Origin of the sequence: Neisseria sp. HMSC070H10, assembly GCF_001837635.1 — a bacterium.
Lineage (GTDB): Bacteria > Pseudomonadota > Gammaproteobacteria > Burkholderiales > Neisseriaceae > Neisseria > Neisseria subflava_A.
Window position 1 is genome coordinate 1 of sequence record NZ_KV833352.1, and the last position, 55190, is coordinate 55190.

At 48.5% G+C, this 55190-nt stretch carries 46 protein-coding genes and 3 tRNA genes; 32 read left to right on the forward strand and 17 right to left on the reverse strand.

Annotation, left to right across the window (positions count from 1 at the left end; all coding sequences use genetic code 11):
* Window positions 1-120 precede the first annotated feature (120 nt).
* Both HMPREF2606_RS10505 and HMPREF2606_RS00870 read right to left on the reverse strand, forming a co-directional pair.
* Window positions 121-968 (reverse strand): IS630 family transposase gene (locus HMPREF2606_RS10505; protein ID WP_141756534.1). Its coding sequence is split into 2 segments (ribosomal slippage): window positions 121-653 and window positions 653-968, totalling 849 coding nucleotides; the frame shifts between segments, so codons are not numbered across the junction.
* Between the two features lie 197 nt (window positions 969-1165).
* On the reverse strand, window positions 1166-2809 hold the full coding sequence (locus HMPREF2606_RS00870; protein WP_070461656.1) for a lactate permease LctP family transporter: 1644 nt from the start codon (window positions 2807-2809) through the stop codon (window positions 1166-1168).
* Window positions 2810-3202: 393 nt separating this feature from the next.
* Between HMPREF2606_RS00870 and HMPREF2606_RS00875 the strand changes: the two genes are divergently transcribed.
* Together HMPREF2606_RS00875 and HMPREF2606_RS00880 are read left to right on the forward strand one after the other, a co-directional pair.
* Window positions 3203-3976, forward strand: coding sequence for a FadR/GntR family transcriptional regulator (locus tag HMPREF2606_RS00875; RefSeq protein WP_070461657.1), 774 nt, complete (start codon window positions 3203-3205; stop codon window positions 3974-3976).
* Window positions 3977-4086: 110 nt separating this feature from the next.
* Window positions 4087-5280 carry an amino acid aminotransferase gene (locus tag HMPREF2606_RS00880; RefSeq protein ID WP_070583815.1) on the forward strand — a complete coding sequence of 398 codons (1194 nt, stop codon included), beginning with the start codon at window positions 4087-4089 and terminating at the stop codon, window positions 5278-5280.
* A 91-nt stretch (window positions 5281-5371) separates the two neighbouring features.
* On the opposite strand, the gene HMPREF2606_RS00885 is transcribed toward HMPREF2606_RS00880, so the two are convergent.
* Window positions 5372-5447, reverse strand: a tRNA-Arg gene (locus HMPREF2606_RS00885).
* Between the two features lie 285 nt (window positions 5448-5732).
* Here HMPREF2606_RS00885 and HMPREF2606_RS00895 point away from each other — a divergent pair.
* Both HMPREF2606_RS00895 and glmM read left to right on the forward strand, forming a co-directional pair.
* Window positions 5733-6590 (forward strand): c-type cytochrome, encoded by an 858-nt coding sequence (locus HMPREF2606_RS00895; protein ID WP_070711841.1) that lies wholly within the window; start codon window positions 5733-5735, stop codon window positions 6588-6590.
* Between the two features lie 216 nt (window positions 6591-6806).
* Window positions 6807-8144, forward strand: coding sequence for a phosphoglucosamine mutase (gene glmM, locus HMPREF2606_RS00900; RefSeq protein WP_070711838.1), 1338 nt, complete (start codon window positions 6807-6809; stop codon window positions 8142-8144).
* A 76-nt stretch (window positions 8145-8220) separates the two neighbouring features.
* On the opposite strand, the gene lolA is transcribed toward glmM, so the two are convergent.
* Window positions 8221-8841: an outer membrane lipoprotein periplasmic chaperone LolA gene (gene lolA / locus HMPREF2606_RS00905; RefSeq protein ID WP_036493771.1), complete on the reverse strand. Its 621-nt coding sequence runs from the start codon at window positions 8839-8841 to the stop codon at window positions 8221-8223.
* 289 nt (window positions 8842-9130) lie between these two features.
* Here lolA and HMPREF2606_RS00910 point away from each other — a divergent pair, with 289 nt between their 5' ends.
* From HMPREF2606_RS00910 to HMPREF2606_RS00925, 4 genes are all read left to right on the forward strand, one after another.
* Window positions 9131-9961, forward strand: a complete 831-nt coding sequence (locus HMPREF2606_RS00910; protein WP_070711835.1) for a ferritin-like domain-containing protein — start codon at window positions 9131-9133, stop codon at window positions 9959-9961.
* Window positions 9962-9976: 15 nt separating this feature from the next.
* Window positions 9977-10921 carry a cation diffusion facilitator family transporter gene (locus HMPREF2606_RS00915; protein ID WP_070711832.1) on the forward strand — a complete coding sequence of 315 codons (945 nt, stop codon included), beginning with the start codon at window positions 9977-9979 and terminating at the stop codon, window positions 10919-10921.
* A 69-nt stretch (window positions 10922-10990) separates the two neighbouring features.
* The gene (locus tag HMPREF2606_RS00920; RefSeq protein WP_070711828.1) at window positions 10991-11641 is read left to right on the forward strand and encodes an HAD family hydrolase; all 651 of its coding nucleotides are present in this window, start codon (window positions 10991-10993) and stop codon (window positions 11639-11641) included.
* Between the two features lie 98 nt (window positions 11642-11739).
* Window positions 11740-12933, forward strand: coding sequence for an amino acid aminotransferase (locus HMPREF2606_RS00925; protein ID WP_070711824.1), 1194 nt, complete (start codon window positions 11740-11742; stop codon window positions 12931-12933).
* Window positions 12934-12998: 65 nt separating this feature from the next.
* On the opposite strand, the gene HMPREF2606_RS00930 is transcribed toward HMPREF2606_RS00925, so the two are convergent.
* Window positions 12999-13412, reverse strand: a complete 414-nt coding sequence (locus HMPREF2606_RS00930) for a YqaA family protein (RefSeq protein ID WP_049331084.1) — start codon at window positions 13410-13412, stop codon at window positions 12999-13001.
* Window positions 13413-13687: 275 nt separating this feature from the next.
* Here HMPREF2606_RS00930 and HMPREF2606_RS00935 point away from each other — a divergent pair, with 275 nt between their 5' ends.
* From HMPREF2606_RS00935 to nth, 4 genes are all read left to right on the forward strand, one after another.
* A complete protein-coding gene (locus HMPREF2606_RS00935) occupies window positions 13688-14911 on the forward strand; it encodes a sugar MFS transporter (protein WP_070583818.1) in 1224 nt (407 codons plus the stop codon).
* Between the two features lie 92 nt (window positions 14912-15003).
* Window positions 15004-15627: an alpha/beta fold hydrolase gene (locus HMPREF2606_RS00940; protein ID WP_070711820.1), complete on the forward strand. Its 624-nt coding sequence runs from the start codon at window positions 15004-15006 to the stop codon at window positions 15625-15627.
* 181 nt (window positions 15628-15808) lie between these two features.
* On the forward strand, window positions 15809-17188 hold the full coding sequence (nhaC, locus tag HMPREF2606_RS00945) for a Na+/H+ antiporter NhaC (RefSeq protein ID WP_003747540.1): 1380 nt from the start codon (window positions 15809-15811) through the stop codon (window positions 17186-17188).
* 137 nt (window positions 17189-17325) lie between these two features.
* Complete coding sequence (gene nth / locus HMPREF2606_RS00950) at window positions 17326-17955, forward strand: endonuclease III (protein ID WP_003747538.1); 630 nt, start codon at window positions 17326-17328, stop codon at window positions 17953-17955.
* A gap of 58 nt (window positions 17956-18013) precedes the next feature.
* Here the strand turns inward: nth and putA are convergent, their stop codons facing one another.
* The 4 genes from putA to HMPREF2606_RS00970 form a co-directional block, all read right to left on the reverse strand.
* A complete protein-coding gene (gene putA, locus HMPREF2606_RS00955) occupies window positions 18014-21619 on the reverse strand; it encodes a bifunctional proline dehydrogenase/L-glutamate gamma-semialdehyde dehydrogenase PutA (protein ID WP_070711817.1) in 3606 nt (1201 codons plus the stop codon).
* Between the two features lie 225 nt (window positions 21620-21844).
* Complete coding sequence (gene putP, locus HMPREF2606_RS00960; protein WP_070583822.1) at window positions 21845-23371, reverse strand: sodium/proline symporter PutP; 1527 nt, start codon at window positions 23369-23371, stop codon at window positions 21845-21847.
* A gap of 455 nt (window positions 23372-23826) precedes the next feature.
* Window positions 23827-24621: a formate/nitrite transporter family protein gene (locus HMPREF2606_RS00965; RefSeq protein WP_070583823.1), complete on the reverse strand. Its 795-nt coding sequence runs from the start codon at window positions 24619-24621 to the stop codon at window positions 23827-23829.
* Between the two features lie 251 nt (window positions 24622-24872).
* On the reverse strand, window positions 24873-27086 hold the full coding sequence (locus tag HMPREF2606_RS00970; RefSeq protein ID WP_070711811.1) for a RelA/SpoT family protein: 2214 nt from the start codon (window positions 27084-27086) through the stop codon (window positions 24873-24875).
* Window positions 27087-27174: 88 nt separating this feature from the next.
* Here HMPREF2606_RS00970 and HMPREF2606_RS00975 point away from each other — a divergent pair, with 88 nt between their 5' ends.
* Window positions 27175-27885: a GrxB family glutaredoxin gene (locus tag HMPREF2606_RS00975; RefSeq protein ID WP_070711808.1), complete on the forward strand. Its 711-nt coding sequence runs from the start codon at window positions 27175-27177 to the stop codon at window positions 27883-27885.
* Window positions 27886-27939: 54 nt separating this feature from the next.
* Here the strand turns inward: HMPREF2606_RS00975 and HMPREF2606_RS00980 are convergent, their stop codons facing one another.
* From HMPREF2606_RS00980 to HMPREF2606_RS00990, 3 genes are read right to left on the reverse strand one after another with little or no spacing between them, the layout of a single operon-like run.
* Entirely contained in the window at window positions 27940-28458 is a 519-nt protein-coding gene (locus HMPREF2606_RS00980) for a PqiC family protein (RefSeq protein WP_070711805.1), read from the reverse strand.
* On the reverse strand, window positions 28458-30119 hold the full coding sequence (gene pqiB / locus HMPREF2606_RS00985) for an intermembrane transport protein PqiB (RefSeq protein ID WP_070711801.1): 1662 nt from the start codon (window positions 30117-30119) through the stop codon (window positions 28458-28460). The genes HMPREF2606_RS00980 and pqiB overlap by 1 nt, the downstream gene beginning before the upstream one ends.
* A complete protein-coding gene (locus HMPREF2606_RS00990; protein ID WP_083315922.1) occupies window positions 30116-31426 on the reverse strand; it encodes a paraquat-inducible protein A in 1311 nt (436 codons plus the stop codon). Before HMPREF2606_RS00990 ends, pqiB begins: the two co-directional genes overlap by 4 nt.
* 413 nt (window positions 31427-31839) lie before the next feature.
* Here HMPREF2606_RS00990 and HMPREF2606_RS00995 point away from each other — a divergent pair, with 413 nt between their 5' ends.
* Complete coding sequence (locus HMPREF2606_RS00995; RefSeq protein WP_070711798.1) at window positions 31840-32463, forward strand: biliverdin-producing heme oxygenase; 624 nt, start codon at window positions 31840-31842, stop codon at window positions 32461-32463.
* 120 nt (window positions 32464-32583) lie between these two features.
* On the opposite strand, the gene HMPREF2606_RS01000 is transcribed toward HMPREF2606_RS00995, so the two are convergent.
* Window positions 32584-34125, reverse strand: coding sequence for a surface lipoprotein assembly modifier (locus HMPREF2606_RS01000; RefSeq protein WP_070843156.1), 1542 nt, complete (start codon window positions 34123-34125; stop codon window positions 32584-32586).
* Window positions 34126-34492: 367 nt separating this feature from the next.
* Here HMPREF2606_RS01000 and HMPREF2606_RS01005 point away from each other — a divergent pair, with 367 nt between their 5' ends.
* The 11 genes from HMPREF2606_RS01005 to HMPREF2606_RS01055 all read left to right on the forward strand — a co-directional run bounded on the left by HMPREF2606_RS01005 (window position 34493) and on the right by HMPREF2606_RS01055 (window position 45146).
* A complete protein-coding gene (locus HMPREF2606_RS01005) occupies window positions 34493-35488 on the forward strand; it encodes a Slam-dependent surface lipoprotein (protein WP_070711791.1) in 996 nt (331 codons plus the stop codon).
* A gap of 53 nt (window positions 35489-35541) precedes the next feature.
* Window positions 35542-37959 carry a TonB-dependent hemoglobin/transferrin/lactoferrin family receptor gene (locus HMPREF2606_RS01010; RefSeq protein WP_070711788.1) on the forward strand — a complete coding sequence of 806 codons (2418 nt, stop codon included), beginning with the start codon at window positions 35542-35544 and terminating at the stop codon, window positions 37957-37959.
* Window positions 37960-38247: 288 nt separating this feature from the next.
* Window positions 38248-38466 carry a hypothetical protein gene (locus tag HMPREF2606_RS01015; protein WP_070583831.1) on the forward strand — a complete coding sequence of 73 codons (219 nt, stop codon included), beginning with the start codon at window positions 38248-38250 and terminating at the stop codon, window positions 38464-38466.
* Window positions 38463-39356: a rolling circle replication-associated protein gene (locus HMPREF2606_RS01020; RefSeq protein ID WP_070711785.1), complete on the forward strand. Its 894-nt coding sequence runs from the start codon at window positions 38463-38465 to the stop codon at window positions 39354-39356. The genes HMPREF2606_RS01015 and HMPREF2606_RS01020 overlap by 4 nt, the downstream gene beginning before the upstream one ends.
* Before the next feature lie 159 nt (window positions 39357-39515).
* The gene (locus HMPREF2606_RS01025) at window positions 39516-39785 is read left to right on the forward strand and encodes a hypothetical protein (RefSeq protein ID WP_070583833.1); all 270 of its coding nucleotides are present in this window, start codon (window positions 39516-39518) and stop codon (window positions 39783-39785) included.
* 87 nt (window positions 39786-39872) lie between these two features.
* Window positions 39873-40094, forward strand: a complete 222-nt coding sequence (locus tag HMPREF2606_RS01030) for a hypothetical protein (RefSeq protein ID WP_070583834.1) — start codon at window positions 39873-39875, stop codon at window positions 40092-40094.
* A gap of 8 nt (window positions 40095-40102) precedes the next feature.
* Window positions 40103-40405: a hypothetical protein gene (locus HMPREF2606_RS01035; protein WP_070583835.1), complete on the forward strand. Its 303-nt coding sequence runs from the start codon at window positions 40103-40105 to the stop codon at window positions 40403-40405.
* Complete coding sequence (locus HMPREF2606_RS01040) at window positions 40395-42185, forward strand: virulence factor TspB C-terminal domain-related protein (RefSeq protein ID WP_070583836.1); 1791 nt, start codon at window positions 40395-40397, stop codon at window positions 42183-42185. Before HMPREF2606_RS01035 ends, HMPREF2606_RS01040 begins: the two co-directional genes overlap by 11 nt.
* 1 nt (window position 42186) lies before the next feature.
* Window positions 42187-42468 carry a DUF2523 family protein gene (locus HMPREF2606_RS01045; protein ID WP_070583837.1) on the forward strand — a complete coding sequence of 94 codons (282 nt, stop codon included), beginning with the start codon at window positions 42187-42189 and terminating at the stop codon, window positions 42466-42468.
* A gap of 9 nt (window positions 42469-42477) precedes the next feature.
* On the forward strand, window positions 42478-43653 hold the full coding sequence (locus tag HMPREF2606_RS01050; protein WP_070583838.1) for a zonular occludens toxin domain-containing protein: 1176 nt from the start codon (window positions 42478-42480) through the stop codon (window positions 43651-43653).
* 545 nt (window positions 43654-44198) lie between these two features.
* Window positions 44199-45146, forward strand: coding sequence for an IS110 family RNA-guided transposase (locus HMPREF2606_RS01055; RefSeq protein ID WP_070583839.1), 948 nt, complete (start codon window positions 44199-44201; stop codon window positions 45144-45146).
* Window positions 45147-45261: 115 nt separating this feature from the next.
* On the opposite strand, the gene mnmC is transcribed toward HMPREF2606_RS01055, so the two are convergent.
* Entirely contained in the window at window positions 45262-46872 is a 1611-nt protein-coding gene (gene mnmC / locus HMPREF2606_RS01060) for an FAD-dependent 5-carboxymethylaminomethyl-2-thiouridine(34) oxidoreductase MnmC1 (protein ID WP_070843157.1), read from the reverse strand.
* A 125-nt stretch (window positions 46873-46997) separates the two neighbouring features.
* Between mnmC and HMPREF2606_RS01065 the strand changes: the two genes are divergently transcribed.
* Window positions 46998-47588 carry a tyrosine-protein phosphatase gene (locus HMPREF2606_RS01065; protein WP_070583841.1) on the forward strand — a complete coding sequence of 197 codons (591 nt, stop codon included), beginning with the start codon at window positions 46998-47000 and terminating at the stop codon, window positions 47586-47588.
* A gap of 74 nt (window positions 47589-47662) precedes the next feature.
* Here HMPREF2606_RS01065 and cysE read toward each other — a convergent pair whose 3' ends face one another.
* Window positions 47663-48481, reverse strand: coding sequence for a serine O-acetyltransferase (gene cysE, locus HMPREF2606_RS01070; protein ID WP_070592110.1), 819 nt, complete (start codon window positions 48479-48481; stop codon window positions 47663-47665).
* A 150-nt stretch (window positions 48482-48631) separates the two neighbouring features.
* Here cysE and grpE point away from each other — a divergent pair, with 150 nt between their 5' ends.
* The 3 genes from grpE to HMPREF2606_RS01085 all read left to right on the forward strand — a co-directional run bounded on the left by grpE (window position 48632) and on the right by HMPREF2606_RS01085 (window position 51914).
* Window positions 48632-49192, forward strand: a complete 561-nt coding sequence (grpE, locus tag HMPREF2606_RS01075) for a nucleotide exchange factor GrpE (RefSeq protein WP_070711972.1) — start codon at window positions 48632-48634, stop codon at window positions 49190-49192.
* Window positions 49193-49496: 304 nt separating this feature from the next.
* Window positions 49497-51425 carry a molecular chaperone DnaK gene (dnaK, locus tag HMPREF2606_RS01080; protein WP_070843158.1) on the forward strand — a complete coding sequence of 643 codons (1929 nt, stop codon included), beginning with the start codon at window positions 49497-49499 and terminating at the stop codon, window positions 51423-51425.
* A gap of 270 nt (window positions 51426-51695) precedes the next feature.
* Entirely contained in the window at window positions 51696-51914 is a 219-nt protein-coding gene (locus HMPREF2606_RS01085; RefSeq protein ID WP_070843159.1) for a hypothetical protein, read from the forward strand.
* 73 nt (window positions 51915-51987) lie between these two features.
* On the opposite strand, the gene HMPREF2606_RS01090 is transcribed toward HMPREF2606_RS01085, so the two are convergent.
* Entirely contained in the window at window positions 51988-53328 is a 1341-nt protein-coding gene (locus HMPREF2606_RS01090; protein WP_070843160.1) for a DUF2868 domain-containing protein, read from the reverse strand.
* Between the two features lie 163 nt (window positions 53329-53491).
* Window positions 53492-53576, reverse strand: a tRNA-Leu gene (locus HMPREF2606_RS01095).
* Window positions 53577-53737: 161 nt separating this feature from the next.
* Here HMPREF2606_RS01095 and HMPREF2606_RS01100 point away from each other — a divergent pair.
* From HMPREF2606_RS01100 to HMPREF2606_RS01110, 3 genes are all read left to right on the forward strand, one after another.
* Window positions 53738-54403, forward strand: coding sequence for a hypothetical protein (locus HMPREF2606_RS01100; RefSeq protein WP_070843161.1), 666 nt, complete (start codon window positions 53738-53740; stop codon window positions 54401-54403).
* Complete coding sequence (gene ribA / locus HMPREF2606_RS01105) at window positions 54396-54989, forward strand: GTP cyclohydrolase II (protein ID WP_070843162.1); 594 nt, start codon at window positions 54396-54398, stop codon at window positions 54987-54989. The genes HMPREF2606_RS01100 and ribA overlap by 8 nt, the downstream gene beginning before the upstream one ends.
* A gap of 125 nt (window positions 54990-55114) precedes the next feature.
* A tRNA-Val gene (locus HMPREF2606_RS01110) sits at window positions 55115-55190 on the forward strand.

Sequence of the window (55190 nt, forward strand, 5' to 3'; positions counted from 1 at the left end):
GGGGATTTTGGGGAATTTTGCAAAGGTCTCAGGTTGTTTATTAAGATTGGTCATACCAAAATATTGATTTGAAGACATTGGTGAGGTTAATCAATAAAAATGAATGTGTTTGAATTATAGTCAATTAAAATCAAAATAGGACAGTAACGTATCGTCAAATCGGGCGTAATCAGACAATACGGTTCGCAGATACCGCTTAATATTCGCCCACACCTTCTCAATCGGGTTGAGCTCAGGTGAATAAGGTGCAAGAGGCAATACCTTATGTCCCCATTTTTCCGCCATTTCCCGTAAGACACCCATACGGTGAAATCGCGCATTATCTAAAATAATCACCGATTTTTGAATCAATGCGGGCAGTAGGCATTGCTGAAACCACGCTTCAAAAAAGACTCCGGTCATCGTATTTTGATAAACCATCGGAGCAATCAGCCGGTTGCCGACTTGTGCGGACACCAGAGATAAGCGTCGGTATCTTTTCCCACTTATCTGCGCTTTCACTATTTGCCCTTTCAGGCTGCGGGCATAGGGGCGGAACAGGTAGCGGTCAAATCCTGTTTCATCCAAATAAACACGTTGGTAGTCGGAAAATTTGGCCAGCTGTGTCAAATAATGCGTTACTTTGGCCGGGTCTTGTTCTTTGTAAGTGGTGGTCTTTTTTTGCGCGTCATCCCCATCTGTTTGAGTGCATAGCAAACGGCGGCTGCCGTACAATCAAAATGTTTGGCGATTTCATGCAGATAGGCATCCGGGTGTTGCCCAACATATTGAGCCAGTTTTTGCCTATCCAATTTGACGGCATTTAGACCGGTAACTTGATGTTTTAGGCTGCCTGTTTGTTTTTTAAGGCGAATCCACAGGTAAAGCGTGTTTCTTGACAAGTTAAACGTCGCTGCGGTTTGGCTGATGTTTTTGCATTGTTCGTAATAGTTTAAAGCTTTGTTTCTTAAGTCCGCAGAGTATGCCATGGTTAAACCTTCAAAGTTGAGTATTGTACCATTTTGTTTTTAATTGACTATAACTTAAGCCATCTTCGATTCACGCATTCCCCTACTGTTTAAACGAAACGGAAATGACGGTAAACCCGATCACGCCCACAACGACAAAAAGGTCGTCTGAAACCCAAATTGGATTTCAGACGACCTTTTATTTCAAGCCGGTTGGCTTATTTGTTGAAGAAAACCAGCGTCCACGGCAAAACATAAGCTTGCAGCAGGGTCAGCAGGCCGACGAAGGTACAGAAAATCAAGCTGTGTTTCACGGTGAAGCGGAACAGGTTGGATTCTTTGCCTTCCAGACCGACTGCCGCGCAGGCGATGGCGATGGATTGCGGCGAAATCATTTTGCCGGTCACGCCGCCGGTGGTGTTGGCAGCGACGGTCAGCTCGGGTACGACGTTGATTTGATGCGCGGTGCTGGCTTGCAGCGAACCGAAGAGCGCGTTGGCGGAGGTGTCCGAACCGGTCAGGAATACGCCCAGCCAGCCGAGGAACGGCGAGAAGAACGGGAACACGGTGCCGGTGGCGGCGAGGACGAGTGCCAATGTGGACGACAGGCCTGAATAGTTTGCCACGAATGCAAAGCCAAGTACCAAGCCGATAGACAGGATGGACAGGCGCAGTTCTTTGAGCGTTTCAAAGAAAGTGCTGACGGCTTCGGAGGGTTTCATTTTCAGCAAAGCGGCGGAAACGATGGAAGCAAACAGGATTGCCGTACCGACTGCGCCGAGGAGGTCAATTTTGAACACGGCGGCGTATGGTGTCGGTTCGCTGACGATGGGCGCGGCTTTTTGTACCAAGTTGTGCAGCATCGGCCAGTCGAATTTGATGGTGGCAACGCCCAAAGCCTCTTTAACACCCTTAATCGTCCACACGCTGACGAAAACGGTCAGGATGGCGAAAGGCGACCAGGCTTTGATGATTTGCCCGGCAGTGTATTCGCCCGCTTTGCGTTCGGACGGTTTTTTCATGCCGTTGAAGGTGAAGATTTCTTTAGGCTGCCATTTTTTCAGGAAGGCAGACAGGCAGACCAGGCTGACCAATGCGGAGGTCACGTCGGGTAACTCGGGGCCGATGAAGTTGGCGGTAATGAACTGGGTAGTGGCGAAAGACACGCCTGCCACCAATACGGCAGGCCAAGTTTGGCGTATGCCGCGCATACCGTCCATCATGGCGACCAACCAGAAAGGAACGATAATCGACAGGATCGGCAGTTGGCGGCCGGCGACCTGACCGATGTGGTAAGGGTCGAGGTTGGACACTTGACCGGCAACCAAGATTGGAATACCCATCGCACCGAAAGCCACGGGTGCGGTATTGGCAATCAAACACAAACCGGCGGCGTAGAGCGGGTTAAAGCCTAAGCCCACCAACAACGAGGCGGTAATCGCCACCGGCGCGCCGAAGCCTGCCGCACCTTCGAGGAATGCGCCGAAGGAGAAGCCAACCAGCAACATTTGCAGGCGTTGGTCTTCGGTAATCGAAATCACGGAAGCGCGGATGATGTCGAACTGCCCTGTTTTCACAGTAATTTTATACAGGAACACAGCAGTAACGATAATCCATGCAATCGGCCACAAACCGTAGGCAAAGCCGTACAGCGCGGAAGAAACCGCCATGCCCGCAGGCATTCCGAAACCTAATACGGCAACGCCAAGTGCAATCAGCAGCGTATAAAGCCCCGCCTGATAACCCTTGAGCTTCAAGACGGTCAGTGCAACAAAGAAAAAGATAATGGGCAGGAGGGCGACGGCTGCCGTCAAATACAGGCTGCCGCCCACTGCGGTATAGTTTTGAATCCAAGTTTCCATTGGGAAAATCTCCGAATATTTTTCTAATATACTTTCCTAAATTGGTAAAACCAATTTTTTGAACGGAGGACACTTTACGAAACTTTAATATGGCAGTCAATTATTTTTTTAAGCAACCTTGCTACATAAGTGCAAAATTGTTATTTAATTTTAAATAAAACAAAACATTATATGAATTGTAAAAATGTAACCCGATATAGTTTTAAACCATATTCGGGTAGAACAAGCCATATTGACGGGATATGGCCGGTTAATTAGAATACCGCGACATTGGGCACACCAATTTGGTCATGCCAATTTTGACGCAGATTGCCATTTCAGACGACCTGCCGCATCACATTATCGGATTTGAGTCTTCTTCATAGGAAAATATGAAGAAAAAGAGGAATTACAATGACAAAACTGGTTCGGCCACAAAAAATCAGCGACCAAATATTGTCGATATTAGAAGAACGGATTGCGACTGGCGTTTACGAAAAAGGCGGCAAAATCCCGCCCGAACGTACCTTGGCGGAAGAATTCGGCGTATCGCGCCCCTCGGTCAGGGTCGCGCTGAACATCCTGATTGCGCGGCAGGTTTTGGAAGCGCGTCAGGGCGATGGCTATTACGTTTCCGTCAAACCGCAACAAGATTTCCTCCAAAGCTGGCAGGAATTGCTCGGCAAACATACCAACTGGGAAACCGACGTTTTCGATTTCAGCTGTCACGTTGAAGGCTGTATGGCGGCACTGGCCGCCGAAAGACGGACTGACGCCGACTTGAAACGGATTGACTTTTGGCGGCAGAAATTTGAAGCGGCCTGCGAAAGCGGAAATTTGGAGCATCAAGCCGAAGCAGACGTTAGCTTCCATCAAACCATTGCCGATGCCGCACACAATATCCTGTTCAGCCACCTTTCCAGCAGCCTGCTCAAAATGCTTTATCAGCAAACACGCAGCGGCATTATCTATATCCATCAAACCGAAGACCCGCGCCCGACGCTGATTGCCCAGCACAGTGCTATTTTTGAAGCCATTGTCCAGGCCAAACCAGCCGAGGCGGCGGAAGCGGCAAAACTGCATTTGAATTATGTCGCCCGCCGCATTTTGCAGGACAGGGAATATCAAAGCCACAGCGAGCATGCGGACGTATTGGCGCAAAATGATTTGAAACGGGTAGATTGGTAGCGTTTAAAAATAATCAGGCCGTCTGAATTTTTTCAGACGGCCTGATTTTGCAAATAAGGCTTTTTAGTGCCACAATCTTCCCCATTCTGTCTAAAAACAAAGGAAGCACCATGTACCGTCATGTCGAGTATTATCCGGGCGACCCGATTTTGAGTTTGGTTGAAACCTTCAAACGCGACGAGCGTTCTGAAAAAGTCAATTTGAGCATAGGCATTTATTTTGATGGCGAAGGCAAAATGCCGGTTTTGGAATCTGTCCTCCGGGCAGAAGCAGAGCATGCGGCCGTACCGCGCCCATCGCCTTATCTGCCGATGGAAGGTTTGGACACTTACCGAAGCGCGGTTCAGCGTTTGCTGTTTGGGCAGGATAATCCGGCGTTGGCAGAAGGGCGCGTTGCGACCATACAGACCTTGGGCGGCTCGGGGGCGTTGAAAGTCGGTGCCGACTTTTTGCACCGTTGGTTCCCTGAAGCGAAAGCCTATGTCAGCGACCCGACTTGGGACAACCATAAGGGTATTTTTGAAGGCGCAGGTTTTGAAGTGGGGGCGTATCCTTATTACAACTCTAAAACCGTCGGCGTGAAATTTGAAGAGATGACTGCGTTTTTCAAAACATTGCCGGAAAACAGCGTCTTGATTTTACATCCATGCTGTCAAAACCCGACCGGCGTAGATATGTCGCAAGCGCAATGGGATGAAGTGTTGAACATCATTAAAACGCACAAGCTGATTCCGTTTATGGATATTGCCTATCAAGGTTTCGGCGAGGATTTGGACAGCGATGCCTATGCAATCCGTAAAGCCGTCGAAATGGGACTACCTTTGTTTGTCAGCAACTCTTTCTCGAAAAACCTGTCGCTGTACGGAGAGCGCGTCGGCGGTTTGAGCGTAGTGTGTCCCAATAAGGAAGAAGCAGAGCTGGTGTTCGGACAGTTGAAATTTACCGTCCGCCGTATTTATTCCAGCCCTGCCGCGCATGGCGCATACATCGCTTCTGATGTGATGAACAGCGAGGAGCTGCGCGCTTTGTGGGAAAACGAGGTTTACGCCATGCGCGACCGCATCCGTGCCATGCGTCAGAAACTTTATGATGTTTTGACGGCCAAAATTCCCAATCGCGATTTCAGCTATTTCATCAAACAGCGCGGTATGTTCAGCTATACAGGCCTAACCGTAGAGCAGGTACACCGCTTGCGTGACGAATTTGCTGTTTATCTGTTGGATTCGGGCAGGATGTGTGTGGCCGGTTTGAATGCATCAAATATCGATTATGTGGCCGAGGCATTTGCCAAAGTGTTGCAATAGCCATGCAATCTGAAATTGAATGTAGTTTTATTTGAAGTAAATCAAAAGGCCGTCTGAAAAATTTTCATCTTTCAGACGGCCTATTTATAATTGGCGCACCCAACAGGGATCGAACCTGTGACCTCCAGCTTCGGAAACTGACACTCTTCCAACTGAGCTATGGGTGCGAGAGCCGTAAGGTTAACGCATATTGGCGCCGTTGGCAAAGTTTATCTTGAAAGTGTCAGAAAGTGGCATTGGCGGTCACGCTTTTGCATGGGTGGAATATTCAAATAACTACAAAGGTTTACAAGAATCAGACGGCCTTTTTGAGGATTTTTGCGTATCTTTTTCTCAAGATGGATTGGAAAGCCTTTGCGAATTCAGTATAATCCAGCAAAATATTGTTAACTGCGTTTAACACATAAACTATAACTTACAGCACAACCTAACCTAACGGCGAGGCCTACCAAATGAAACAACTCCGCGACCACAAAGCCCAAGGCTCTGCATTGTTCACCCTTGTGAGCGGTATCGTTATTGTCATTGCAGTGATTTACTTCCTGATCAAACTGGCGGGAAGCGGTTCATTCGGCGATGTTGCCGAAACAACCGAAGCTGCGACTCAAACCCGTATCCAGCCAGTCGGCCAACTGAAATTGGGCGACGGTATTCCAGTCGGCGAGCGTCAAGGCGATCAGATTTTCAACAAAATCTGTATTCAATGTCACGCGGCGGACAGCATCGTTCCCAACGCGCCTAAATTTGAAAACAAAGGCGATTGGGCACCTCGCATTGCACAAGGTTTCGATACCTTGTTCCAACACGCTCTGAACGGTTTCAACGCAATGCCTGCCAAAGGCGGTGCGGCTGATTTGACCGATCAAGAATTGAAACGCGTCATTACTTACATGGCCAACAAAGCCGGCGGTACTTTCCCGGATCCTGATGCCGCAGCTCCTGCCGATGCAGCCGCTTCCGGTGAAGCTGCTTCAGCTCCGGCGGCTGAGGGTGCGGCTCCTGCAGATGCTCCTAAAGCAGACGCTGCCAAAGCTGAAGACAAAGGTGCAGCTGCCGGCGGTGCAGACGGTAAAAAAGTTTACGAAGCAAGCTGCCAAGCATGTCACGGCGGTGCAGTTCCAGGTGTTCCTCATGTAGGTAAAAAAGAAGACTGGGCTCCTCGTATCAAACAAGGTAAAGACACCCTGCACAAACACGCACTCGAAGGCTTTAACGCAATGCCTGCCAAAGGCGGTAACGGTAGCCTGAGCGATGATGAAGTGAAAGCTGCAGTTGATTACATGGCTAATCAGTCTGGTGCTAAATTCTAAGATTTGATTTTGAATCTCGAATAGGAAGCGCATTCTGCAAAAGGATGCGCTTTTTTCGTGCAGGAAATCCGGATCTTGCTATAATACTGAAGTAGTAAATTATTCTCATGATCAAGGGTCGTCTGAAAGATTCAGACAGCCTTCGAATACAATCAAGATTCTTTTAAAGAAGTTCAACAATATTCACATACGACAAAACAATCACGGAGTTATCTCATGGCAAAAAAATATTTCGGTACTGACGGTGTACGCGGCGAAGTTGGTCAATTCCCTATCAATCCTGATTTTGTCCTGAAATTGGGTTATGCGGCAGGTCAGGTTTTGGTACAGCACGAAGGAGAAATGAAACCGACCGTCTTAATCGGTAAAGACACGCGTATTTCAGGCTATATGTTGGAGGCTGCACTGATTGCCGGCTTTACTGCCGCCGGTGTCAATGTTATTCAAACTGGCCCTCTGCCAACCCCGGGCGTAGCATACCTGACCCGCGCTTTGCGTTTGTCTGCCGGTGTGATGATTTCTGCTTCCCATAATGTTTATTCCGATAACGGCATTAAATTCTTTGCTGAAGGCGGTGTGAAGTTGAGCGATGAAATCGAGTTGGAAATTGAAGCCAAAATCGATGAGGAAATGAAAACCCAGCCGTCCAGCCGTTTGGGCCGTGCGCGCCGGATTAATGGTGCAGATGACCGCTATATCGAGTTTTGTAAATCTACTTTCCCAAGCCATTTGGACTTGCGCGGTCTGAAATTGGTGGTCGATACCGCCAATGGTGCGGGCTATGCAGTTGCGCCTAAAGTATTCCACGAATTGGGTGCGCAAGTGGTCAGTATCGGTGATGAGCCAAACGGCTACAACATCAATGAGAAATGTGGTGCAACCCATCCGAAAGCTTTGCAAGCGGCTGTGTTGCAAAATGAAGCTGATTACGGTATTGCCTTGGATGGCGACGGCGACCGATTGATGATGGTTGACCGCAATGGCAAAGTGTATGACGGCGACAGCCTAATTTATGTGATTGCTAAAGCACGCGCGCACGAAGGCGTGGAAATCGGCGGCGTGGTGGGTACAGTAATGACCAATATGGCGATGGAAGTTGCTTTGAAAGAGCAGGGCGTTGATTTCTGCCGCGCCAAAGTGGGCGACCGCTATGTGTTGGAACAGCTCCATCAACGCGGTTGGCTGATTGGCGGCGAAGCCAGCGGTCATATTTTGTGCATGGACAAACACAATACCGGCGACGGCATTATTTCCGCGCTGCAAGTTTTGGCCGCACTGCAAACCTTGAATCAAGACCTTGCCACTGTTTGCGCCGATTGGCAGCCGTATCCGCAAACCATGATTAACGTCCGCATCAAAAAAGGCCAAAACTGGCAGGATGCTTCCAAAGAGGCTTTGGCTGAAGTGGAAAAAGAACTCGAAGGCAAAGGCCGCGTGGTCTTGCGTGCATCCGGTACCGAGCCTGTCGTGCGTGTGATGGTGGAAGCCAAACAGGCGGACTGGGCGAAAAAAGGCGCAGAAAAAATTGCCGCTGCCATTCAAGGTCAAAAGTAACAGTATGTTTGATGTTGAATTGAACTAAATAAAAGGCCGTCTGTTGTTCAGACGGCCTTTGTGTTTCATTAGAAGCTTAATTGCTCAAGACATCAACGCCTTTAGGAGGCGTGAATTTGAACATACCGCTGGAAAGGTTAGGTTTGGTGTTCAAACCGCTGAAGCTGATGCTGGTTTGGTTGCCGAAGCTGTCTTTCAGTTGCATGGCGGCGAGGTTGTCGCCTTTGAAGCCGATGCGGATGTATTGGTAGCCGGCGTTGTTTTTCTTAGGCGTAGCCAAAACGTAGTCAATGCCGTTGGCAGAGCCGTCTTCTTTCAGCGTGTAGCTGCTGTCCAATGCCGTTTTGTTGGAGAGGATGGCGGCAGGGCTGTCGCCGATGGTTTGGTCTTGTGAGGACTTGGTTACTTGCGCCAAATCTACGTCATAGAGCCAAATGGTTTTGCCGTCGCCAACGATGGTTTGTTTGTAGGGTTTGGTGTATTCCCATTTGAACAAACCCGGGCGCAGGATTTTGAATGTACCGTATGTGGTTTGGGTTTTCTTTTTGCTGTGAACGGTTTGGCTGAAGTTGCCGCTGATACCGTCGGCGTCATTATTGAATTTTTTCAGGGCGTCCACTGCGCCGGCTTGTGCAAAGCCGATGGCTGAAGAAAGCAGCGCGGCAGCGGTCAGGGTGAACAGTCGGGTAGTTTTCATGTTTTGGTTCCTTGTTCGGAGAGATGGGTTCAGTATAGACGTTATGGTGTAACAGGCAAGGGGCTGAAGGGCGGGTTTAATTTGTGTAAATATGAAAAAACTAAGCAAGTATCTGAAATAACTTTATTTCTCCAGACGTCCTGTATTTGGTTTTGACGTTTTTTTAATGAAACGCATAAGGGCTTGGTGTGGTATTTAATGTCATTTTACGGAAAGCGTGAAATTATAGTCTTTCTGTTTGCTTTTTAAAACGGTTATAATATTTATCTTTTTAAAACAATGGTTTTGTATGTATCTGAATCCTTATCCTTTATTGGAACAGGCTTTGCTGTCGGACAATCCGGATGAAAAGGGAAGATTGACGCAGGCCTTGTTTGCGCAGTTGGGCGAGGCGGAAGGTTTGACGGTTGAGGAGTCGAAACCTGTGGATTGCCGTTTTGCAGGCCATCCGTTGCGTCCGCGTTTGGTTGCGCCTTCGGAGGTTACACCACGCAAGATGAATACGGTCGAAGGCTATGCGGCGATGTTGCACGCGATTGCGCACATTGAATTTAATGCGATTAATCTGGCTTTGGATGCGGCGTATCGTTTCCGCAATATGCCGTTTCAGTTTGTGCGCGATTGGGTAAGGGTGGCAAAAGAAGAAGTGTTTCACTTCGGCTTGATGCGTGGCCGTCTGAACAGCTTGGGCTACGATTACGGCGATTTTGAAGCGCACGGGCATTTGTGGGACATGGCGTATAAAACCGCTTACGATCCCTTGTTACGCATGGCTTTGGTGCCGCGGGTATTGGAAGCGCGCGGTCTGGATGTTACGCCGGGTATTCGTGCAAAAGTAGCGCAGCGCGGCGATATGGAAACCTGCGATGTGCTGGATATTATTTATCGCGATGAAGTAGGGCATGTCGCCATCGGCAATCATTGGTATCAGCATCTTTGCCGTGAGCGCGGTTTGGAACCGGTCGCCCTGTTCCGCAACCTGATTGCGCGTTACGATATGTTTATCTTCCGCGGCTACGTCAATATCGAAGCGCGGGAACGTGCTGGATTCAGCCGTTTCGAGCTGGATATGTTGGAAGATTTTGAGAAAAGTTTGAAACAGGATAAAAAGGCCGTCTGAAACGGTAAAACCATCATGGCACATCATCACGATCATTCGCACGCGCACACGCATACCACCAATAAGCAGGTATTGCGCATTTCATTTTTTGTCATTGCCGGATTTATGCTGGTTGAGGCGGTCGGCGGCTGGCTGACCAACTCTTTGGCCCTTCTTTCCGATGCGGGGCATATGTTCAGCGATGCGTTTTCGCTGGGCATGGCATTGTGGGCATTCAAACTTGGCGAGAAACAGACCACGCTGCAAAAGACATTCGGTTACAAGCGTTTTGAAATTTTGACGGCGATGTTTAACGGATTGTCGCTGGTGTTGATTGCGGCGATGATTTTTTATGAAGCAGTCAAACGATTGTTTTATCCGCCGGAAATTTTGACGGGCGGTATGTTGGTGGTCAGTATTATCGGATTGCTGGTCAATATCGGCGTTGCCGTTTATATGTTGAAAAATGGCGATACCGAAGAAAACGTCAATATGCGCGGTGCGTATCTGCATGTAATCAGCGATTTGTTCGGCTCGATAGGGGCGATTGTCGCAGCAGTGCTGATAATGGCGTATGGCTGGCAATGGGCGGATACGGTTGCCAGCGTATTGGTAGCGGCTTTGGTAGGGCGCAGCGGCTGGATGCTGTTTAAACAGACTTTGCACATTTTGATGGAAGGTGCGCCGGAAAACATCCATACCGATGAGTTGCTCAGCGTGATCCGCAATACGGAAGGCGTAAAATCCGTTCATGACTTGCATGTTTGGACGATTACCAGCAATATCCACGTTTTATCCTGCCATATTGTTGTCGATGGCAGCATGACGGTTGCCGAATCCGAACAAATCGCCTACCGCATCGAACATGAATTGGCGCATCATAACATCGGACATTGTACGATTCAGATTGAAAGCGAACGGCATCCGCATAAAGATGAAGTCTTGTGTTCGCAGGAAATGCATGAACATCATCACCATTAACCATATTCAGGCCGTCTGAAACTTGTTGAATTGTTCAGACGGCCTTCTAAAATCATCAAAGGAACACTTATGACCCAAGCCGTATTATTCGACCTTGACGGCACGCTTGCCGATACCGCACTTGATTTGGGTGGCGCGCTCAACACGGTATTGCGCCGACACGGTTTGCCAGAAAAAAGCATGGATGAAATCCGTCCGCAGGCCAGCCACGGTGCGAGCGGTTTGCTCAAACTTGGTGCAGACATTACGCCCGATCATCCGGACTATATGCAATGGCGCAAAGAGTTTTTGGATGAATATAGCCGCTGTTATGCCGATCAAACCATCTTGTTCGACGGCGTAAACGAAATGTTGGAAGCCTTAGTTCAACGCGGTATCCAATGGGGCATTATTACCAACAAGCCCATGCGTTTTACCGATGTCCTCGTGCCTAAGCTCGGGTTTACCGTGCCTCCTGCCGTCATTGTCAGCGGCGATACTTGCGATGAACCCAAGCCCAGCGTGAAGCCTATGTTTTATGCGTGCGAACAGATTGGCGTTGAGGAGCAGCGATGTTTTTATGTCGGCGATGCAGAGCGCGATATGCAGGCAGGCAAAAATGCAGGCATGACAACCGTGCTTGCTGATTGGGGCTATATTTCTGCCGAAGACCAAACCGAAAACTGGCTTGCCGATTTTCGTATTGCCACGCCTTTGGATTTGTTGGCAATCTTGCGTTAAAACCCTGTAATAATCCGTTTTCAGACGGCCTGAAACGGCGTAAAATTACATAAATTTGTATTTTTTCAACCGTTTTACTACTTGTAAAGAGAAAAATCATGTTCTTCAAGCATATCGAAGCAGCTCCTGCTGATCCGATTTTAGGTTTGGGCGAAGCGTTTAAAGCCGAAACCCGTTCCGAAAAAGTCAATCTCGGCATCGGCGTGTACAAAGACGCATCCGGCGCAACGCCTATTGTCAAAGCCGTCAAAGAGGCTGAAAAACGCCTGTTGGAAAGCGAGACAACTAAAAATTACCTGACCATCGACGGCGTTGCCGACTACAACGAGCAAACCCAAATCCTGTTGTTTGGTAAAGACCACGAAATCATTGCCAGCCGTCGCGCCAAAACAGCGCAAAGCCTTGGCGGTACAGGTGCATTGCGCATTGCGGCCGAGTTTGTCAAACGCCAGTTGAACGCGCAAACCATCTGGATTTCCAATCCGACTTGGCCAAACCACAACGCCATCGCCAAAGCGGTCGGTATTCAAGATAAACCTTATCGTTACTATGATGCTGCCAAACACGGTTTGGATTGGGACGGCATGATTGAAGACTTGAGCCAAGCGCAAAAAGGCGACATCGTCCTGCTGCACGGCTGCTGCCACAATCCTACCGGCATCGACCCTACGCCCGAACAATGGGAAACTTTGGCAAAACTTTCTGCCGAAAAAGGCTGGTTGCCACTGTTTGACTTTGCCTACCAAGGCTTTGGCAATGGCTTAGAAGAAGATGCCTACGGCTTGCGCGTGTTCTTGAAACACAATACAGAATTGCTGATTGCCAGCTCTTATTCCAAAAACTTCGGTATGTACAACGAGCGCGTCGGCGCGTTCACTTTGGTGGCCGAAGATGAAGAAACGGCAGCCCGCGCCCACAGCCAAGTCAAAACCATCATCCGTACCTTGTATTCCAACCCGGCTTCACACGGTGCGAACACCATTGCGCTGGTGTTGAAAAATGATGATTTGAAAGCACAATGGATTGCCGAACTCGATGAAATGCGCGGCCGCATCAAAGCCATGCGCCAAAAATTTGTCGAGTTGCTCAAAGCAAAAGGCGCAACTCAAGACTTTGATTTCATTATCGAACAAAACGGTATGTTCTCTTTCAGTGGTCTGACTCCCGAACAAGTTGACCGTTTGAAAAATGAGTTTGCCATTTATGCCGTCCGTTCCGGCCGCATCAACGTCGCCGGCATTACCGATGACAATATCGACTACCTGTGCGAAAGCATTGTGAAAGTCTTGTAATTGTCGAATTAAAGGCAAAGGCCGTCTGAATCATTCAGACGGCCTTTATTTTTGACTGTGGAAACTTATCCGGCAACTGCGTTCATTCCCCAATAAATCATGGCATAGCGCAGCAGTTTGCCTGCAATCAGAATGATGGCGCAATGCAAAGCATTAAGCCTGAGCCAGCCTGCGGCAAGGGGGAGGGCATCGCCGATAATCGGCAACCATGCAAATAATAGCGGCCAAATTCCCCATCTTTGTATACGCGCCAATACTTTTTCAGACGGCCTTTTCTTGGACGGAAACATTCTGCCCATGTAATACGAAACCATACTGCCCAAGCCATTCGCCAAACCGGCACATAAACATGCGCCGAGGGCATGTTGCGGATATTGGTACACAAATGCGGCGTATGCCGCCTCGGATGTACCCGGAAGTAGTGTGGCAGAAGTGAAGGCAGAAGCAATCAGGGCAAGGTAAGCGTAAAGAGGGGGCATATTTTGAGTTGTATCAATGAGTATTGTAAAAAAGAAATAACAAGCTTAATAAGAAGATTATGCCTTTATTTTTTTAATCTATTAAAAGATAAATCCAATATTATTAAATTTTTTACAATTAAACGGCTGAAGGATAATGTAGTCGGCTGTTAGAAAATAGTTTTCAAAGTGACGGATTATCAGTATGATACGGGCGGCTGTTAATGGGTGTTAAGTTTAATGAACTGATTTAAGCTCATTTTTCCAGCGAATCTTAACAAAACGAAAGGCAAATCATGTCTGCGCATTCACAACAAAATCATACTCCTGCGCTGGTCGTTCTGACCACACTCTTCTTCATGATGGGTTTCATTACCTGCATGAACGATATTTTGATTCCGCACCTGAAAGATATTTTCGAACTGACTTATGTTCAGGCGATGCTGATTCAATTCTGTTTCTTTACCGCTTATGCGATTATGTCGATCCCGATGGGTTATTTGGTCGGCAAAATCGGCTATAAAAACGGTGTAATCGGCGGTTTCGTATTGACTGCCATCGGCTGTCTGTTGTTCTATCCTGCCGCCGGCAGCCATTCTTATCCTACTTTCTTGGGTGCGCTGTTCATTTTGGCTTCAGGTGTAACGCTGTTGCAAGTGGCGGGTAACCCTTATGTGACCCTGCTGTCCAAACCAGGTAAAGAATCTGCAACACTGACTTTGGTTCAGGCATTCAACTCTTTGGGTACGACCATTGCTCCGCAAATCGGGGCATTCCTGATTTTGGCTGATGCGACACAAACTGTCAGCAAAGCCGAGCAAATTTCTTCTGTTCAAATTCCATATTTGGGTTTGGCAGGTTTGCTGATTATTTTGGCTGTGTTCGTCAAAATGATTCGTCTGCCTGATGCAAACAAAATTGCTGAAGAAGAGAGTGAGCACAACCATGATGGTAAACACAGCGTATGGCAATACCGCCACTTGATTTTTGGTGCGGCCGGTATTTTCTGTTATGTTGGTGCAGAAGTATCTATCGGTTCTTTGTTGGTCAACGTGTTGGGTTACCTGAAAGGTTTGGACCACGCATCTGCTGCAAAATATCTGTCGTTCTACTGGGGCGGCGCGATGGTTGGTCGCTTCTTAGGCTCTGCCATCATGGCGAAAATTGCGCCTAACCGCTATTTGGCATTCAATGCTACCGCTGCTGTTGTCCTGTTGGGCGTAGCTATGTTGGCAGGTAAAGCCAGTGCAGATGTTGCGATGTGGGCATTGTTGGCCATCGGTTTCTTCAATTCCATCATGTTCCCAACGATTTTCTCTTTGGCAACCAAAGGTCTTGGCCGATTCACCAGCAGCGCTTCCGGCGTATTGTGTACTGCGATTGTCGGCGGTGCGATTGTGCCTGTGGTACAAGGTTGGGTAGCGGATACTCAAGGTCTGATGATTTCTTTCGTTGTATCAGCGATTTGTTACGTATACATCGTCTTCTTTGCTATAAAAGGCTACAAAGCTGACGAATAATTCATCATGATAAAAGGCCGTCTGAAACCTTATGGGATTTCAGACGGCCTTTTTACTTTGTGGCATAATGATTTAAATGACAGGAGGAAAAAATGGCCAAAATCATTTTGCTGCATGGCTTGCATATGCATTCGTGGGTCATGAGGCCGCTGGCGTATTTGCTGGAACAAGAAGGTTTTGAAGTTGCTCTGTTCGATTATTACAGTGTTTTGCATTCGATGAACCGACATGTTGAAGATCTAGCGCGATGGATTGATGAGAACCATGCTGATGAAACGCTGCACTTTGTCGGCCATAGTTTGGGCGGCTTGGTTTTACGCAATTTTGCGGCGGCATATCCGGATAAAGTCAGCGGCCGTATCGTTACCATGGGTACGCCGCACCAAGGCAGCCGTGCCGCGCAACGTGTGCTCAATTTGGGTTTGCAAAAGCCGGTATTGGGCGGCTCTTACAAAGGGGCGTTGGACGGCAGTATGCCTGAGTTGCCTGTCGGTATTGAGTTGGGCAGTATTGCCGGTAACAAACCGTATGGGCTGGGCCGTGTTTTAGGTTTGCACGGCGAACATGATGGTACGGTTTTGGTCAGCGAAACGCATTGTCCGAATATGCGCGATCATGTCGTTTTGCCGGTCAGCCATAGCGGTATGCTGTTCAACCGCAAAACTGCCGGGCAAGTGGTGGCATTTTTGCATGATGGATATTTTAAAAAGCAATAAAAACACCATTTATTCTAATTAAAAAATATTTTATTCTAAATAATTTGTTTATTTTAAAGAAAATGGCAAGGATTTGTGAGCGTTGTTTTCGTAAAATAATCAGCAGGCCGTCTGAAACCGGTTTTTCAGATGGCCTGTTATGCTAAAATCTGTTAAATACTTATTAAAAAGGCAAAGAACAATGTTTGCTTTCAAATCCTTACTCAATATGCCGCGTTTCGAAGCCATTGCGGTGGCCTTGGCTTTGGTGGCGGCAATGGGTTATACGATTATTTCGCTTGAATGGCTGCCGCATATGTCGATTGTGACGGCGATTGTGGTCTTGCTTTTGTACGGTTTGATGCGCGGCTTGAAATATCAAGACATGCAAAACGGTATGATCGGCGCGGTCGGGCAGGGCATGGGCGCGATTTATCTGTTTTTCTTTATCGGCCTGATGGTCAGCGCACTGATGATGAGCGGTGCGATTCCGACGCTGATGTATTACGGTTTCGGATTGATTTCGCCGACTTATTTTTATTTTTCGGCGTTTGCGCTTTGCTCGGTCATCGGTATTTCCATCGGCAGTAGTTTGACGACTTGTGCGACTGTCGGCGTAGCCTTTATGGGAATGGCGGCTGCGTTTCATGCTGATATGGCGATGACGGCAGGTGCGATTGTGTCGGGTGCGTTCTTCGGCGATAAAATGTCGCCGCTTTCCGATACGACCGGTATTTCTGCTTCGATTGTCGGCATTGATTTGTTCGAGCACATCAAAAACATGATGTACACCACTGTGCCTGCGTGGTTGATCAGTGCGGCGTTGATGTTGTGGCTCTTGCCCAATGTTGCCGCGCATGACATGAACAGCGTCGAGGCTTTCCGCGCGCAATTGGAGGCAACCGGTTTGGTGCATGCCTACTCGCTGATTCCGTTTGCTTTATTGGTTATCCTCGCCCTGATGCGCGTCAATGCCATTGTGGCCATGCTGTTTACCGTTGTGGTGGCGCTGATTGTGACTTATTTCCACAGTACGCCTGATTTGAAACAGCTGGGCGCGTGGTTTTACAGCGGATACAAACTCGAAGGCGAAGCATTTAAAGATATTGCCCGATTGATTTCGCGCGGCGGCTTGGAAAGCATGTTCTTTACACAAACCATCGTGATACTCGGCATGAGCTTGGGTGGCCTGTTGTTCAGTATTGGTGTGATTCCGTCTTTGCTGGAGGCCATTCGTGCGTTTCTGACCAATGCCGGACGCGCTACTTTCAGCGTGGCCATGACATCGGTCGGCGTCAACTTCCTGATTGGCGAGCAATATTTGAGTATCCTGCTTTCCGGCGAAACCTTTAAGCCGGTTTATGACAAACTCGGCCTGCATTCGCGCAACCTTGCCCGTACGCTGGAAGATGCGGGTACGGTGATCAACCCGTTGGTACCTTGGAGCGTCTGCGGCGTATTTATCAGCCATGCCTTGGGTGTGCCTGTTTGGGAATACCTGCCTTACGCCTTCTTCTGCTACTTGAGCTTGGCTCTGACGCTGGTGTTTGGCTGGACAGGGCTGACTTTGAGTAAGAAGTAAACAGCATTTAAAATGGCAATGCTTTTATAAAGCAAGGCCGTCTGAAAGCAATTTCAGACGGCCTTGTTTTACTTGAAGTAGCCGTATCAGCATGATTTCACTATAATTGCTGCGCCAATAAAAAAATAATCCAAACAATGAACAAACAAATCCGCCAAGAAATTTTCGAGCGTTTCCGCGCTGCCAATCCGCATCCGACTACCGAGTTGAATTTCAGTTCGCCGTTTGAGCTGCTCATCGCCGTTTTATTGTCTGCTCAGGCGACTGATGTCGGTGTGAACAAAGCGACTGCCAAGCTCTTTCCCGTTGCCAATACGCCGCAAGCCATGTTGGATTTGGGGCTGGACGGTGTGATGGAATACACCAAAACCATAGGCCTTTACAAAACCAAATCCAAACACATCATGCAGACTTGCCGTATTTTGCTGGAAAAATACAATGGCGAAGTGCCTGCCGACCGAGAGGCTTTGGAATCTTTGCCCGGTGTTGGCCGGAAAACTGCCAACGTGGTATTGAACACTGCATTCGGGCAACCTGTTATGGCGGTCGATACCCATATTTTCCGTGTGGCCAACCGTACTAAAATCGCGCCGGGCAAGGATGTGCGCGAAGTTGAAGACAAGTTGATGCGCTTTATTCCCAAAGAATTTTTGATGGATGCCCATCATTGGTTGATTTTGCACGGCCGCTATACATGTAAGGCTTTGAAACCTCAATGCAGCAAATGTTTGATTAATGATTTGTGCGAATATCCGGCAAAACTGTAAATAAAAACAGATAAAAAAAGGCCGTCTGAATTTCAGACGGCCTTTGATTTGGCTGTGATTAGTCGGCAACTGCCATCAGGCTGGCGTTACCGCCGGCAGCGGTAGTATTGATACTGCAAGAGATTTCTTCAAATACTTGCAGAATGTCCAGACCTTGTTCGGAAGGCAGGATGCGGATGAGCGCACCGTCGCGGCCGGCCAACTCTTGTTTGCGCTCGCTGCTCAAAGGTTCGATAGCGGCAACATGGCTGATGCCTGCGTTTTCAGGTTTGCTGTTGACTTGCAACAAACCGTCCAAATCGGCTGAGTAGGAAGCCAACGGGCTGTTAGGCTCAACAACGGTTTGGATGCCTGCGGCTGCCAGCTCGGTCAGGGCAGAGAAGGCTTGCAGCAGATTGCCGCCATGTACCCAAACGCGTTTTGGAGAGCGCCAGCTCAATGAGTTGCGTTCGCCGGTCGGGCCGACCAATACGGTTTCGGCTTTGCGCAGGGTACGGACGCGTGCGTGACCCAAAGCTGCGGCTGCAGTTTTCTTCTCTTCTGCATTAAACGGCAGTTTGTGAACCAGAGTTTCCAAACGTTTGAGCGCGTCTTCGTCTGCTTGGCCGATGCGGCTGAGGGTTGGGGCAACCCATTCAGGAGTACGGACCAGGCGTTGCAGATAGAATGAACCGCCTGCTTTTGGACCGGTACCGGACAAGCCGTGACCGCCGAAAGGTTGTACGCCGACAACGGCACCGACGATGTTGCGGTTAACGTAGATGTTACCGGCTTCGATGCGGTCGCGGATATGGTCGACAGTGCCTTCGATACGGCTGTGTACACCGCTGGTCAGAGCATAGCCTTTGGCGTTGATTTGGTCGATGAGTTGATCCAATTCGCTGGCGCGGTAGCGGACAACGTGCAGTACAGGACCGAACACTTCGCGTTGCAACTCGTTCAGGTTGTTCAATTCAAACAGGATTGGACGAACGAAGGTAGAGTTGTTGTCATCAACGTCGGCGGCAGTTTTGATTTCGTGGTAAGCCTTTGCTACGCCTTTCATTTTGTTGATGTGGGCCAACAGGTTTTGTTGGGCTTCAGCATCGATGACAGGGCCGATGTCTGTGGTCAGTTGGATCGGTTTGCCGACAACCAGCTCATCCATTGCGCCTTTGATGATGTTGATCATTTTATCGGCAACATCTTCTTGAACACACAAAATACGCAGGGCGGAACAACGTTGGCCCGCGCTGTCGAAGGCAGAGTTCAATACGTCGAGGCAGACTTGTTCCGGCAGGGCGGTAGAGTCCACGATCATCGCGTTTTGACCGCCGGTCTCGGCAATCAGGACAGGGCTGTCGTCGCGTTTGGACAGGGCTTTGTTGATCAGACGCGCTACTTCGGTAGAACCGGTGAAGATCACGCCGCCGATGCGGGCATCGCCGGTCAGGGCTGAGCCGACATCGCCTGCGCCGAGTACGAGTTGCAGCGCAGAAGTCGGAATACCGGCTTGATGCATCAGGGAAACGGCGTAAGTCGCAATCAGGCTGGTTTGTTCGGCAGGTTTGGCGATAACGGTGTTACCGGCAGCCAGGGCGGAAACGACTTCGCCGGTAAAGATGGCCAATGGGAAGTTCCATGGGCTGATGGCAACGATTGCGCCGACGGCTTTGGCATCTTTAGGCAGGGTGTTTTCAGCTTCGTTGGCATAGTAGCGGCAGAAGTCAACGGCTTCGCGTACTTCGGCAACGGCGTTGTTCAGGGTTTTACCGGCTTCGCGGACGGCCAGCATCATCAATGCAGGCGTGTGTTGTTCCAACAAATCGGCAAAACGGCGCAGGCAGTCGGCGCGTTCTGAAGCAGGTTTGGCACTCCACTCCGGCAGGGCGGCAACGGCTGCGCCAATAGCTTCTTGAGCCAAGGCTGCATCGGCAAAGCTGACAGTGCCGACAACATCGTTGTGGTCTGCAGGGTTGCGGACGGGTTGCGCTTCGCCCACGTTACGCGCTTCGCCATTGACGATAGATGCAGCGTGGAAGTCTTCGGAAGAAGCTTGGTTGAGTTTTTCTTGCAGGTTTTGCAATACGTTTTCGTTGCTGAAATCGACGCCTTGGGAGTTCAGACGGCCTTTGCCATACAAATCGCGCGGCAGAGGCAAGGCTGGATGCAGGTGGATGCCTTGTTCGGCGATGGTGTCGAACGGGCTCTTAATCAGGCGGTCGATGCTGATGTTTTCGTCAACGATTTGGTTCACGAAAGAAGAGTTCGCACCGTTTTCCAGTAGACGGCGTACCAAGTAGGCAAGCAGGGTTTCGTGTGTGCCGACCGGGGCATACACGCGTACGCGGCGGCCTAAGTTTTGCGGGCCGACCACTTGGTCGTACAGGGTTTCGCCCATGCCGTGCAGACATTGGTGTTCGAAGTCTTTGCCTTTACCCATTTGGTAGATTGCGCCCAAGGTGTAGGCATTGTGTGTGGCAAATTGTGGGAACACGGCATCTTGTGCATCCAAGAGTTTGCGTGCGCAGGCAAGGTAGGAGATGTCGGTGTGGACTTTACGGGTGTAAGTCGGATAGCCGTCCATGCCGTCTACTTGGGCCCATTTCACTTCGCTGTCCCAGTATGCGCCTTTAACCAAACGGATCATCAGTTTTTGGTTGTTGCGGCGGGCCAGGTCGATCAGGTAGTCGATAACGAACGGACAACGTTTTTGGTAGGCTTGAACAACGAAACCGATACCTTTGTAGCCGGCCAAGTCAGGATCGGAAACCAAAGCTTCCATCAAGTCTAAAGACAATTCGAGACGGTTGGCTTCTTCGGCATCGATGTTAATACCGATATCGTATTTTTTACCCAAAAGGAACAATTCTTTCAGGCGCGGCAACAGTTCGCTCATCACGCGTTCGTGTTGGGCGCGTGAGTAGCGTGGGTGGATGGCGGAAAGTTTGACGGAGATACCGTTGCCTTCGTAAACGCCTTGGCCTGCGGCATCTTTACCGATGGCGTGAATGGCTTGGACGTAGTCGTTGTAGTAGCGGTTGGCATCTTCTTCGGTGTAGGCGGCTTCACCCAACATATCGAAGGAGAAGCGGTAACCCATTTTCTCGCGCTCTTTACCGTTTTGCAGAGCTTCTTCAATGGTTTGACCGGTGACGAACTGTTTGCCCAGCAGGCGCATGGCGTAGTTAACGCCTTGACGGATCAGAGGGGCGCCGCCTTTGCTGATCAGACGGCTCAATGCGGAACTCATCTGTTTGTCGTTTGTCGCGGTCAGTTTGCCGGTAATCAGCAGACCCCATGCGGCCGCGTTAACGAAGAGGGAAGGGCTGTTGTTCAAGTGGCTTTTCCAGTTGCCTTCGGAGATTTTATCGGCAATCAGGCGGTCGCGGGTGGCATTGTCCGGAATACGCAGCAGGGCTTCGGCCAGACACATCAGTGCAACACCTTCTTCACTGGAGAGAGAGAACTCGTGCATCAAGGCATCTACGCCGCTTGCTTTGGTGCGGCTGGAGCGGACTTGAGTAACCAAACGACGGGCAAGCTCGGAGGCAGCATTGCGCTCTTCGTCGGTCATCTGTGCACGTTGCAACATATCCTGAACGGCTTCGATTTCATCGCGGCGGTAGGCATCAGTTACAGCTTGACGCAGAGGAGTTTGTGTTGGAAAAGCGAAGTTAAACATTATTTATGTTCTCCAAAGGTTTTTTTCATGGTTTCAGACGGCCTGACTTTAAGACTGCTAAAACAGACATTCTGAAGGATAGTAATATCGTAATAAAATTATGATGCGGATACAAGATGCATCCGCATAAATTGCTGTTTTTTCTGATAAGGCTCAGATTATTTTGAAACAGTTTATTTCATAAAGACGGCCTGCACCGAATCATGCAGGCCGTCTGAAAACGTCTTATTTAGAAGCGCGGTATTCTGCGTCTGCTTTTTCGAAACGTTCTTGCAATTCGCGTGAAGGTTTTTTGTCGATCAGGGACACCAAAACAATCACGAGGAAACAAGCGATGAAGCCGGGAACGATTTCATAGACAGTAGCGAAACCTGTTTCTTGTGCGGCTAAAGCAGGTTTTTTGATCCACTCAGCCCAAACTACTACAGTCAGTGCACCTGCAATCATGCCGGAGAGTGCGCCGTAGGCAGTAATGCGTTTCCACAGTACAGACAGGATAACAACCGGACCGAATGCGGCACCAAAACCTGCCCATGCGTAAGCCACCAAGCCCAATACTTTGCTGTTAGGATCAGAAGCAATCAGGATGGAAATCACGGCAATCGCCAAAACCATCAGACGGCCAATCCATACCAACTCGGCTTGTTGTGCTTTTTTACGCAGGAAGCCTTTGTAGAAGTCTTCGGTAATCGCGCTGGAGCAAACCAACAATTGGCAAGACAGAGTGGACATTACAGCGGCGAGAATCGCGCTCAAGATGATACCGGCAATCCAAGGGTTGAAGAGCAGGGTAGCCAAAGCGATGAAGATACGTTCGTGGTTGCCGTTCATTTCTTCAACGTGGGCAGGGTTGGCACCGAAGTAGGCGATACCGAAGTAGCCGACAGCCACAGCACCGGCCATACACAGAATCATCCAAGTCATGCCGATACGGCGTGCAGAAACCAGAGATTTAGCGCTTTCGGCAGCCATGAAACGGGCCAAAATGTGTGGTTGGCCGAAATAGCCCAAGCCCCAAGCGGCGGTAGAGATAATGCCGATGAAAGTAGTACCGGCAAACAGGCTGCCGTATTCTTTACCGGTAGAGGCGGCAACTTGTTGGATGGCCGCATTCATTTGATCTGCACCGCCCAAACCCAAATACACCATTATAGGAGTCAGTACCAATGCAAAAATCATCAAAGAAGCTTGCAGGGTATCGGTCCAGCTTACGGCCAAGAAACCGCCCAAGAAAGTGTAGGCGATGGTTGCGCCGGCACCCAGCCACATGGCTTGAGTGTAAGACAGATCGTGGAACAGGCTTTGGAATAGGGTAGCACCGGCTACGATGCCTGAAGCACAGTAAATAGTGAAGAAGAACAAGATAATCAGTGCAGAAACCACTTTCATCAAGTGACCGCCGGCACCAAAGCGGTGGAAGAAGTAATCAGGAAGCGTCAGCGCGTTGTTGGCGTATTCGGTATGTACGCGCAGACGGCCTGCGACCAAAAGCCAGTTGAGGTATGCACCCACAATCAGACCAATGGCAATCCAAGCTTCATTCAAACCGCTCAGGTAAATGGCACCTGGCAAGCCCATCAAAAGCCAGCCTGACATATCGGAAGCACCGGCAGACATCGCGGTCACGAACGGACCCAAGCTGCGGCCGCCGAGGATGTAGTCATCGAAGTTTCGTGTTGAAAAATAGGCGGCCAGGCCGATCAGTAATACGGCGACCAAATAGATCGCGAAAGTGATATACATGGGATTCATGTACTTATTCCTCATCTAACTTATAAATACGGGTTTTGAAATTGCAAACAATTCGTACCCAAACTTTTTTCTAATAAAAATACAGCTTAAAAATCCTGTTTTTCACGAGAGAGTCAGGATAAATTATTTTCAAATACAATAGGATATGTAACCAATCCATATTAAATTGTAAATAATTAAATTCAGAATACAGTAAATTTTTTGTTTTGCAAAGCACGGAACACGGGCTTTATGAAAAATCGCAGCACTTTTGAGGGGAAGTTATTTGAAAACAAAAGATTGCAAAAATTATCTTAAATTGGAGAAAAGGAAAGACAATGAAACTATCTTTCCTATAAATGAAACGTTACGCAGAGAAAAAGCGTAATTATGCGACAGAAACGAGCTGTTCAGACGGCCTGATAACGGCACTACCCCGTATTTCTGATGAATACGGGGTAGTGAGTCAGTTTGAACTAAATAGAAAAATCATCTTTTAACAAATGTTTATAAGCGAAAAGATAGAAAGCGGCAACAAAAGACGATCCGCCGAGGACGTTACCTAAGAAGACGGGAATCATATTGTAGAAAAATTGGCCCCAGCTGACATTTGCGCCCGCCCAAATACCGGCCGGAATGATGAACATATTGGCAACAAAGTGTTGGAAACCGATTAACACGAAGATCATGACCGGAAACCAAGTTGCCAAAATGCGGCCTGAAGTATGGCGTGAGCCGAAATAGAACCAAATACCCATGCACACCATCCAGTTACATGCGATAGCGGAGACGAATGCACGGCCAAAGTCCATATTAACTTTGGCTTCGGCGATGGCAATGGTTTTAGCCGCAGCCGCTCCCTCTGCCAGGCCGACATAGTGGCCGAGGAAATAGGCCATGGCAACAGCGCCTGCCAGATTGCCCAAGCTGACAATGAGCCAGTTGCGTACCAGTTTGTAGGTGCTGACGCGGCCGGTTAATCTGCCCAAAGCCATAATCATCATATTGCCTGTTGCCAGCTCACCGCCGCCGATTAAGATGCAAATCAGCGCAATCGGGAACACAGACGCACCCAAAAGGGCGGCCAGGCCGTTCCATTCGGCCGGAATGCCACTGATGACGCGCAGGCAGGCAAGATAGCCGAAGCCGACATAGCCGCCGCCTAAAAAACTCAAAATCACCAACATTTTGATGCTGAACTCAGACTTGGCGCAGCTCTTGCCGATGGCTTCCTGTAAAATCTCGTGAGGGTACAAATCTCGTGTATTCATGAGGCTCTCTTAAATTGGAAATATCTTGTTTATCATGAGGATAATAAGTTTGCCTGAGAATGATGCCGGTAGGAAATAACAACTGGTTGTAAGAATAGAAGAGGGGGTTATATATTGAGGTGACTAAGGCTGCGGCTGACTTTTTAAGAAAGATAACTTGCGGCGTTGAGATATTGGCGTTTTAAAAACTTAAAAGGCCGTCTGAAAAAGTTGCTTTCAGACGGCCTTTAGATTTGCTTGGTGCGTTAGAACTACAAGCGCGTTACGCTTAAAACGCCTTTGATGTCGCCCAAGCTGGCTAATACGCGCGGCAGGTCGTTGACTTGGCGGACTTCAAGGGTAAAGCGCATACTGGCTTCCAAATCGCGCGATTGGGTTTGCACTGCGGTAACGTTGAGTTTATGACGCGCCAGCGCATCCGAAACATCGCGCAGCAAACCGGAGCGGTCTTGGGCGCGGATTTCAACATCGACGGCAAACACTTGTCCTTCTTGCAAGGCTGCCCAGCTTGCGTTCAACACTTTTTCCGGAGCCTGCTCGGCAAGGTGGCGGAAAGAAGGGCAGGTATTGCGGTGGACGGAAATACCGCGGTCGCGGGTAACAAAGCCCACAATATCGTCAGGAGGTGCCGGTTTGCAGCATTTGGCAAGTGTGGTCATTAAGCCGTCTTCGCCGTCAATCAAAATGCCGTTTTTGCCGCCTTTTTTGATTTTGGACTGCTTGACGATATTGGTTTCATCAATCGGCACGGGAGGCGGCTCATTCAGCGCACCGCAGGCTTTGTGGATGGCGCGGTTGGAAACTTCGCCCTGACCGATGGCCGTATAGAGTTCATCAGTTTTTTTGAAGCCGAGTTTTTCCGCCAATGCTTGCAGATTGGGTTTGGGGAAGATTTTTGACAACTGCTTGTCCAATTGGGCGCGACCTTCTTCGCGCACGGTATCTGCATTTTGCTGGCGGATATAGGCACGGATTTTGCTGATGGCGCGGTTGGATTTGACCCAGCCTTCGTAGAGCCAGTTGACGGAAGGATTTCCCTCTTTGGCGGTAATGATTTCAACACGTTGTCCGTTTTCCAAAGGCGTGGACAGCGGCACAATTTGTCCTTCGACTTTTGCACCGCGGCAACGGTCGCCCACGCTGCTGTGCAGGGCATAGGCAAAGTCGATGGGGGTAGCGCCCGTAGGCAGGGAGAGTACTTTGCCGTGCGGGGTCAAAACATAAATCGTGTCATTGAACAGCTCAGTTTTAAAGGCGGCGGCAAGGTCTTCTTTGCCGCTTTCAGCCATGTTTTCGCGCCAGTCTAGGAGTTGGCGCAACCAAGCGATTTTCTGTTCATAGGCGGAATCACCCTTGCCACCTTCTTTATAACGCCAGTGGGCGGCAACACCGAATTCGTTGAATTGGTGCATGTCGAAGGTACGTATTTGGACTTCCACGCCTTTGTCTTCCGGGCCGACGATAACGGTGTGCAAACTTTTATAGCCGTTGCCTTTCGGGTTGGCGATATAGTCGTCAAACTCGCCCGGAATCGGCTGCCAGAGGCTGTGGACAATGCCCAACGTGGTGTAACACTCGGGAATGGTGTCCACCAAAATCCGTACGGCGCGGATGTCGAACAAGCCGTCGAAAGTGAGCTTTTTCTTCACCATTTTTTTGTAAATGGAGTAGATATGCTTCGGTCTTCCGGCAACTTCAAAATGAATATTGTATTTTTTCAGTTCCGTACGCAGGATATTGAGGAAGTTTTCGATGTATTCGAGGCGCTCGGTGCGTTTTTCGTCCAAAAGTAGGGCGATTTCACGGTATTTTTCCGGCTCTTGATGGCGGAAGCCCAAATCTTCGAGCTGCCATTTGAGTTGCCACACACCCAAGCGGTTGGCGAGCGGGGCAAAAATGTCGAGGGTTTCTTTGGCAACGGCGCGCTTTTCAGGGTTGTCAGGAACGTTGCTTAAAAATTGCAGGGTGCGCGTACGCATGGCCAGTTTGATCAGGACGACGCGGATGTCGGTAACCATCGCCAACAGCATTTTACGCATGGTTTCGGCTTGTTGGGCGCGCTCTTCCGGCGTGGCAAGGCTGTCTACGCGGGCGAATTGGGTCAGTTTCTGTACTTCGTCCACGCCTTTGACCAGCTCGCAAACGGTACTGTTGCAGCGTTCGGTAACCAATTCGCGCCAAGTGGGAACGTATTTGCCGATGTCGGACAAAATCGTAGCGGCCACGGCATCAGGCAAGAGGTCGAGTTCGCTGACGATTTGCATCGAGCCGAGAAAATGTTCCAGCAATGGCTCGCCGTAAGTTGTTAGGGCATCGGCGGGGTAATGTTCTTTAGCTAAGTCAAAGGCCGTCTGAATCAGGTTTTTATCGGAATCGGGCAGCGCGGCAACATAGCCGTCGAACCAAGCGAGGAGGCCTTCCAGCGTTGCACTCGATGTTTGGGGCGTTTGGCGAATAGTGGTCATGGCGTGCGTTTTTTTCTTTTTGATAAAAACGTTGCCATTGTAACAGTTTATTGCCGACAGCCCTAGATTTGTATGCGAATGCTGCACTATGTTTCAGGAAGCCTTGTTTCAGACGGCCTTGGGTGTTATGGTTAACCGTTTTGAAATTTTAAGGAGCATTTCGATGAAACTGTATATTTACGACCATTGCCCGTTTTGCGTCCGTGCGCGGATGATTTTCGGCTTGCGTGATGTGGCGGTGGAAGAAGTTGTCTTGGCGAACGATGACGAAGCTACGCCTATTGGCATGATTGGCTCAAAACAAGTGCCGATTTTGCAAAAAGAAGACGGTTCGTTTATGGGCGAGAGTTTGGATATTGTCCGTTACATCGATCAAGGCCGTCTGAAAGAAGAGGTTCGTCCAGAAGTGCAGGCTTGGTTGGACAAAGTGGGCGAATACAATAACAAATTGGTACAGCCGCGCATGGTTAAAATCGGCCTGCCCGAATTTGAGACCGATGAAGCGAAAAAATACTTTATCGACAAAAAAGAGAAAAGTATCGGCAATTTCGAGACTAATCTGAATAAAACGGCACAATATCTGGAGCGTCTGCATCAAGATTTGGCTGAGCTGGAAGCGCTGGTATGCGAAGGCGAGGGCTTGGGCGGTGAAATCAGTTTGGAAGATATCCTGACGTTCCCTATTTTGCGCAACCTGACCGTTGTGCGCGGTATTCAATGGCCGCAAAAATTGATGGATTATTTGTTGGCGATGAGTGAGCGTTCCGGCGTGGCTTTGTATTTTGACCGCGCGTTGTGATGAATGTTTGAAACATGAAAAAGGCCGTCTGAAAATGTTCAGACGGCCTTTCGTTTAATAGGCAATCGTATCGGCAACCTGTGACAAACCGTTTTCCAACGATTCGAGCATGGCGGTATAGCCGTCACCTTGTTGTGGCGTGATGGCGTTAAACGGTTTGCTGCGTCCGTCCGGCCATAGTGCATAACCGCTGATGGTGGTCTGCCCCTGATAGCTGCCTTGGAAGGCTTCGATATAGACTTTCAGGGTTTGGCTGCTTTGGCTGCGTGAAGCAGGCACGAAGGTGCGATGCGGATTGAGGCGGTTGAGCTTGTTACTGAGATTTGCTGCCAACGCGCCATCGAGCGGCGCCGCCCACAGGTGGTTTTTCGCCAGATTCACATGATAGGCATCGGTTTGGTAAACGAGACCGCCGTTGGCAAGCGGTTCGGCAAGGTTGACTTTGACTGCGATTTCGTTGCCATGCGCAGCAGGTCGGATGTACTGGCTGTCGGGCAGGACGAAATATTGTGTGCTTTGCGCAGTGCCGCAGGCGGCAAGCGTCAGGGCGGCGGCAATCGGGAAGAGGCGCATCATCGGCTTCCTTTCGGGATAGGGTCTTTGCTGTTGCTGTTGAAAATCAGCGCGTTGGGTTTTTCTTTCAAAGTATTAATCACGGGTTGAACGTCTTTTAAGGTTTTGTCCAAACTTTGCAGCGTATTTTGTACGTCGCCGTAGATAGGCGATTGAGGCGATACGCCTTGCAGGGTTTGACGCAACTCTTTCAGAGTTTGGTTCAACTCGTTCGGAATGTTTTGTGTCTGCGGTTTGCCGACCAGTTTGTCGATAGAGCTTAGGGCGGCATTGGCAGATTTGAGTGTGGACTTGAGTTCGGCAAGCGAACCGTTCAAGCCGGCAACGGTTTTATCCAATGGCAGATTGTTGAACTTATCTAACAAGTCGGCCACTTTTGCCTGCAAATCGTCCAAACCGCCGCCTTGGGTCGCAATAACGGTATCACCTGCATAAACGGTATGTGGCCGCAGCTTAGGCGAGGCAGAAGGCTGATCGTTCAACTCAATCATTTTGCTGCCGGTCAGCAGGTTGTTGCTGGAGATGGTGGCGGTCAGGCCTTTGTTTAAGGCCGTCTGAAATTGTTGTTTCCAATGCTCTTTGCTTTGCTCGTCGGCATTGATTTCCAAACGGGAAGGTTCGATACGGATGCGTACGGGAATCCAACCGTTTTCAAACAAATGCAGGCTGTCGTTGCGGTCGAAATAAGGGACATCGGAAACCACGCCGACATTCAGGCCTTTGTATTCAACAGGCGAACCGGCAGTCAGGCCGCGTACGGATTGTTTGAAAAACGCAGTGTAATACAGCGAGCGGTCGTCAGGCAGGTTGGCGACTTCGCTGCGGCTGTCATAAAGCGTGAAGCTGTCTTCGCTTTTGACGTTTTTGCTGTCGCTTGTTTTAGGAGAGTCAAAGGAAATCGCGCCGGACAGCAGGGCAGGCAGAGGGGCGGAGTTGAGTTTGATACCGCTGCCTGTGGTTTCGATATTAATGCCGCTTTCCAGCCAGAAACGGCTGGCGGAATTAATCAGTTTGTCGTTAGGGCTTTGGATGAAGATAGTGTAATGTACGCTTTGGTCAGACGGGTCGAAATGCGCGCTTTCTACTTGGCCGACCATAAAGTTTTCATACAAAACAGGGCTGCTGACGTTGAGGATGCGGTCGTTTTTGCCGATCAAATTCAGGCGCAGGCCGCTTTGACCGATGGCGGCAATCGGCGGAATGTCTTGGACGACAAATACATCTTTGGTTTCTTGGCTTTTACCCGGTGTAAATGCAATATATGAGCCGGAAAGCAAGGTTCCCAAGCCGGTAACGCCGCTTTGGTCGATACGCGGTTTGACCACCCAAAATTGGGTATCGCTGCGGATAAGGTCTTTGGCGTCGGCGCTGAGCTGGGCAGTAACTTCCACGCCTTTTTGGTCGTCGCGCAATTTGATGCGGGTAACGTGTCCGACATCGACGTTCAACACCTTAATAATGGTGTTGTTGACTTCGATGCCTTCGGCGCTGTCCATCAATAAGGTAACGACAGGGCCGCGGTTGCGGATGTCTTTCACCAAAAGCCAGCTGCCGGCAATCAGCGCAATCAGCGGAATCAGCCACACGATAGACGTGAAGACATTGGTTTTCTTGACACGCGCCGGGGCGTGATAATTGGGTGAAGAATCGTGTTTTTTCATTGTGTTAAGGTCTGGTCAGAATCAAGGCCGTCTGAAAGCTGCTGTTGCTTGTCCCAAATCAGACGGGGATCGAAATAATAGGCCGAAAGCATGGTCAAAATAACGACCAGGCAGAAATAAACCGCCGCACCACCCGGCACAACGCGCGCCATATTGGTGTGGAACGAACTCATCAAAATAATAATCACAAAAATATCAATCATCGACCAGCGACCGATGGATTCGGTAATCCGATACAAAACCGACATTTTGTCCACGCTCATCACGGGTTTGAAGTATGCGGAATAAATCAAAACCGCCATCGCAATAATCTTCAAAACCGGCACCATAATACTGGCACTAAAGATAATCACGGCAATCAATCGGTCGCCGTCGTCCCACATATAAACAATGCCGTTGAAAATCGTGTTGATCTCCAAAGCTGTCGGATTTGACGAAATCATAATCGGCAGGATGTTAGCAGGGAAATACAGGATAAACGCCGCCATTAAAAACGCCAGCGAAATACTCAGGCTTTTCGGGCGGCGGCGGTATAAGTCCGCACCGCAAACGCCGCAAGGTTGCTCATCTTTATTGCGGAAATACAGGCAGCGGCTGCAACAGATTTTGTCTTCAGTGGCCGTCTGAACCGCATGGCCGCCGGTTAAACGGTGAATCTTATAATAAACCCAATGCTGTGGAATCGATACCGAAGTCCGAATCAGCATGACCGACAACGGAAACATCAGATAAAACGCCGAGCCGAATTCCACTGTAGCAACGGACGAAAGCTTGATATACGCCACCAAAGTGGAAATGAAAAACACATCCACCATAATCCAATGACGCAGCCGCACCAATACACGCGTTGCAAAGCGCAGCGCAGGGTAGGCCCTTTCGCGTATCAAGGCCGTATAAACATAAAGGCAGAGCAGTAAAAACAGTAAAGGCGCACCAAAGGTGAGGATAAACATCACTTCCGCCAGAAAACCGTAATCCAGCGAAATTAAAAGCCGCATCATTTGCGGCAACGACAAAATCGATGTCACGCCGAACAAATCCACGCGGATATACACCATATTGTACGCGAACGCCATTAGAATCAAGGTTGTCAGCGCATAGGCAATTGGCGCGATATACGGATTGTTTTCCACCTCCACAATTTCATGGTTGCACACCGGACAATGCGCTTCCTGCCCCTGACGCAGGTGCGGAATATCCATACGGCAGCCGCAATCCGGGCATTCCACCGTATGTGCAGGCAGCGTCGCATCAGGAAGATAAGACTTGTAGCGCCACCAGCGATGGTAGGCAGGAATCCGTTTCATGGTTCGGCAGGGGATAAAGAAGGTGCAAAGAGTGTCGCATTATAAAGGAAAACAGAAGGATAGCCCAAATTTAGGTCGATATTTGATTGAATGGCGGCTGCTTAATAAGGTTTGGGCCGTCTGAAAAGTTTGAAAAGACTTCAGAAGTTTATTGCTATGGACCGTTAAATTTTATTAATAGGTCTTAGTTTGGTTTATTTCCATTAGGATAAAAATAAGATATATTCTCAATATTTAAAAACACGATGATCCTTGTAGATTTGTGTAAGGTACACGGTCAACGAACCTGAAGTAGGCTAAAAATTATCTTCTTTGTTTTTAAAACGATTCTTTTCAAATTAGACGGATTTTTAACCATAAAGGCCGTCTGAAACCATCTGAAACTATTAGTCTCTTAATTCAAAGTAAACATCATGAGTGAAACACAAGAGCTGACTTTCGCCAAACGCTTAAAAGAGCAAACCACAGTTACACACGACAGCGTTGATAACTTGGTTATGTCCGTTCAACCTTTTTCCAGCAAAGAAAACTACATCAAATTCTTGAAACTTCAATCTGTTTTCCATAAGGCCGTCGACCACATCTATAAAGATGCCGAATTGAACAAAGCCATTCCAGAGCTTGAATACATGGCGCGTTACGATGCCGTGACTCAAGACTTGAAAGACTTGGGCGAAGAGCCTTACAAATTTGACAAAGAATTGCCACACGAAACCGGTAATAAAGCCATCGGCTGGCTGTATTGTGCCGAAGGTTCTAATTTGGGCGCGGCATTCTTGTTCAAACACGCTCAAAAACTCGAATACACCGGTGAATTCGGCGCACGCCACCTAGCTCCTCATCCAAACGGCCGAGGCAAACACTGGCGCGCTTTTGTCGAGCATCTGAACGCTTTGAACTTGACTCCCGAAGCCGAGGCGGAAGCCATTCAAGGTGCGTGCGAAGCTTTTGAATTCTATAAAGTGATTCTGCGTGAAACCTTCGGTTTGCCGGAAGGTGCGGAAGCACCTGAAGGTATGACACCGCACAGACTCTAAAAAATAATTAAATCAAACAGACAAGGTCTCGGCGTAGATGTTTGCAGAGACCTTTAATTACACTACAAAGTTTTGTTTGAACGGGTTGCTGTCTTATACCTACTCAGATTTGATTCTCTTTTAAAAATTCCATTCACCACCTAATGACCATTGATGAATATTACGCATTGCATAGGGTGCATTGCTACGGGTGTGACTATAACTATAATTCAAAGTAGGGGTAATGCCTTTATAAGATAATTTGTTGTGACTAAGATTGATAGAGAGAGCGCGCTCCCGATTGCGTTGCGGCTCCGTGCCGAATGCCATAATGCCTTTATAGCGACGGTTGGCAAATGAAGCGGTAAGTCTGCTGTTAAGCCCACCTAAAACCTGCCATTGCTGTATCCAACCTATATTGAAACCGTTGCGGTGGTAGGCTGCATTGTTCTCAATATTGTGTATGTTTTTGTTTTCAGGAACAAAGCGGTTGTATTGCCAACCGCCGAACAGAGTCGTGTTGCCAAAACGGCGAGCCAGGGAAAGATAAGTACTGTCGTGCCAACCATCATTGCGCAGTGCACGATCAGTTTCCCGATAGTTTTGGCGGTAGCGTTCCAGTGAGTAGTAAAGTTGAGTCGCATTGCCGAGATTGACCATATGCGAAAGTTGTACGCCAACTCCGTGAGCCAGCATATAAGGTGCAACGCGGCGGTTATTTTCTTTTTTGCTGTCAAACTCGCTGCTGCCTGCCAACTGTGCCTGATAAAACGGTAAAACGCTGACGGTTTGTTTGCCGTCCTTGCGTTGCCAGCCCAAATAAGCCCTGCCGAACGCATCGTCGTAAGCCGATTGGCGGTCGAAAAAATAGCTTGTGCCGCTGAGGTTGGCGCGGAATTTGATGGCGTGATGCCCATACAATGGGGTAAGTTTTTCGGTGTTCAATTCGTAATTCAAGCCGTTGGCACTGACAGGTAGGGTAACACTGCATGCGTTTTGCCCCTTTGTTTCGATGCAATAACGCGGAGCAGCGTTGTTGGCATTATCGTTATGCACAGGGCTAATTCCGCCAGACCATTTCCATTCTGTCTGCCGTTTGACGGCTTCTTGAAAACGTTTAACATTTTCCAAAACGGGGGTGGGTATATCGCGTTGCGCGGCATGGCGAAAATGCATCGTTGCCTCACCCAAGCGATAGTCCTGAAACTCTGCTGCTGCCAAATCCAACAATATACGGTCGTCTGAAACGTCAGATTCATAAAGGGTACGATAACGTTCGACCGCTTCGGAAGTCCGTCCTTTCAGCTTTGCCAGCAAAGCATCGGTACGCGCAATCAGTTTGGGATTGTGGTTGGGCTGTTTACGGTAAAGGGCGACAAGCGAGGAAACCAGGTCTGCGCTATTGCTGTTAAGTGCTTGAACCAGTGCGTCTTCAAGAATATGCGGGTTTGCCGCTAAAAAATCATCGTTAACCAGAGTTGGCCTGCCTATATTCTCATTCTTTTCAGGCGACCTTTCCTCCTCAGATAGAATATCTAACCATTGTTTCTGTTGTGCTTGTACAGCAGTATTCTGAGAAGAAATATTCTGCCGAACACCCTCTTCGGGAAATTCAGCAAAGGCTGCTGACGGCAATAGGTAGCACAAAGAAGCTGAGACAATTTTTTGTTTTATTTTTAGCATTTAAAGTCATCCGAAATATATGTATATCTGAGGGCAAATCGTTTCTAATAAGGGATTTGCTCTTATCATAAAACTGCCTGAAACATCTCAGGTGATTTTATTTTTGCATAAAAAATACAGATTCGTATTTAGATTTATCATTATAACGGCAAATTTACGAAATAAATATAACTTATTTATTTTTATAGGATTATAAATTACGTAAATATATTTAACAGAGAGGGGATAGCATAAAGATTCACCCTAACTACTGATAGAAAAAATATTGGTATTGCTAAAATAAAATATTTGTTACACAATATTGCATATTATTAGTAATACTTATCATTATTGTATCTGAGAAGCTTGTATTTTAGAGAGATTGGTTATGAAAATTAATGTATTTATAGTGCCTATTGCAACTACCTTTATTTTGACTGCATGTGCAGGTGGAGGTGCATCTGAACCCAAAGTTCCCGTTGCTATTCCGACAGCGCAACCTATTGCCAATGTTAAGCTGAGCGATGAAAGCAATGCAGTAAAGACCATTAATACCCTTTCCGGTAAAGGCGGCAGTCTGCGTGAAGCGGAACTCGAAGTGAAAACATCATGGGGCTACAGCTATACCGATAAACAATATGTCTATCAAACCCCTTCTGGTAACTATTACAATATTAGTTCATATTCTGATCCGATTGTCCCATCATATTCCAGCCCGTCTTATGCCCTTCGTACACGCCATGAAGGACAACCTTTATCTGAAGGTGGCAAACTGTTTGTCTGTTGCAGTAGTTCGGGACAATTCACCTATGCACCGGCAACCAAACAGGACCACCTCAAATTCGGCGCATGGATAAATGCAGACGGCACGGCAGACCTGTTTATCGGCGGCAAACCCGTCGGAACGGCGAAACCGTCTTATTACACTCCGTCAGACAGTACAGTGGCAAAAGGCAAGACTACATACGAAGTTTGGGCTGTCCGCGTCCGCAACGGCAATATCGTTACCTCAACCTACGATCCGGGCAAATCCTCCGGGTCGTCTGAAAAAAACACGCCCAAACTTTCACTGCTGACAGCCAATTTCAACACCAACAAACTCGGCGGCACGATTTTAGGTAATGCTGATTACGGTCCGGACGTTGTGATGAAAGATGTAGGCATCAACGGCGTTGATTTCTCAGGCACTGCCGAATCCGATGGTAAAAACGGCAAAGTCGAAGGGAAATTCTTTGGTCAATTTAACGGCGATAAAACAGAAGTCAGTATAGGCGGTAAAGTTACCTTTGATGCCGATAAATCGTTGGATACCGTGTTCGGCGGCGTGAAGAATGATGACGACCGCAATACGACGGATACAAGTTTGACACCTGTCAGCAAGTAACCGCACATCAAGCATTCCATAATAGATAATCAATATATATTAAGAGGCAAAAAATGTCCTTCCATTTTAAACCTGTACTGCTGGCAGCTATTGTCAGCCAAACTTTCCCTGCCTTAGCGGCCGATCCTATTCCTCAAGCTTATCAGGAGTTGAATGAAGTCAAAGTCATTGGCGGCCGCAAAGTACAAAAACTCGGTGAAGAGAAAATCCGCCGTCAGGTTTTGGATAAACAAATGGTCTCCGATGAAAGCGACTTGGTGCGTTACGATCCGGGCATCAGCGTCGTTGAAGGCGGACGTTCCGGTTCCAACGGCTTTACCATACGCGGTGTCGATAAAGACCGCGTTGCCATCAACGTGGACGGACTGGCACAAGCAGAAAGCAGGTCGTCTGAAGCGTTTCAAGAGTTGTTCGGTGCATACGGCAACTTCAATGCAAACCGCAACACTTCCGAACCCGAAAACTTTTCGGAAGTAACCCTTAACAAAGGCGCGGACTCGCTTAAATCCGGCAGCGGCGCATTGGGCGGTGCCGTCAACTACAAAACCAAATCCGCAAGCGACTATGTTTCCGAAGAAAAACCCTACCACTTAGGCATTAAAGGCGGCTATATCGGACGCAACAGCCAAAAATTCAGCAGCATAACCGCCGCAGGAACCTGGTTGGGTCTGGACGCATTGATGGTCTACACCCGCCGTTTCGGTAAAGAAACCAAAAACAACAGCGACGCTGCCGATACCGTCATCACTGACAACAAACAAAGCTGGAGTCCGAATGCTGGTATGACCAACTACGGCAGCCGCGGTGTAGCGCGCAGCAAACCTGACCCTCAAGACTGGGAAAACAAAAGCACCCTGTTCAAACTGGGTTACAACTTCAACGATAAAAACCGTATCGGCTGGATTTACGAAGATTCACGCACCGACCGCACGACGATTGAATTGTCCAATATGTGGGCGGCAGACTGGAAAGGCGACGCACTGGGCGACACCCGTTCCCGTCAAGATATTTCCTACCGCAAACGCATCGGTTTCGAATACAAAAACCAACTTGACAAAGGACCATGGGACAACCTCAACCTGCGTTACGACCGTCAAACCATCGACATGAGCACTTGGACCTGGGACTTGCCGACGGATTATGGCCGTAACGGTGTCAACAGCGACGTGTACCATATGTTCCGCAACATCCGTCAAAAAAATACCCAATTCGGTGCCGATGCCGAAAAACAAATCGACTTCTCCAAATCGGTATGGGCAATGCAATACGGATTAGGTGGCTCCAAAAACGATAACGGTAATAGCGACCATAGCTATTGGGTACGCCTATATGACCCGAAATACCAAACGTCCAACAACCAAGAATTGACTATGCTGGTCGAAAGCTCGTCCAAAAACCGTTTTGCCTACTGGAACAACACCTTCCAATTCGGCGACAGCAGCCAATACCGCCTCAATGCCGGGCTTCGCTACGACAACAGCAGCAGCAAAGCCAAGGACAACCCCAACTATACCCCTGCCATCCGCGGTCAAATCCCCTATCTTGGCAGCGAGCGTAAACACAGCGGTTTCAGCTACGGTTTAGGATTAGACTGGAAATTCACGCCGCGTCTGAATCTTTTGGCAAAATATAGCACTGGCTTCCGCGCGCCGACTTCAGACGAAACCTGGCTATTGTTCCCGCATCCTGACTTCTACCTTAAAGCAAACCCTAACCTTAAGGCAGAAACCGCCAAAAACTTCGAACTGGGACTTGCCGGCAGTGGCAAAGCCGGAAACTTTAAACTCTCCGGCTTCCAAACCCGCTACCGCAACTTTATCGAACTGACCTACATGGGCGTATCTTCCGATAATCCCAACAGCCCTAATTACGCGCCGATTTCCGACGGTACCGCATTGGTCAGCTCACCCGTTTGGCAAAACCAAAACCGTTCCTCCGCATGGGTGAAAGGTTTGGAATTTAACGGCACATGGAACCTTGACAGCATCGGTTTGCCGCAAGGCACGCACGCAGGTGTTAATGTCAGCTACATCAAAGGCAAAGCCAAACAAACCAACGGACAGGAAATCCCGATTAACGCCCTTTCCCCGTGGTCTGCCGTTTACAATTTGGGCTACGATGCTCCCTCCAAACGCTGGGGTATCAATGCGTACCTGACACACACCGCAGCTAAAAAACCGTCTGACACCGTTCACAGCAGTGATGATTTGAACAACCCATGGCCATTTGCCAAGCACAGCAAAGCCTATACGCTTTTCGACCTGACAGGCTACGTCAACTTGGGCAAATACTTCACCCTGCGCGCCGGTGCGTACAACATCGGCAACAAAAAATACTATACTTGGGAATCGCTGCGCAGCATCCGCGAATTCGGTACAGTCAACCGCGTTGACAACAAAACCCATGCCGGTATAGAACGCTTCACCTCCCCCGGCAGAAGCTACAACTTCACGCTTGAAGCTAAGTTCTAAGGTAATTAGAACAGAAAGGAAGGTTGGTACAGCTACAGCACCACCAACGGGGTTGACCGCGATGGCAAAGGCTTAGACCGCTACCGCGCCCCAGGCCGCAATTACGCTGTATCGCTGGAATGGAAATTCTAAGCAGTTAACGGATAGCTAAAGGCCGTCTGAAAGTTTTGATGACTTTCAGACGGCCTTATATATTGCACTTATATATTGCACTCCGTTAAGGGAGTGTAAATTACAAACAAAACCCCTTGACAAGTTCCGATTAGCCGACTTTTCAAGGGGTCTGAAATGTCAAAATTTGCCTACTACACAATTACACCGCAACCCGAAAAAAATCCCGTTGCCTACATCTTCCGCCTGTTTTCTGAGACCTGCGGAACGCTTGATTGCTTGGAAACAAAAGCTTTTTCTATCCGCAATCCCAACAATCCCCAAATCACTTACGGCGAAGCCGATTTATACGGTCAATTAAGCGTATCCGCACTGATGGCGGAGGTGCAATCATGAACCGTTCCGCTTCGCGCAGCGCGGAACGCGCTCTTCCTTGTCTTAATAGTAACAACTGCATTGAGACCGCAAACAGCGGCGAAATCAAGCAGTTGCCAAGTCAGTATGAAAACCGTAAAGCGGACACGCTGAACGAGTTTTCAACTTCTTACAAAAAATCCACTACCGCCCTAGAAATGAACGTCAAAGCGTTCATCGAAGCCTTTGGCCTGAACAAAGTCGGCTTTCTAACCCTGACTTTTGCCGATGACGTAACCGACCCGAAAGAAGCGCAACGTCGTTTCCATAGCTTAAGAACCAACTTTCTAAAACGCCATTTCCCCGAATACGTCTGCGTATACGAGCGCACGAAGAAAGGCCGTATCCATTTCCACTTAATCGTAAATACTCGTGTCGATATACGGCGCGGCCTGAATTTCCGCGAAATCGCCGCAGGCAGATACAGCTCGGCCAATCCCACATTGCGCCAACTGTGGGCATTGCTCCGCGAAAACGTCCACAAATACGGCTTTGGCCGTACTGAACTGTTGCCGGTCAAAACCAACAGCAAAGGCTTGGCGCGATACGTATCCAAATACATCAGCAAACACATCAACATCCGCCTGCCAGAAGACAAAGGTTATAGGCTCGTGCGTACCAGCATGGATAAAAAATCCGTTTGGAAAGTGGCAAACAGCAATTTTGCTTTTGTGTCCAAAGGTTCGAAAGAGTGGAGACGCAAGCTAAAAAAGTGGGTTGAGCAGGTAGAAAGCTATCTGAACCTCGTGGCCGAATGGAAACACCGCGCAGCCCTGCCCAGAATTACCCAAGACAATTACAACACCGTCTTAGCCTCTGTCCTAAGCCCGAAATGGGCATTTAAAAACCGAGAAACCATCATCAATATGTAGCGAAACCCGTAACCGTTGATTTTGGTTCGGGGGCGGGATGGGCGCGAAACCGCACTTACGAAGTAAGGCGAACGGCGCAAGCCGTGTGTGAGCGCCCCTCCCGTCCCGCCCCCGAACCGTTGAATACCAGTAACCCAGACCTTAAAGAAAGGAAAAAACATGACACAAGAAACAGAACGCCGACAAGGTATGTTTGTTATCGCCTCTTTTGATCGAATGTTCACACGTGAACGCAAAAACCAAGACGGCACATTCAGCAAGACTCACTATGTCGGTCTGATTATCCGTTCAGACACGGAAACCCGCCTTTGCGAAGTTCGCACAAAACACCCTGAAAAGTATGAAGGCTACAAGCCACAGCAAATCGTCTCCATGCAAGTGTTTCCTCGTGCATTTAAAGACAACATCTACTATTCTGACGAATCATAAACCAGTTTCAGGGGTTCGGCGGTGTCCCCTGACTTGACCCCGAAACACCGCCATAACCATTTTTTTAACTCCATAAAGGAAAACATCATGAGTATCAAAACCAAATTTCAACAAGCAGCCGCATTTGTAACCGTTGCAGCATTGCCAGTATTGGCATTTGCCGATGATAACGGCCTGGTTGATGCCGCTAAAACCGAATTGGGCGCGTTGAAAACAGGCATTATTTCCGTCGGTGCTGTAGCGATTGCCCTCGCCGTTGCCGCCGTTTCAATCAGTGTTATCAAATCCGCTGTGAAACGTTCCGCATAAGGTGCAACATGGGTTATCAGGTCGGTCGAATCTGTCATGAAACGGCAGAGCAGGCAACAAACGAAGTGATGACCCAAGTCGTACCGACCGTAGACAAAGACGGGGTGCTGCATCACCTCGTTTTTAACGGGCAGACTTGGACTTATAACGAACAGACCGTAAAACTTCAGTTTCCGCAGTGCGACAGCATGAAATATTACCGTCTCGGCGAACAAATCGGCACACAGATGATGTTTGCAATGATTTCACTTTTTGCAGTTGTCGTTATTGTGAAACTGGTTTTATGGCAGAGAGAAAGAAATGAAGAATGACACCCGAATCAGCATTTTTATTGGGTATTGTAAAGCCCATAACATTAGCCGTCTTTCTGTATGTCTTGGCTCGCTCTTGGTCGTAGGGCAGGCATGGGCAGAAGTAGGATTGCCCCCGCCGGCACAACATCAAAACGCAGGTTTCCCAAGTGACCAAGCCCTGCAACGTCGTGGCTACGATCCAAAAACAGGCATTTGGAAAGTTGATGTACAGAACAACGGCAAACCGACAGTAACTAAAAATGGCGGAAATATTAATGGTAGCCAAGGCAAAACTGTAACGGTTACAGGCCGATATGGCGAAACTGGCACGATGAACACAAATGTTAATCAACGGGTGAACGTTGGTAAAGTTGAAACTGTATTGGGTGGGACATTGGCCGGTGCTACTGCTATGGGTGGGGCTATTGGTTCTGATTATGCAGCTTGGACATATAGAGACATAAAAAATGGCGATTGGGCTATGGCTGCGCGTAATGGTGTCGGTGCAATTCTGACAGGTTTATCTAAACTAGATATTACTGGACTCGGGTCAGGTATTAATTCTTTTTTAGACAAAACAGGATTAAGAGATGGGGCATCACAAGAACAAATATCTAATGCGATTCAGAAAGCAGCACAAGCCCAACGCGAAGCAGAAGCACAAGGCAACTATCAAAAAGCAGTAGCAAACGCAGCAGCTAAAAAAGCAGCCGAAGCAGCACAAAAAGCGCAACAAAAAGACCAACAGAAGAAAGAAGAACAGAAGAAAGACGAAGAAGCAAAAAAGAATGGAATGATTAAATATCAACTGATAGTAAAGATAGATAGTAGTTATCAAAATTATGTTTTTTATTCTAAATCTGAAATCAATATCAATGGTTCTGAAGGTAATACTTTGAACAATTCTCCTGCATATTTAGGTCGTTTTGTATCTCATGTTGATATAGACATTCCAAATGCAACACCTTCAAGAATTTCTGTTAGTACTCCATCGGATAAATATGTCATTGTTTATTACAATTCATATAAAGAAGGTACAGTTCCAGAAGCAGAAAAAAAGAAACTCGCACAAAATCAAAGCGAAGTAAAAGCCGAAGATTTTATGCTGACACAAAAAGAAATGTTAGACATCCTCAAACGCATGCTTGAGAACAATCAGACAAACCATGCAGAATTGATGAACCAACTGGCAAAAATGGGCGTTATGAATCAATCTGCCGATCAAAGCACATTCAGCCCTGATACTGCGCTTAGTGCGCCGTACACACCCGAAGGCAGTAGCACCCCACAACAAACAAGATTCAAAATGAATCAAGATGGCACTGTGGGCGTTGATTATGTGCCACGTCCAGATTTAAAGCCAAACAGTCCAGAAGCACCAAATAAGCCCGAAAAGACAACACCGAGCAGACAGGAGAGTCCAGACACGCCAAACGCACCAAATAGTCCGAATTCGCCAAACACACCGAATGAGTCGAACAGTCAAAATAAACAGAATCAAAATGACAAAGAAAAAGATTTTTGTCAGAAAAACCCGAATGCTGCGCAATGTATGCCGAGTGGTGAAGACATCCAACTACCTGAACAGACCATAGACCTGAATTTCAAGCCTTTGGACGTATTCCAGTCTGACGGGAAGTGTCCCGCTCCCCGCTCCGTAGACTTCGGTGCATTGGGACAGGTAGAGTTCAGCTATGACCCGTTGTGCGACTTGGCACGCAAACTGCGCCCCATCTTCATCGCTATATGCGTGCTGACCTGCGCCTATTTTGTATATGAATCCGTAAAGGAATTGTGAAATGAACTGGGCTTCATTGATAACAGGCGTTCTTATGTCTGTAGCAGGGCGCATACTGACCGCCGTAGGTTTAAGTTTTATTTCAGTAACAGGACTGAATGCTTTGCAGGATTATTTCATTAACGAAATAAGCCGTAGTATCGGCGGTTTCCCCGACGAAGCCTTGCAAATACTGTATATAGCGGGATTCGGTGTCATTCTGAATTGGATATTTGGTGCGTTCAGCTTCGTAATATCCATAAAAGGCTTTAAAAAACTGTCTACCATCATTCAGTCGAAATAGGAAGAAAACATGTTATATCTGTTAACAGGCGTACCGGGTTCGGGCAAAACCCTGAAAGTCGTTTCCATGCTTGCCAAGCAAAAAGACTTTATGAATCGTCCGCTTTATGTAGACGGCATTCTTGACCTGAAAATACCACATGAAGAAATACCAGAAGGAGAAAGCATTCAGACATGGCCGAAGTGGGCACCGCCGGGCGCGATTATCGTTGTTGACGAATGCCAACGCATATTCCGCCCACGTCCTAGCGGTTCGAAAGTACCTGACTACGTCGCCGAACTTGAAACACATAGACACCGTGGTCTTGATTTCCTCTTGATAACTCAACATCCCCGTCTGATAGACGTCCATTTGCGCGGACTGATAGAACACCACACCCATTTCGGCAAGACTAATTTAGGACTGCGCCGTAAGCTCGAATGGACGACAGGCGGCGCAAAAGACCCTGAAAGCAGGGCAAACATCAGGGAAGCCCTAATCAGCGTGTATAGGCTTGATAAAAGCGTGTATGGGCTGTACAAGTCCGCTGAAGAACACACCAAAATCAGAACCAAGCGTAGCAAGGTTCTGTACCTGATACCCATCGCAATAGCCATGCTTGGTGGAGGTTTGTATTATTTCGCTTCCTTTTGGAAAAATATGGAAAAACCAATAGAAACAGCGGGACAAACGGCACAGGCACACGTTGCCGCGCAAGCGGCAAGCCCCGAAGCGCAGGCGGCAGCCGCTCCCGCGGCGGACGACGGCGCAGCGGGGCAGTACGCAGCCGCAAAGGTGCAAACGCCGTCAGAACCGCCAAAGCCCCATCTGACAGAAGAAGACTATCAGCCTCGTATCGCCGAACGCCCCGAAACCGCACCGATATACGACGGCATGAACAAAGCCGTAAAAGTCATGCCTTGGCCTGCCGCCTGTATCAAAGCAGAGAACCGCTGCACCTGCTACACCGACCAAGGCACGAAGATTAAAGACATCGGCAAACAAACCTGCCTGAACTACGTCAAAGACGGTTTACCATTTAATCCCTACAAAACGAAGACGGCAGAAGCTGTAAAACCGACTGAGACCGCATACACTCCCGACGCCCCGCAGGTCTTGACAATGGGCGGGGCAACCCCGCAAAATCTGATGTATGACGGATACAATGATAAAGCCCTGACGAATGTGGGTGGAAAGGTAAATTGATGAATGCGGGATTGGCGTTTTTTTTAGGGATATGGGCGGCAACGACCTATGAGCGTAAAGGCTGGCGAGGATTTTTTAAATATTTCGTTCTGCCGATGTGCATAATGTCGTTAATAGGAGCAGCAGTAATTATTTATTATGGATATAACGTAGCCAAATAGAACACCCTAACACAAGTCAGGGGGAGGACGTCCAGAAAGATTTGTAAAGGCGTGCTTTTTGCCTTTATAAATCTTTTTGGATACCCCTTGACGCTAACCCACCCAAAGACGCTGCCCGCAAGGGGTGGGGTGTGTTTTTTACCCCACCCTCTGCCACGTGGCGAACGCCCCCGGAGGGTCACCGAAGGCAAAACGCAGAGTTCCAAGCCCTGAGCGGGAAAACCGCCCTTTCAGGGGTTCGGATTCATGACCCGAACCGCAGCCCGCGACTTCCGAAGCACGACCGAAGCCATAGCTTGGAAAAAAGATAGAAGCGCGGGCTTCCGTACATAACAAGTTTGAACACTATACAAGGCTACGAGCCTGAATAAATAAGGCAAAACAATGTACTACTTAGGGATAGACGTATCAAAGAAAACCATAGACTGCTGTCTGATTTCAGACAGCATTTTTTATGAACGGAGGTTTGACAACATAGAGGACGGATTCAGACGGTTGGACGACTGGATACAGGAGTACACCACTGAAACGGTGCATTGCTGTTGCGAAGCGACAGGAATCTACCACGAAGCCATAGCCGCCCACTTAAGACAGAAACACATCGTAAGCATAGTCAATCCAAGCAAGATAAAAGGCTTTAGAGAAGCCGAACAGACACGAACCAAGACCGACCGACAGGACGCGAGGCTGATAGCCGAATACTGCCGACGAATGCAGCCCAAAGAATGGCAGCCGCCGACAGAAGAGCAAAAATACCTCCAAGCCATTACAGACTATATAGCCCGCCTTAAGCAGCAGAGAGCCGCAGAGCAGACCAAACACCAAACCGCCCCCGATACTATCCGCCATCACATACAGACCACCATAGACCATCTGAACAGACTTATAACAACCGTACAAAACGAACTCAAAGACTTCTACCGCCAAAATCCAATATACAACGAAAAGAAGAACCGCCTGAAAACCATAGACGGTATAGGCGAATCTGCCGCTTCCGTCCTGCTCGCCAAACTCACACGCTACGACTTTGCCAATCAAAACCAATTTGCCGCATATCTCGGTTTAGATCCAAAAATCAAAGATTCGGGAACAAGCGTCAAAGGAAAGCCCCGAATATCCAAACAGGGACAAAAGAACGCCCGTAAAGCCCTATATATGCCCGCACTTGTCGCCTACCGTATGAACGCATTTCCAGCCTTTACAGCTCGTCTCAAAGCGAGGGGGAAGCCCCCGAAGCTGATAATAGTCGCCATCATGCGCAAACTTGCCGTTATTGCCTACCAACTGTATAAAACAGGTAAAGATTACGACCGTTCCCGATACCGAAATTAGACATCGGCATGAAAAAACGCCCCGAAAAATCGGGGCGTAGACCTTGTGTATCTTTAAGATATGTAAATGTTGTTGACGGTGTAATACACTATCTTTTTTATTTAAAACGAAAATTTTAAACGGACAACAACGGATACTGCCGAACAATCGCGCGGATGATGGCGCGGTTGGGGTGTAGCGCGGTTCTCAGTCTTTGCGATAGTGGGTGCGGCAAGCCGAGTATTTCGGCCGCAATGGCGGCGGCGCAGATGGGGGCTGTCGCCAGGCCTCGCGTGCCGTGTGCCGTATTGATGTAGGCATTGGGCAGGTAAGGGCAGGGGATATTGTCGAGGCGGTAGTTTTTGTCCAATGCCAGCTTGGCATAGGCGGACTGCATGGCGGCAATGTCGCCGAGTGCGCCGACAACGGGCAAGTGGTCGAGGCTGTCGCAACGCAGGGCGGCATGGCCTTGTGTGTCTTGAAGGCCGTCTGAAAACGAATCTTGCTCAAACAGGGATTGTGCCAATGGCGGATTGAGCTGTTGCAGGGCGGTGCGGTTTTCGCTTTCTTCGTGCGGATACCAAGTTTCATCGTTGCTATTCAGGATAAATGTCGCGCCGTAGCAGTGGCGGCCTTGCCAGCTCGGGCTGATGTAGCTTTCGCCGGAAATGGCGCAACGCAGTTTTTGTGAAAACGGGCTGGCGGACACAACGCCGGTTTGGCCGCGGATTTGGCGGAAAGGCAGGGCGGAGAGATTGGTGTCGGCAGCAGTCGGGCTGTGCGCGCCCATACAGTAAACGATATGGCTGGAATTGAAATGCGCGTTTGGCGTGTGTGCCGTCCATTGTGTGCCGTCATGCGATACGGCAGTCAGCGGCGAGTGTTCGTACAACTCAATCAGCGGATGATTCAATAAGGTATGAACGACGGCAGGCGGATTCAGCCATACGCCTTGCGGCCAATAAAGGCCGTCTGAAAATACGTCCATGCCTGCAATGTGCGCAGCCTCTTCGGCGGATACGCTGCGGTAGAGGTGTTTATGCTGGTGTTGCAAACCCAAGGCTTGATTGCGTTTGCGTTCGCTTTCGTCAAAATTCAAATGCAATACGCCGTCGCCGCCCCATACGTCAGAATCAGGCAGCAAGTCTTCCAACAATCGGTGCGTGTAGCCGTAGCCTGTCAGCAGCAGCTCGGTTTGTTCGGTATCGTGTGGCGAGATTTTGGCGTAGAGCAAGCCTTGGCGGTTGCCGCTGCCTGCCTGCGCCGCTTTGCCTGCCTCCAAAACTGTAACGCGTACGCCGTGCTCTGCCAGTTTGCGTGCGGTCGCTGCACCGGCGATGCCTGCGCCGATAATCAGTACGTGTTCGGGCGCAGCTTGATGTTCAGGCCGTCTGAACCAAGGTTTCAGAGGAGAGGGGTGTGCTTGGGATATGGCTTCGGTTTGCCATTCGATATGATGGAAATGTTCGTGTAAGCGGTCGGCGCGGTGTGGTGGAACCAGCCAGAGATGCACATCAGGCAATAGGTTTTCTAAAACGTTGACGCTGTTGAACTGAAGACATTTCACGGCTTGAACGAGACGGTTGTTCAGACAGCCTTCAAGCTCGGAGGGATGATTGGACAGCGGAAAATCGGGAATATGGTTTTCAGGCAGGCAGACAATCAAATAAAGCGGCGCGGTATGTTGTTCGATCGCGCGGCAAAGGGTAGCAAGGGAAGGCGTGGTGTTCCAAGCAAGGCAGGTCATGATGAAAGGCCGTCTGAAAAAAGAGGCTTTATTGTAACGCGGTTTGCGCGGATAGAATATCCGAACGGGTTTTGATAGAATCGCATGATATTTTGATTTTCAATTGATTTTCATACAGGAATTTTATGCGCCGTCTTTTATTGTGCCTTCTCGCTTCCGGCTTGCCCATCGCTTGCTCGTCCGCGCCGCCGGATAACGGCAGCAAAGCCGCTCAGTCCGAACGCTGGGCAACCCCCGTCAAACACGATGCCAACCTTTATCGTATTGACGACAAGCTTTACCGCAGCGAGCAGCCTGTTGCCGAAGATGGGGAAGCCATCGTCAAACTGGGCATTCAAAGCGTGATCAACTTGCGCTTTTTCGACCGCAACGATGACGACCATTTGAAAGCGCATGGTTTGACCTTGCTAAACCGTCCGTTGCTGTCATGGAGCATTAAGCCGAAAGAGATTGCGGAAATCCTATACTTGATTGAAAAACAACAGCAAAACGGCGCAGTGCTTATCCACTGTTATCACGGTGCAGACCGTACTGGTTTGATTGCCGGAATGTACCGCATCATCTATCAAGGCTGGTCGGTAGAAGAGGCAAAAGCCGAAATGCAACATGGGCCTTACGGTTATCACAGCATTTGGAAAAATATTGCCAAGCTGTTTACCGAAGAGAAAGTCAAGCAGGTTAAAACGCACTTGGAAGTCTTGCGCAAACGCGGTTAACACCAAGATTTAAATCATAAAAGGCCGTCTGAAAGAACAAATCTTTCAGACGGCCTTTTTTAATGGCAGATTGCTTAAATCACAAAATCCGTAGTCGATAATTGAATGTTTTGATCCATATCGGCAGACGGAGTTTTGGAAGAGCGGCCGACCGGTTTGGCCGGTACGCCGACAACGGTAATCGAAGACGGTACGTCGGCAACCACCACGCTGCCTGCGCCGATTTTGGCATTTTCGCCAATGCGGATGTTGCCCAAAATTGAGGCATTCGCACCAATCATCACGCCATTGCCGATTTTCGGGTGGCGGTCGCCGCTTTCTTTGCCCGAACCGCCCAGCGTTACGCCGTGGAGGATGGAAATATTGTTGCCCAAGACGGCGGTTTCGCCGGCGACAAAACCGGTGGCATGGTCGAGCATCAAACCGTGACCGAAACGGGCGGCAGGGTGAATGTCAACACCGAAGACTTCCGACATGCGGTTTTGCAGGAAATACGCCAGCGTTTTACGGCCGTTTTGATAGAGCCAGTGGTTGATACGGTGCGCCTGTACGGCGTGGAAACCTTTGAAATACAACAGCGGCAGCGAATATTCGTCACAAGCTGGGTCGCGCTCATAAATGGCTTTCAAGTCGGCCTCGACGCATTTGCTGATACGGGTGTCCACGCTCAAAGCTTGTTGATAAATTTCAAACAGCGCACGCACATCCATAATCGGGCTGCCGAGCTTGCTGGAAAGATGGTAGGCAAGTACCGAATCGAGCGAATCGTGGCGTAACACGGTTTGGTGCAGGAAGCTTGCCAGCATCGGCTCGGCCGCGGCGGCCGCTTCGGTTTCTTCGCGGATGGTGTGCCACAGATTAAAATCGGTTGAATTCAAATGGTCTTTTTTCATGTTTGAGGCCGTCTGAAGAATAAAATCAGATGGCTATCTTACCGTTTTCCAACGTCTTTTAACAAGGCATTTGATAATCGACGTTCAAATGCTTGAAGTTTTTTCAGACGGCCTTATATATGAAATATCGAATATCAACACGCTAAAAGGATGTCAGAAATGACGGAGCATAACGAACAACATCAACACGAAGCAGAAGAAGCGGCAGCCGTAGAAACTGCCGAAACCGTTGAAACCAAACAAGCAGAACCGACTTACGAAGATCTGCAGGCGCGTGTCACCGAGTTGGAAGGTCAACTCAAAGACAGTGAGCTGCGCGGTTTGGCAAACGAGCAAAACCTGCGCCGCCGCCATCAGCAGGAAATCGCCGATACCCATAAATTCGCCGGACAAAAATTTGCAGCAGAAATGTTGCCGGTTAAAGATTATCTCGAAATGGCGCTGCTGGACCAAAGCGGCAATTTCGATGCGCTGAAAATGGGTGTGCAAATGACTTTGAACGAGCTGCAAAAAGCATTTGATGCCACACACATTAAAGAAATCAACCCGCAGCCGGGCGACAAACTCGATCCGCACCAACATCAAGCGATGCAGGCAGTCGTCAGCGAGCAAGAGCCGAATACCATCGTCAGCGTGATGAAAAAAGGCTATACATTGGCCGACCGCGTGCTGCGTCCTGCGATGGTTGTCGTGGCGAAAAAAGAAGATTGAAGGCACCGCTTGATAAAGTTTATCAAGCATAAAATCTTCAGACGGCCTTATCCGGTTTCAAAACCCGATATTCCGCTATTGGAAAATCATTCCGATAAACCGGAATCAGAAAATTAAAACCGGCCGTCTGAGAAAAGAATAAACGGCTTGTGGATAAATAAATCAAGTACTTGAATTTAATTTAAAAAAAAATTCAAATTAAGCCTTGAAAAAAAATGAAGCAACCTTATTTACAAGCCATCGGAACGAAATGTTCCACAGGATTATTAATTTAGAAAAGTTTATTTATTAGGAGCAACATAATATGGCAAAAGTAATCGGTATTGACTTAGGTACAACCAACTCTTGTTTGGCCATTTCTGAAAACGGTCAAACCAAAGTGATCGAAAACGCAGAAGGCGCACGCACCACTCCTTCCGTTATCGCTTATTTGGACGGCGGCGAAATCCTCGTTGGCGCGCCTGCCAAACGCCAAGCGGTAACCAACGCTAAAAACACTATTTACGCCGCCAAACGTTTGATCGGCCACAAATTTGAAGACAAAGAAGTTCAACGCGACATCGAATCTATGCCTTTCGAAATTATCAAAGCCAACAACGGCGATGCATGGGTGAAAGCACAAGGCAAAGAGCTGTCTCCTCCTCAAATTTCCGCAGAAGTTTTGCGTAAAATGAAAGAAGCCGCTGAAGCTTACTTGGGCGAGAAAGTCACTGAAGCCGTGATTACCGTTCCGGCCTACTTCAACGACAGCCAACGTCAAGCCACCAAAGACGCAGGCCGCATCGCAGGTTTGGAAGTAAAACGTATCATCAACGAGCCGACCGCTGCCGCTTTGGCATTCGGTATGGACAAAGGCGACAACAAAGACCGCAAAGTAGCCGTATATGACTTGGGTGGCGGTACTTTCGATATTTCCATCATCGAAATCGCCAACCTCGACGGCGACAAACAATTCGAAGTATTAGCTACCAACGGCGATACTTTCTTGGGCGGTGAAGACTTCGACCAACGCTTGATCGACTACATCATTGACGAGTTCAAAAAAGAACAAGGCATTGATTTGAAACAAGACGTAATGGCTCTGCAACGTCTGAAAGAAGCTGCTGAAAAAGCCAAAATCGAATTGTCCAGCGGTCAGCAAACTGAAATCAACCTGCCATACATCACTATGGATGCAACCGGTCCTAAACACTTGGCCATGAAAATTACCCGTGCCAAATTTGAAAGCCTGGTTGAAGATTTGATCCAACGTTCTATCGAGCCTTGCAAAATCGCATTGAAAGATGCCGGCTTGAGCACCAGCGATATCGACGACGTGATTTTGGTTGGTGGTCAAAGCCGTATGCCGAAAGTACAAGAAGCCGTTAAAGCCTTCTTCGGTAAAGAGCCTCGTAAAGACGTGAACCCTGATGAAGCTGTTGCCGTAGGTGCAGCGATTCAAGGCGAAGTATTGAGCGGCGGCCGTAGCGACGTATTGCTGCTGGACGTAACTCCTCTGTCTTTGGGTATCGAAACCATGGGCGGCGTGATGACCAAGCTGATTCAAAAGAACACTACTATTCCGACTAAAGCGTCTCAAGTGTTCTCAACTGCCGAAGACAACCAAAGCGCAGTAACCATCCACGTACTGCAAGGCGAACGCGAACGCGCTTCTGCCAACAAATCTTTGGGTCAGTTCAACTTGGGCGACATCGCACCTGCACCACGCGGTATGCCACAAATTGAAGTTACTTTCGACATCGATGCCAACGGTATCTTGCACGTTTCTGCCAAAGACAAAGGCACCGGCAAAGCGGCCAACATTACCATCCAAGGTTCTTCAGGTTTGAGCGAAGAAGAAATCGAACGCATGGTAAAAGATGCCGAAGCCAACGCTGAAGAAGATAAAAAACTGACTGAATTGGTCGCTTCCCGCAACCAAGCCGAAGCCCTGATTCACTCTGTGAAAAAATCTCTGGCTGACTACGGCGACAAACTTGACGCTGCCGAGAAAGAAAAAATCGAAGCTGCGTTGAAAGAAGCTGAAGAAGTAGTTAAAGGTGACGACAAAGCCGCTATCGATGCCAAAGCCGAGGCTTTGGGCGCAGCCAGCCAAAAATTGGGCGAAATGGTTTACGCTCAAGCGCAAGCCGAAGCCCAAGCAGGCGAGGGTGCACAAGCCGAGTCTTCCGCTAAGAAAGACGACGACGTTGTAGATGCTGACTTTGAAGAAGTAAAAGACGACAAAAAATAATTGATGCCGTCTGAAAAAAAGCGCGAATCGAAAGGTTCGCGCTTTTTGTCGTTTGGGAAATGTGTAAAGACGCTTTGTCAAAATTGACGGCAAACTTTCAAAACCATGCTATATCATCGTGTCGCCATACTTCTATTGCCGAATTTTGAACAGATTTCGCCGAATGCTGACAGCAGCTGACAGTCAAAGCCATTAATATTTGTCCATCGCTAATGAATGTGAATAAATTCTTATTTTTACCTCAAATCAACCCCTTGAAAGAAGATAAATATGAAAAAACTGATTCAAATGACCTCTTTGATAGTTGCGGCTGTCGGTTTGGTATTGGCTCCTGTCGCTTCTGCACACGGCAAACACGAAATGCATCCGAAACAAGAGCGTATGTACAAAAAAGCCAAACCGCAAAAAATGAAAAAACCTGCACCTAAAGCCAAACACCACGCAGCCAAGCCTAAACATCATCAAGAGCATCGCCACGAACATCATTAAGATGAATCCTCAACAATAAATAAGGCCGTCTGAAACCCAAACATCAGGTTTCAGACGGCCTTCGGTTTATCTGTCAAATAGCGCTTTGCCGTTTTTCTTGTGCAAAACGGGTTGGCTCCAGCCAGGCAATGTTTCTTTCTGCCAGCGCATCGCGCCAATAATCCAGTTTGGTATCCAAATCTTCAGAGAAACTGTCTTGATTCAAAAGCTGAATGATAACGCCGCCATCCGTAGCCTCGGCCAAGCGGCTGATTTGACGCAAAATGCCGCGATCGGGAACAGTTTGCGTGCGTACGCCGATGAGAAGTTGCGCCGGAGTTTGTTTCAATTCGGCTTCTAATTGTTCCAAATCTTTTCTGCCGGCAGCCACGCCTTTGTCTATCCATTCTTGCGCCAAAACGCCGGAAAACCAAAGCGGATCAGGCCATTCCGTTTCCAGTGTAACAGCCCATTTAGGAGCATTATTCAGCGTAATTTTAGACGAAACGGGAACAATGTTTTCCTGAAAATCATCGGCATCAACAATCTTCGTTTGCCATGCGCGAAGGATGTTTTGATAGTAGGGCTGATTCAAATCCAACCATTCGCGAAGGGTTTTTAAAGTAATCTTGCAAGCCAGCCAAGCAAGCAAGCGTGGCAGAATGCCATAGCAGATAATGCTGCCGATGAGTAAACCAGCCCAAGCGCGCGCATCTTCGATATGGTTGTTCAGACGGCCTGCAATCACAGCCTGACTGTCGGGAACAGGAAAGCCCAAACGTTCCGGCAGCCATGACAAAGCCTCAACCGTTTTCACCAATGCCGTATTGCTTAAAAGCGTACTTTCCCAGTTGAACGTATATTGACGCACCAAAAGCAGCAGCAAAACAGAAACCAACATTCCCGACAGCGTACAAAGCCACAGGCCGTGTGAAGTTGCACCAATCAGCCAACGCGTTTGCGGTTTGCGCCATTCATTCACATAAAGCCGCAAAATTGCCTGATTGACCGGGTCTTTACCTCGGAACCAAGTTGCCGGACTGCTGATAAAGTGCACATTTTTCAAACGTAGGAATAAAGTCGCCAGCCACACCAGCAGCATGACTGTATTCATGCCCAAAATCCCGGCCAAGACCAGAAAAAAGTTCAGCCCCTGATTGTCCATCAAAAGATAAGTGCTGGAAAAACCGACCGTAAATAACAACGTCGCCGCAACAATCCAAAGCCAAAACGAGCCTGTCTCCACCTGTTGCAACGCATATTTCAAATGCTGGTCGCGGTCAATAATTTGGGCGCGGCGTATCAGTTTTTCCTCATTGCCGCCATCAATATGTCGCAACGCTTCCGTCGCCTGCACAGGATCTCCCGGAAAAATATAGGCACGTTCTTCAAGGATACGGACCAATTCGACAAGTTTTTGCGATGGATTCAACATAAATGATAGGCCGTCTGAAAGATAAAATGGAAACGTCTGTTATACCCACAAATAAACCCCTTTTTTGCAAAGGTCAAAAAATTAAAAGCAGTTTTGATTTTGAATAGGGTATATAGTGGAATAGATGTAAAAAAAGCAGCCCGAAAGCTGCTCATTTTGAGTGTGGTGCGGACGGAGAGACTCGAACTCTCACACCTCGCGGCGCCAGAACCTAAATCTGGTGCGTCTACCAATTTCGCCACGTCCGCACTAATTTGAACCGTGGATTATACACAAGATTAATGGGGGCGCAAAGTCTTGTTTGCTTGAATTTTTCGGTTTATCCCTTATATAATGGTTTATTCCGGCCGTCTGAAAGCAGGGTTTGTTTTCAGACGGCCTCAACTTTACTATTGGTGAGGAAGGGCAGATGCCTGCTTTATTGATTAAAGATTTTTTGCAGACGCAAGGTTTGAAGTTGCCTGCGGATGAGATACATGTTGCTTATTTGACTACCCAGGCTGTGATTAAAATGGGCAATGCTTCGGTTGAGCGTTCGATTTTGTGGCCGTCTGAAAATGGTTGGCAGTTGGCGGATTATGTCGATGCCGAACATGAATTGTTGCTGAAACAGATTTTTATGGCTTTGGATTCGGTTGCCGAGCGCACCGAGCATTTGAAAAGCGCAGCCGTTTATACTGCGTTTCCGAAAGATGGTGCGTTATCGCTGGTTCGACTGAGCCGTTGGGGCATGCCGTTGGAAAATGTGATTCCAATCGACGAGCAGGCCGGACAGGCTTTTTTAGCTGTGCGTACGGCGCAAAGCGGTTGGATGAATGTTTGTCAGAATGTGGCGTATTGGCAGGAAATTGGTGAATTGTCGGCCGAACGCAATCATCCCGGTTTGAGCCAGATTTCTGTTCCTGTCTGTATGTCCAGCGGTGCAGTTTTAGGCGTGGTATATGCTGAATTTGATGTCAAGGACGGTGCGCCTGACGAAGTGTTGGTGGCCTGGATTGCCCTTGCATTAGCCTTGGCAGAACCTTTGAAAAACCTCTTGGGCGTAGCTGAAAACGAGGAAGCGGAAAATGAGTAACGCGTTGAAGTTTGTCGCGTCATGCCGTTTGCCTACGGAATGGGGCGAATTTACCATGCACGGCTTTGAAGAAGAGAGCGGTCAGGAACATGTCGCATTGACGATGGGCGATGTTTCAGACGGCCTGCCTGTGTTGTCGCGTATTCATTCTGAGTGCCTGACCGGTGATGCTTTATTTTCAGTGAAATGTGATTGCGGCCCTCAGCTTCAAGCAGCGATGCAGGCCGTTCAGAAAGAAGGGCGTGGCGTTATCGTATATTTGCGCCAAGAAGGCAGGGGCATTGGTTTGATAAACAAAATCCGTGCTTATCGTCTGCAAGATCAGGGCTTGGATACGGTCGAAGCCAATGTAGCGCTCGGCCTTCCTGTTGATGCGCGCGACTTCACTTTGGCTAAGCAGATTTATGATTATCTGCATATTCGTGAAGTCAAGTTGTTGACCAATAATCCTGAAAAAATCCAAACGTTGAAAGATTCCGGCATTAATGTGGTCGAACGGATTGCATTACATGTCGGCGAAAATGTGGAAAATGAACGTTATCTGCATACTAAAGCGGATAAATTGGGGCATTTGATTTTCGATTGATAGATGGGTATAACGGTAATTTTTGCGGTTAAATAAAATATTCTATATTCTTTCAATGGGATATATTTTTATTTAAATAAAAACCTTGCGCGTAGCCTGATTTTTTGATTTAATATCGGCTTATCGGGTGATTAGCTCAGTTGGTAGAGCGTCTGCCTTACAAGCAGAATGTCGGCGGTTCGACTCCGTCATCACCCACCA

Excerpts from the sequence above, each read along its gene's own strand:
- HMPREF2606_RS01005 (WP_070711791.1), top strand. The coding sequence starts at position 34,493 with ATGAAAATTAATGTATTTATAGTGCCTATTGCAACTACCTTTATTTTG.
- mnmC (WP_070843157.1), bottom strand. The coding sequence starts at position 46,872 with ATGACCTGCCTTGCTTGGAACACCACGCCTTCCCTTGCTACCCTTTGC.
- HMPREF2606_RS00965 (WP_070583823.1), bottom strand. The coding sequence starts at position 24,621 with ATGAATACACGAGATTTGTACCCTCACGAGATTTTACAGGAAGCCATC.
- HMPREF2606_RS01090 (WP_070843160.1), bottom strand. The coding sequence starts at position 53,328 with ATGTTGAATCCATCGCAAAAACTTGTCGAATTGGTCCGTATCCTTGAA.
- putP (WP_070583822.1), bottom strand. The coding sequence starts at position 23,371 with ATGAATCCCATGTATATCACTTTCGCGATCTATTTGGTCGCCGTATTA.
- HMPREF2606_RS00995 (WP_070711798.1), top strand. The coding sequence starts at position 31,840 with ATGAGTGAAACACAAGAGCTGACTTTCGCCAAACGCTTAAAAGAGCAA.
- HMPREF2606_RS01085 (WP_070843159.1), top strand. The coding sequence starts at position 51,696 with ATGAAAAAACTGATTCAAATGACCTCTTTGATAGTTGCGGCTGTCGGT.
- HMPREF2606_RS00930 (WP_049331084.1), bottom strand. The coding sequence starts at position 13,412 with ATGCCCCCTCTTTACGCTTACCTTGCCCTGATTGCTTCTGCCTTCACT.
- ribA (WP_070843162.1), top strand. The coding sequence starts at position 54,396 with ATGAGTAACGCGTTGAAGTTTGTCGCGTCATGCCGTTTGCCTACGGAA.
- HMPREF2606_RS00925 (WP_070711824.1), top strand. The coding sequence starts at position 11,740 with ATGTTCTTCAAGCATATCGAAGCAGCTCCTGCTGATCCGATTTTAGGT.
- HMPREF2606_RS00970 (WP_070711811.1), bottom strand. The coding sequence starts at position 27,086 with ATGACCACTATTCGCCAAACGCCCCAAACATCGAGTGCAACGCTGGAA.
- HMPREF2606_RS01040 (WP_070583836.1), top strand. The coding sequence starts at position 40,395 with ATGAAGAATGACACCCGAATCAGCATTTTTATTGGGTATTGTAAAGCC.
- HMPREF2606_RS00895 (WP_070711841.1), top strand. The coding sequence starts at position 5,733 with ATGAAACAACTCCGCGACCACAAAGCCCAAGGCTCTGCATTGTTCACC.
- HMPREF2606_RS01010 (WP_070711788.1), top strand. The coding sequence starts at position 35,542 with ATGTCCTTCCATTTTAAACCTGTACTGCTGGCAGCTATTGTCAGCCAA.
- grpE (WP_070711972.1), top strand. The coding sequence starts at position 48,632 with ATGTCAGAAATGACGGAGCATAACGAACAACATCAACACGAAGCAGAA.
- HMPREF2606_RS01030 (WP_070583834.1), top strand. The coding sequence starts at position 39,873 with ATGAGTATCAAAACCAAATTTCAACAAGCAGCCGCATTTGTAACCGTT.
- nhaC (WP_003747540.1), top strand. The coding sequence starts at position 15,809 with ATGTTTGCTTTCAAATCCTTACTCAATATGCCGCGTTTCGAAGCCATT.
- HMPREF2606_RS01050 (WP_070583838.1), top strand. The coding sequence starts at position 42,478 with ATGTTATATCTGTTAACAGGCGTACCGGGTTCGGGCAAAACCCTGAAA.
- cysE (WP_070592110.1), bottom strand. The coding sequence starts at position 48,481 with ATGAAAAAAGACCATTTGAATTCAACCGATTTTAATCTGTGGCACACC.
- HMPREF2606_RS00880 (WP_070583815.1), top strand. The coding sequence starts at position 4,087 with ATGTACCGTCATGTCGAGTATTATCCGGGCGACCCGATTTTGAGTTTG.
- HMPREF2606_RS00980 (WP_070711805.1), bottom strand. The coding sequence starts at position 28,458 with ATGCGCCTCTTCCCGATTGCCGCCGCCCTGACGCTTGCCGCCTGCGGC.
- HMPREF2606_RS01000 (WP_070843156.1), bottom strand. The coding sequence starts at position 34,125 with ATGCTAAAAATAAAACAAAAAATTGTCTCAGCTTCTTTGTGCTACCTA.
- HMPREF2606_RS00990 (WP_083315922.1), bottom strand. The coding sequence starts at position 31,426 with ATGAAACGGATTCCTGCCTACCATCGCTGGTGGCGCTACAAGTCTTAT.
- HMPREF2606_RS00915 (WP_070711832.1), top strand. The coding sequence starts at position 9,977 with ATGGCACATCATCACGATCATTCGCACGCGCACACGCATACCACCAAT.
- HMPREF2606_RS01045 (WP_070583837.1), top strand. The coding sequence starts at position 42,187 with ATGAACTGGGCTTCATTGATAACAGGCGTTCTTATGTCTGTAGCAGGG.
- HMPREF2606_RS00940 (WP_070711820.1), top strand. The coding sequence starts at position 15,004 with ATGGCCAAAATCATTTTGCTGCATGGCTTGCATATGCATTCGTGGGTC.
- nth (WP_003747538.1), top strand. The coding sequence starts at position 17,326 with ATGAACAAACAAATCCGCCAAGAAATTTTCGAGCGTTTCCGCGCTGCC.
- glmM (WP_070711838.1), top strand. The coding sequence starts at position 6,807 with ATGGCAAAAAAATATTTCGGTACTGACGGTGTACGCGGCGAAGTTGGT.
- HMPREF2606_RS00920 (WP_070711828.1), top strand. The coding sequence starts at position 10,991 with ATGACCCAAGCCGTATTATTCGACCTTGACGGCACGCTTGCCGATACC.
- HMPREF2606_RS00910 (WP_070711835.1), top strand. The coding sequence starts at position 9,131 with ATGTATCTGAATCCTTATCCTTTATTGGAACAGGCTTTGCTGTCGGAC.
- HMPREF2606_RS01065 (WP_070583841.1), top strand. The coding sequence starts at position 46,998 with ATGCGCCGTCTTTTATTGTGCCTTCTCGCTTCCGGCTTGCCCATCGCT.
- lolA (WP_036493771.1), bottom strand. The coding sequence starts at position 8,841 with ATGAAAACTACCCGACTGTTCACCCTGACCGCTGCCGCGCTGCTTTCT.
- HMPREF2606_RS01035 (WP_070583835.1), top strand. The coding sequence starts at position 40,103 with ATGGGTTATCAGGTCGGTCGAATCTGTCATGAAACGGCAGAGCAGGCA.
- putA (WP_070711817.1), bottom strand. The coding sequence starts at position 21,619 with ATGTTTAACTTCGCTTTTCCAACACAAACTCCTCTGCGTCAAGCTGTA.
- HMPREF2606_RS01015 (WP_070583831.1), top strand. The coding sequence starts at position 38,248 with ATGTCAAAATTTGCCTACTACACAATTACACCGCAACCCGAAAAAAAT.
- HMPREF2606_RS00870 (WP_070461656.1), bottom strand. The coding sequence starts at position 2,809 with ATGGAAACTTGGATTCAAAACTATACCGCAGTGGGCGGCAGCCTGTAT.
- HMPREF2606_RS01055 (WP_070583839.1), top strand. The coding sequence starts at position 44,199 with ATGTACTACTTAGGGATAGACGTATCAAAGAAAACCATAGACTGCTGT.
- HMPREF2606_RS00975 (WP_070711808.1), top strand. The coding sequence starts at position 27,175 with ATGTTTCAGGAAGCCTTGTTTCAGACGGCCTTGGGTGTTATGGTTAAC.
- pqiB (WP_070711801.1), bottom strand. The coding sequence starts at position 30,119 with ATGAAAAAACACGATTCTTCACCCAATTATCACGCCCCGGCGCGTGTC.
- HMPREF2606_RS00935 (WP_070583818.1), top strand. The coding sequence starts at position 13,688 with ATGTCTGCGCATTCACAACAAAATCATACTCCTGCGCTGGTCGTTCTG.
- HMPREF2606_RS01100 (WP_070843161.1), top strand. The coding sequence starts at position 53,738 with ATGCCTGCTTTATTGATTAAAGATTTTTTGCAGACGCAAGGTTTGAAG.
- dnaK (WP_070843158.1), top strand. The coding sequence starts at position 49,497 with ATGGCAAAAGTAATCGGTATTGACTTAGGTACAACCAACTCTTGTTTG.
- HMPREF2606_RS01020 (WP_070711785.1), top strand. The coding sequence starts at position 38,463 with ATGAACCGTTCCGCTTCGCGCAGCGCGGAACGCGCTCTTCCTTGTCTT.
- HMPREF2606_RS01025 (WP_070583833.1), top strand. The coding sequence starts at position 39,516 with ATGACACAAGAAACAGAACGCCGACAAGGTATGTTTGTTATCGCCTCT.
- HMPREF2606_RS00875 (WP_070461657.1), top strand. The coding sequence starts at position 3,203 with ATGACAAAACTGGTTCGGCCACAAAAAATCAGCGACCAAATATTGTCG.